This is a genomic window from Psychrobacter sp. GW64-MNA-CIBAN-0177, assembly GCF_040309585.1.
GTDB classification, from domain to species: domain Bacteria; phylum Pseudomonadota; class Gammaproteobacteria; order Pseudomonadales; family Moraxellaceae; genus Psychrobacter; species Psychrobacter okhotskensis.
This window is the reverse complement of the sequence record NZ_JBEOOY010000010.1, coordinates 57,672-109,008: the sequence shown is the minus strand read 5'-3', so window position 1 is coordinate 109,008 and position 51,337 is coordinate 57,672. Positions and strand designations below refer to the sequence as shown.

At 42.5% G+C, this 51,337-nt stretch carries 41 protein-coding genes (1 of these 41 running past the window's edge); 24 read left to right on the top strand and 17 right to left on the bottom strand.

Translation table 11 applies throughout. The features are described from left to right. Nucleotides 1–65 precede the first annotated feature (65 nt). From AAEY79_RS08495 to AAEY79_RS08435, 13 genes are all read left to right on the top strand, one after another. Complete coding sequence (locus AAEY79_RS08495; protein WP_201584470.1) at nucleotides 66–836, top strand: DUF2345 domain-containing protein; 771 nt, start codon at nucleotides 66–68, stop codon at nucleotides 834–836. Nucleotides 837–868: 32 nt separating this feature from the next. Further along, nucleotides 869–1,615: a hypothetical protein gene (locus AAEY79_RS08490; RefSeq protein WP_025653316.1), complete on the top strand. Its 747-nt coding sequence runs from the start codon at nucleotides 869–871 to the stop codon at nucleotides 1,613–1,615. 1 nt (nucleotide 1,616) lies between these two features. Next, nucleotides 1,617–4,142, top strand: a complete 2,526-nt coding sequence (locus AAEY79_RS08485; RefSeq protein WP_352288025.1) for a hypothetical protein — start codon at nucleotides 1,617–1,619, stop codon at nucleotides 4,140–4,142. Continuing rightward, complete coding sequence (locus tag AAEY79_RS08480; RefSeq protein ID WP_156915677.1) at nucleotides 4,099–4,842, top strand: hypothetical protein; 744 nt, start codon at nucleotides 4,099–4,101, stop codon at nucleotides 4,840–4,842. Before AAEY79_RS08485 ends, AAEY79_RS08480 begins: the two co-directional genes overlap by 44 nt. A 520-nt stretch (nucleotides 4,843–5,362) precedes the next feature. Further along, complete coding sequence (locus AAEY79_RS08475) at nucleotides 5,363–5,713, top strand: IS630 transposase-related protein (RefSeq protein ID WP_025653320.1); 351 nt, start codon at nucleotides 5,363–5,365, stop codon at nucleotides 5,711–5,713. Further along, nucleotides 5,688–6,212: a transposase gene (locus AAEY79_RS08470; RefSeq protein WP_198015461.1), complete on the top strand. Its 525-nt coding sequence runs from the start codon at nucleotides 5,688–5,690 to the stop codon at nucleotides 6,210–6,212. Before AAEY79_RS08475 ends, AAEY79_RS08470 begins: the two co-directional genes overlap by 26 nt. A 230-nt stretch (nucleotides 6,213–6,442) precedes the next feature. Further along, nucleotides 6,443–6,847, top strand: a complete 405-nt coding sequence (locus AAEY79_RS08465; RefSeq protein ID WP_025653323.1) for a hypothetical protein — start codon at nucleotides 6,443–6,445, stop codon at nucleotides 6,845–6,847. Nucleotides 6,848–6,894: 47 nt separating this feature from the next. Then, entirely contained in the window at nucleotides 6,895–8,010 is a 1,116-nt protein-coding gene (locus AAEY79_RS08460; protein WP_025653324.1) for a DUF2931 family protein, read from the top strand. A gap of 227 nt (nucleotides 8,011–8,237) precedes the next feature. Next, nucleotides 8,238–8,639: a hypothetical protein gene (locus tag AAEY79_RS08455; RefSeq protein ID WP_156915678.1), complete on the top strand. Its 402-nt coding sequence runs from the start codon at nucleotides 8,238–8,240 to the stop codon at nucleotides 8,637–8,639. Nucleotides 8,640–8,800: 161 nt separating this feature from the next. Then, nucleotides 8,801–9,523 carry a hypothetical protein gene (locus tag AAEY79_RS08450; protein ID WP_156915679.1) on the top strand — a complete coding sequence of 241 codons (723 nt, stop codon included), beginning with the start codon at nucleotides 8,801–8,803 and terminating at the stop codon, nucleotides 9,521–9,523. Between the two features lie 355 nt (nucleotides 9,524–9,878). Further along, on the top strand, nucleotides 9,879–11,126 hold the full coding sequence (locus AAEY79_RS08445; RefSeq protein WP_201566241.1) for an FAD-binding oxidoreductase: 1,248 nt from the start codon (nucleotides 9,879–9,881) through the stop codon (nucleotides 11,124–11,126). A gap of 75 nt (nucleotides 11,127–11,201) precedes the next feature. Then, nucleotides 11,202–11,540, top strand: coding sequence for a RidA family protein (locus AAEY79_RS08440; protein ID WP_025653328.1), 339 nt, complete (start codon nucleotides 11,202–11,204; stop codon nucleotides 11,538–11,540). Between the two features lie 355 nt (nucleotides 11,541–11,895). Then, nucleotides 11,896–12,153, top strand: a complete 258-nt coding sequence (locus tag AAEY79_RS08435) for a hypothetical protein (protein WP_025653330.1) — start codon at nucleotides 11,896–11,898, stop codon at nucleotides 12,151–12,153. A 140-nt stretch (nucleotides 12,154–12,293) separates the two neighbouring features. On the opposite strand, the gene AAEY79_RS08430 is transcribed toward AAEY79_RS08435, so the two are convergent. Further along, entirely contained in the window at nucleotides 12,294–13,430 is a 1,137-nt protein-coding gene (locus AAEY79_RS08430; protein ID WP_201575815.1) for a glycerate kinase, read from the bottom strand. 109 nt (nucleotides 13,431–13,539) lie between these two features. Here AAEY79_RS08430 and cobT point away from each other — a divergent pair, with 109 nt between their 5' ends. From cobT to AAEY79_RS08415, 3 genes are read left to right on the top strand one after another with little or no spacing between them, the layout of a single operon-like run. Then, nucleotides 13,540–14,607, top strand: coding sequence for a nicotinate-nucleotide--dimethylbenzimidazole phosphoribosyltransferase (gene cobT / locus AAEY79_RS08425; protein WP_227687551.1), 1,068 nt, complete (start codon nucleotides 13,540–13,542; stop codon nucleotides 14,605–14,607). Beyond that, on the top strand, nucleotides 14,607–15,494 hold the full coding sequence (cobS, locus tag AAEY79_RS08420) for an adenosylcobinamide-GDP ribazoletransferase (protein WP_201575811.1): 888 nt from the start codon (nucleotides 14,607–14,609) through the stop codon (nucleotides 15,492–15,494). Before cobT ends, cobS begins: the two co-directional genes overlap by 1 nt. 35 nt (nucleotides 15,495–15,529) lie before the next feature. Next, nucleotides 15,530–16,120, top strand: a complete 591-nt coding sequence (locus tag AAEY79_RS08415) for a histidine phosphatase family protein (RefSeq protein ID WP_201575809.1) — start codon at nucleotides 15,530–15,532, stop codon at nucleotides 16,118–16,120. 35 nt (nucleotides 16,121–16,155) lie between these two features. Here the strand turns inward: AAEY79_RS08415 and AAEY79_RS08410 are convergent, their stop codons facing one another. The 6 genes from AAEY79_RS08410 to ppsA all read right to left on the bottom strand — a co-directional run bounded on the left by AAEY79_RS08410 (nucleotide 16,156) and on the right by ppsA (nucleotide 21,802). After that, the gene (locus tag AAEY79_RS08410; protein WP_025653335.1) at nucleotides 16,156–16,380 is read right to left on the bottom strand and encodes a hypothetical protein; all 225 of its coding nucleotides are present in this window, start codon (nucleotides 16,378–16,380) and stop codon (nucleotides 16,156–16,158) included. A 488-nt stretch (nucleotides 16,381–16,868) separates the two neighbouring features. Then, the gene (gene rplI, locus AAEY79_RS08405) at nucleotides 16,869–17,384 is read right to left on the bottom strand and encodes a 50S ribosomal protein L9 (RefSeq protein WP_101210960.1); all 516 of its coding nucleotides are present in this window, start codon (nucleotides 17,382–17,384) and stop codon (nucleotides 16,869–16,871) included. A 20-nt stretch (nucleotides 17,385–17,404) separates the two neighbouring features. Beyond that, the gene (gene rpsR / locus AAEY79_RS08400) at nucleotides 17,405–17,635 is read right to left on the bottom strand and encodes a 30S ribosomal protein S18 (RefSeq protein WP_025653340.1); all 231 of its coding nucleotides are present in this window, start codon (nucleotides 17,633–17,635) and stop codon (nucleotides 17,405–17,407) included. Nucleotides 17,636–17,651: 16 nt separating this feature from the next. Beyond that, nucleotides 17,652–18,056, bottom strand: a complete 405-nt coding sequence (gene rpsF, locus AAEY79_RS08395; protein ID WP_025653341.1) for a 30S ribosomal protein S6 — start codon at nucleotides 18,054–18,056, stop codon at nucleotides 17,652–17,654. A gap of 235 nt (nucleotides 18,057–18,291) precedes the next feature. Continuing rightward, the gene (locus AAEY79_RS08390) at nucleotides 18,292–19,278 is read right to left on the bottom strand and encodes an RDD family protein (protein ID WP_227502416.1); all 987 of its coding nucleotides are present in this window, start codon (nucleotides 19,276–19,278) and stop codon (nucleotides 18,292–18,294) included. 139 nt (nucleotides 19,279–19,417) lie between these two features. Beyond that, complete coding sequence (gene ppsA / locus AAEY79_RS08385) at nucleotides 19,418–21,802, bottom strand: phosphoenolpyruvate synthase (protein ID WP_025653345.1); 2,385 nt, start codon at nucleotides 21,800–21,802, stop codon at nucleotides 19,418–19,420. 621 nt (nucleotides 21,803–22,423) lie between these two features. Between ppsA and AAEY79_RS08380 the strand changes: the two genes are divergently transcribed. The 3 genes from AAEY79_RS08380 (at nucleotide 22,424) to sthA (ending at nucleotide 25,567) form a co-directional block, all read left to right on the top strand. Further along, the gene (locus AAEY79_RS08380; RefSeq protein ID WP_025653347.1) at nucleotides 22,424–23,320 is read left to right on the top strand and encodes a pyruvate, water dikinase regulatory protein; all 897 of its coding nucleotides are present in this window, start codon (nucleotides 22,424–22,426) and stop codon (nucleotides 23,318–23,320) included. Nucleotides 23,321–23,437: 117 nt separating this feature from the next. Next, a complete protein-coding gene (locus AAEY79_RS08375) occupies nucleotides 23,438–23,845 on the top strand; it encodes a DUF4377 domain-containing protein (protein ID WP_101210957.1) in 408 nt (135 codons plus the stop codon). 78 nt (nucleotides 23,846–23,923) lie between these two features. Further along, complete coding sequence (gene sthA, locus AAEY79_RS08370) at nucleotides 23,924–25,567, top strand: Si-specific NAD(P)(+) transhydrogenase (RefSeq protein ID WP_227674794.1); 1,644 nt, start codon at nucleotides 23,924–23,926, stop codon at nucleotides 25,565–25,567. 270 nt (nucleotides 25,568–25,837) lie between these two features. Here sthA and AAEY79_RS08365 read toward each other — a convergent pair whose 3' ends face one another. From AAEY79_RS08365 to AAEY79_RS08345, 5 genes are all read right to left on the bottom strand, one after another. Then, nucleotides 25,838–27,034, bottom strand: a complete 1,197-nt coding sequence (locus AAEY79_RS08365; RefSeq protein ID WP_201606648.1) for an ABC transporter permease — start codon at nucleotides 27,032–27,034, stop codon at nucleotides 25,838–25,840. Next, nucleotides 27,034–28,344 (bottom strand): ABC transporter permease, encoded by a 1,311-nt coding sequence (locus tag AAEY79_RS08360; RefSeq protein ID WP_025653351.1) that lies wholly within the window; start codon nucleotides 28,342–28,344, stop codon nucleotides 27,034–27,036. The genes AAEY79_RS08365 and AAEY79_RS08360 overlap by 1 nt, the downstream gene beginning before the upstream one ends. A 3-nt stretch (nucleotides 28,345–28,347) precedes the next feature. Further along, the gene (locus AAEY79_RS08355; RefSeq protein WP_025653352.1) at nucleotides 28,348–29,547 is read right to left on the bottom strand and encodes an HlyD family secretion protein; all 1,200 of its coding nucleotides are present in this window, start codon (nucleotides 29,545–29,547) and stop codon (nucleotides 28,348–28,350) included. A 63-nt stretch (nucleotides 29,548–29,610) separates the two neighbouring features. Then, the gene (locus tag AAEY79_RS08350; protein WP_025653353.1) at nucleotides 29,611–30,474 is read right to left on the bottom strand and encodes a YihY/virulence factor BrkB family protein; all 864 of its coding nucleotides are present in this window, start codon (nucleotides 30,472–30,474) and stop codon (nucleotides 29,611–29,613) included. A gap of 130 nt (nucleotides 30,475–30,604) precedes the next feature. Continuing rightward, nucleotides 30,605–32,329, bottom strand: coding sequence for a TolC family protein (locus AAEY79_RS08345; protein WP_025653354.1), 1,725 nt, complete (start codon nucleotides 32,327–32,329; stop codon nucleotides 30,605–30,607). A 626-nt stretch (nucleotides 32,330–32,955) separates the two neighbouring features. On the opposite strand from AAEY79_RS08345, the gene glpK reads away from it, so the two are divergent. The 5 genes from glpK to AAEY79_RS08320 all read left to right on the top strand — a co-directional run bounded on the left by glpK (nucleotide 32,956) and on the right by AAEY79_RS08320 (nucleotide 39,064). Further along, entirely contained in the window at nucleotides 32,956–34,560 is a 1,605-nt protein-coding gene (gene glpK / locus AAEY79_RS08340; protein WP_350588145.1) for a glycerol kinase GlpK, read from the top strand. 269 nt (nucleotides 34,561–34,829) lie between these two features. Then, nucleotides 34,830–35,342: a hypothetical protein gene (locus AAEY79_RS08335; protein ID WP_025651776.1), complete on the top strand. Its 513-nt coding sequence runs from the start codon at nucleotides 34,830–34,832 to the stop codon at nucleotides 35,340–35,342. A 239-nt stretch (nucleotides 35,343–35,581) separates the two neighbouring features. Beyond that, complete coding sequence (locus AAEY79_RS08330; protein ID WP_350588146.1) at nucleotides 35,582–36,913, top strand: hypothetical protein; 1,332 nt, start codon at nucleotides 35,582–35,584, stop codon at nucleotides 36,911–36,913. A gap of 214 nt (nucleotides 36,914–37,127) precedes the next feature. Beyond that, the gene (locus AAEY79_RS08325; protein WP_025651778.1) at nucleotides 37,128–38,156 is read left to right on the top strand and encodes an endonuclease/exonuclease/phosphatase family protein; all 1,029 of its coding nucleotides are present in this window, start codon (nucleotides 37,128–37,130) and stop codon (nucleotides 38,154–38,156) included. A gap of 215 nt (nucleotides 38,157–38,371) precedes the next feature. Continuing rightward, nucleotides 38,372–39,064: a TetR/AcrR family transcriptional regulator gene (locus AAEY79_RS08320; RefSeq protein WP_025651779.1), complete on the top strand. Its 693-nt coding sequence runs from the start codon at nucleotides 38,372–38,374 to the stop codon at nucleotides 39,062–39,064. Between the two features lie 226 nt (nucleotides 39,065–39,290). On the opposite strand, the gene AAEY79_RS08315 is transcribed toward AAEY79_RS08320, so the two are convergent. The 5 genes from AAEY79_RS08315 to AAEY79_RS08295 form a co-directional block, all read right to left on the bottom strand. Continuing rightward, a complete protein-coding gene (locus tag AAEY79_RS08315; protein WP_201575799.1) occupies nucleotides 39,291–40,067 on the bottom strand; it encodes a hypothetical protein in 777 nt (258 codons plus the stop codon). A gap of 137 nt (nucleotides 40,068–40,204) precedes the next feature. Continuing rightward, nucleotides 40,205–45,526 (bottom strand): hypothetical protein, encoded by a 5,322-nt coding sequence (locus tag AAEY79_RS08310; RefSeq protein ID WP_352288014.1) that lies wholly within the window; start codon nucleotides 45,524–45,526, stop codon nucleotides 40,205–40,207. Nucleotides 45,527–45,699: 173 nt separating this feature from the next. After that, nucleotides 45,700–47,799 carry a hypothetical protein gene (locus AAEY79_RS08305; RefSeq protein WP_201616263.1) on the bottom strand — a complete coding sequence of 700 codons (2,100 nt, stop codon included), beginning with the start codon at nucleotides 47,797–47,799 and terminating at the stop codon, nucleotides 45,700–45,702. Between the two features lie 78 nt (nucleotides 47,800–47,877). Beyond that, nucleotides 47,878–48,342: a hypothetical protein gene (locus tag AAEY79_RS08300; RefSeq protein ID WP_201616265.1), complete on the bottom strand. Its 465-nt coding sequence runs from the start codon at nucleotides 48,340–48,342 to the stop codon at nucleotides 47,878–47,880. Between the two features lie 287 nt (nucleotides 48,343–48,629). Continuing rightward, on the bottom strand, nucleotides 48,630–51,337 hold the 3' portion of the coding sequence (locus AAEY79_RS08295) for a hypothetical protein (RefSeq protein WP_201616267.1). The gene runs 370 nt beyond the window's last position; the window shows 2,708 of its 3,078 coding nt (coding positions 371–3,078); the start codon falls outside the window, past its right edge; it ends in the stop codon at nucleotides 48,630–48,632.

Sequence of the window (51,337 nt, the reverse complement as noted above, 5' to 3'; positions counted from 1 at the left end):
TAACACCAGCTGAAACAGAAAGACGTTACTTTAATCAAAACCTCTTATCAGGTGTCCTAAATTAGTTGACCACTACAATTCTGACCTCAGCCAGCAACACCCTAACCACCGCAAAGACCATCGTCCGCCAATCAGGCAGCACGCAGTCGGATGTAGTCGCAGGAAACTATACGCTCACCGCAGATAGTATTGAGTCATTAGCAGGGGTGGGTGGTCAAGCTCAGTTATCGGGTTTACATATCAGTGCCAACACAAAGCCACTAGCGATACAAGCACAGGGCGGTGAGCTGCAACTGCACAGCCAGCAATCCATGACCATCGGTAGCGAGTCAGGACAGGTGAACATCGCAAGCCCCAAACGCATTCAGTTTCAGACCAGCGCCGGGGCGTCCTTAACGATTGATGAGAGCGGGATTAAGCTGGTGTGTCCGGGGGAGATTAAGGTTCAGGCGGTGAAGAAGAGTTTGGTAATGGGTGGTAAGGTTAATGCGCCAGTAATTGCTTTGCCGACTTCGGGGTTGTTTAGTAAAGCATTTGATCTTAAAAAATTACTGCCACAAGATTTAATAGACCAAGGCATCAGTTACAAGCTAATTAATCACTCTAAAGGAACAGAGTTTGAGGGTAAACTTGATGAAGAGGGTCAGACATTAAGAGTATTTGGAGATAAAGCTGAGAAGGTTGAGCTAGAGATTCTTGGCAACGTGAACCATAAAGGAGAGATTAAGGTCACTGATGTATCAGATCAGATGGAGTGCAATAATTGCTCTATTGAAGACCTATTTGAAGATTGTGGCGATAATCATGCACATGATGAAGACGACTTTGGCTGTTAGACCTCTTACAGAGTAAATTTATAGGATAACCTATGTACTTATTAAGCAATAAAAATCTATGCTTCTTTTCGATATTCCTCTTTACTATACCATTCATCAGTGTAGCTCAAACCACAAACGAAGAAGATTATCAAAATTATTTAGATAGCATACCACGCGTTCAGCTTAAGATGATTCCTAATCCAAAAGAAGAAGTAAACGAATCTTTCAACCAAACCAATGAACCAGATTCAGTGAGCTATATCGATAAACTAAATAAAGAACTGGCAATCGATGAAGTTCCTTTTCGGTATGTAGATTATGAGTATAGCGATGGGAAATTCACTACTTATCCATTTGAACTGGTGAATGAGAAATTGCCAACGATAGAAGGTAGTAATCCTAATTATGATAAAAGATACGACAAAGCCTTTCAAAAAATGATTTCCAAACTCGTCAACCCTATAGATCTTGCTAAAAAAGAACTTTATGCACTGGGTTCTCAAAATGCAGGAGTATATATACAAGATATAAGCACTAATAAAAAGTATGTATTCAACGAGATTTGCTTCGATAATAAGTGTGCTATAGGGCAAGTATTCTATATCTTTAATCCAACCAATTATAATATGACAGGTATGCTATACGATGGTTGTTCATTTATCAAAGATAATATAACGGGTAATGAGCAGCGTACTAAAGAGCTATTACGAAAATATATTGATAAACAAGATCCTCTAAATCATAGCTACGCTCCTAATGCTTGTAAAAAACAGTTATCAATAACGGGGGAAAAGTAATATGAGCTCACTAGTAAAACCAGTTAAAGATGTTACTTATACTCCTGATAGAGTCGGCTACATTAGAGCGGTTTCTAGACAAGAATCATCCTCAGATCTACGCTATTCTTATACTTATAAGGGTAAAAACAAAGAAGGCGGGTATGTAGACAATCCAGCATCTGTTAGAAGGCTGAACCCTTGGGACTATGTAGGGCTATTCCAATTTTCTGAGATAGCACTAGAAGATGTAGGTTGTTATAAAAAAGACAAAACTAGAAATGGTGAACATCAGGATTGGGGAAACAAAAAAGATAAATATTGGACTAATAAGTACGGTGCTTCATCATTTGATGTCTTTAGAAATAGTGGTGAAATACAATTGAAAGCAATCCAATATTGGATTGACCGCTTATGCAACTATATGAGAAATATAAATGCAAATGAATTTTATGGTAAAACTATTACAGAAGCGAAAGATCTTGATCCTTTTGAAGTAACAGAATCGGGAGTCATTGCAGCTAGACACCTAAAAGGTGATGATGCTGTAGTAGATTTTCTGACATCAAATGGAAAAATTAACAAAGTTGACGGTAATAAAACCAGTGTTGGTAAATATATGAGTCTATTTGCTCATTATAACCTTCAAACTTGTTGTAAACGAAAAGTATACGTGAAAATTGTAGATGCTAAAAAAGTTGGCATTCCTAACAAAGAAGTTGAAATCAGCTCTGAATTTAAGGGTACATTTAATTTGGGTAAAATAGTAGTTACTCATAAAACAGACAAAGATGGTAATTTACCCATAATAGTCAGACATCCAGAAGCAAAAATTCAGTTAAAAATAGATGCCAATCTTGTTGAAACAATAATTCAAAAAGCAGATCAGCTACAAGGTTATGAGATATTATATCTAGGTGAAAGCAAGTATTCTTCCAAACTATCAAAACATGAAAAATTACAAACTACTAAAGAAAGTAAAGATACCGATAGCAGTACCAATAGCGTTGAACCAATTGGATCAAATCAACACAGTGAAGGTAGCGATAATAATGAGAAAATTGATGAAGTCACCTTTAACATAAAACTAGTAGAAGCAGACACGGGCAAACCATTGCCAAAAGCAACCTACCACCTTGAGTATAAAAACAATATCAAACCGCATCGAACTGACAGCTCAGGTATTGAGTCAGGTATAAAAGCTGATATTAGCCAATCTATCAGTGTTTATCTTGATGATGACGGCGGTAAAAAGCAATCAATCTACAGCATGGCATTTCCAGTGACAGGAGACTTGAACGGACAGACCAAAGTACTTAAAGTTCCTGTCGTAACCCTACAACTTATATTCATTGATAAAAACAAAAAGCCTGTACCTAATTACGAGTTTAAAACCGTCTACCGTGGGCGTACCTCTGAGATTAGAAAAGCCAATGCAAGAGGCATAGCCACTGTTAAAGCACTGGCGGGACAGCAACTAAAAGTCATTCATGTAGCCGCAAATAAATTTACCAGTAATATTGTCACTGATGGCTCAACTGAATGGACATACAGCACTGATAAACTGATTGAAAATAATAGCAGTTCAACAGGCTCTGCTTCCACTAGTAATGCGCCCTCAACTACGCCGCCCTCTCAAAAGCCCAGCTCTACAAAACCTAGTACTTCAAGTGAAGTTAATAAAGGCACTGTCATACGCGATGACAAAGTAACACAACAAGGCCCAACACATGAAGTTAGGACGAAACAAGCAAAGATCACGATTAAGTTTTTAGATGAAGCAACAGATAAGCCTTTATCAGGATTAACTTATTGGACTCAATCTACTAAGTATGGCAAAAATGCTTCTACTACTGGTAGTGATGGCACAAGAGGTCGTACGCATGATTCAGATGTGGGTATCAGCATTGCGGTGATAGTTAACGAGAATGGTAAGGAAATTAAGAAAGGTACTATCATCGCTAATAGTGATAAAAACGGTGTTGCTTATGTTTATAAGGCTAAAAAGCCTAAGTTAGATCCAGGTGGTGCACATTGGCATAGCAGGTTTAAAGCAAGTACAAGTTTAGATGATTTATCAGAACCGTTTAAATCTAATGCTAAGAAATTTATTAGTGCATTGAAAGCTGCTAACATCTCAGTTCGTATTTCTACTACATATCGTCCTGATGCAAGATCTTATCTAATGTACTATTCAACTAATATAAAAAGAGGCAAAATTAGTCCAGAAAAAGTTCCTCCATGGCCTGGTGTCAATATTGATTGGACTCATGGTGGAAATAAGAGTAAAGCTGTTGAAGCTGCTAGAGCTATGCATGCTTCTTATGGTATTGGAGGCAACCCTGTTGGAAAACCATCTAATTCTAACCATAATGTAGGCCTTGCAGTAGATATGACAGTCACTAACTATTCAGGTAAGACAATTAGTTTAAATGGTAACAAATATAAGATAAATGAATTTAATGATTTAGTTGCTGCTGGGAAGAAAGTATCCGTTATTTGGTATGGAAGTAAAGACAAGCCGCATTGGTCACAAACTGGAAGATAATATGAAGCTTAAATATGTAGTAGTTAAATTATTGTTATTAAGTCTAATAATAGGTTGCACACAGTTAGAAGAAGTAGATAAGGAAACTATTACACTAGAAGCAGTAGATAAGGAGTCAGATTTATTGTTAAAAGAAGAAGTAAATGAAGAAACTGCTGTATTACCAGAAAACTTGAATAAGGAAACTATTGTACTTAAAGATAGTGAAAGCTATGCAATTGGTGGGAGCTTCAATACTATAGGAATAGAAGAGAATGATAAAACGCTTGCTTGCATTAACTATCCTGAAAATATAAAAAAAGGATTTTTTCTAGATTTAGATACATCAGAAGTGCCTATAATCAAACTTCAAAGTATTGAAGTTAATCCAGATCAGATAAATTTATGTAATGAATATTTTAATACTCAAGAATACACGCATACAGCGGTATTTTCAGAGAATTTTCAATATACGGTAAACGGTTATGTGTTTAAAAATGAAGATATCAAGATTTTTACTGAAAACGGCAAAATGATTGGATTAGATCTAAATTCTGATAACAAATCTGATTATTTAAATACTTGTTCAAGCATAGAGTCTGAGCATCTAAGTATTTGGGATAATGAGTTAAAGCAGGCTAGATTAGCTTATGCGTATCGACGCATAGATGCAGATCTTATCGAAACATGTGAAGATATTGATTATCTTGATATAGAGTGATTTTTTATTAAAATTAGTACTATGCCTATTATAAGTAAGCATAGGGCTTCGTTTTAAAGCCTTGGAAGATTATATTGGATAGAAATTTATATTTTATGAAAAAAATACTAGTTATATTGGCTCTACAAGCTTGTAGCGATCCTACTGTTCAACTTCCTGTAACTGATGTCCATAATGGCAATGACATAAACTCAAAGTTAGGGACGAATACTACTCAATCATCGTTAAAAGCAGATACAGATATAGTCAATCCATAATAAAAGGAACTGACTTTATGACTATGAGAGTTATCCTTTTATTAGGTTTCATGTTGTTAATATCTTTCACTTACGATATCGTTAGCTCTTCAATCGAGAATATAAAAAAGTCGGATCCTACCAATCGATCGTACGAAAATGCCTACTTTGAAGTAAATTCTGATGTTACAGAAAGTGTAGAGCTTAGATTAATTAATATATAGTCAATCCCACCTAAAAGTGTTATAAACTAATTATCAAATTCAATTGTTATTATAAAGACCATGACTTACTCGCTAGATTTTCGCAAACAAGTACTAAAAAGCTTAGACGAGGGTATGACCTTTGCCGAGGCAGCTGAGTTTTATAATCTGAGCCCAACCACCATACAAAACTGGAAGCGGCGTGTTCATAGTAAAACAACCAGGCAAACCAAACCCTATAAAATACCAGATGATGTGCTACTTAATGATGTCAAAGAACATCCTGATGATTACCAGTATGAGCGAGCACGTCGTCTAAACTGTAGTAAAACAGGCATTCATCATGCCCTAAAGCGTCTAGGCATCAGTCAAAAAAAAGACTTTAGAACATCCAAAAGCCTGTCCGATCAAAAGAGCGATATATCAGAATAAGCTTGAGCACTTTAAGCAGCAAGGCTACCCCATTGTCTATATATACGCGCGCGGCTTTGAGCACGAGACCATTCGCTCTCATGGCTATGCACCGATTGGTGAGCCTTGTATCGATAGCTACAACTGGCAAGGTAAAAGGCGAACCAACGTTATCGGTGCTCTATATGAAAAGATGCTGTTTGCCCTAGATTACTTTAAGCACAACATCAACAGCATCGTCTTCTATCACTGGTGCAAACACAAGCTAATCCCAAGTCTTAAAACCAAATGCGTGATTGTGATGGATAATGCCAGATTTCATAAGAGTAAGCGTATTCAAAAGCTACTGAATAGGCATGGTCATCGTATTCTATGGCTGCCGCCGTACAGCCCTGATTTGAACCCTATTGAGAAGAAATGGGCTCAGGTGAAGTTTCTACGCCAAGGCTGGATGGAAAACGACTTATCCAAATTGTTTTATGATGTTTGTCCTAACCATAACAATTTTATTTTGAGCTGACTATATACGCTACTATAGTTAATAACGATCAGAATTTACAACCTTACGTTAGCGTGAAAGATGTTAACCTAAGAAACACAATGTTTAATAAATATTTAGAATGGTCGACTAAGGTTGGGCAAGGTGTCAAAGATGATGTCATTTCAGTTGGTATACCTAGAATTAATCCAGAAACTAACCAATTTTATCGTGAAGTCATTGATGGTTAATTTTCACAACTAGGAGCTACTATGAAATCAATAAAACTATTTACACTCTCTATTTGCACCTTAAGCTTAACCGCGTGTTTTACGCCTACAGGTCAACTCTTTGGCGAGCAAAAAGACTATCTAAAAAATGATCTAGGTCAAATTGTCAACGAATGCACTGACGAGATAAATCCTATGACTGGAGAAATAACTTTTAATGGCGTTGCTAAAAGTAAAGCTAATGCATTTTGGATAAGAAACAATTTGCCTAAGGGTACTTTATACTATGTATGCGAAGGTGCTCAAACAGTCCTGCCTAAAGACTGTCAGGGTAAACCACTGACCACACCTGAGATACGTCGCTACTGGAAGAAATACAATCTACCAGTAGGAACAACTGAATTTAATTGTAGTAGCGGTGTGCCAAAAGTAGCAAATGATAGCTAGGTTTATCAAATTAATCGTAACCGATATGAAGTCTAAAGAGACAGCACATGAAATCAATCCTATTAATCGCGCTCTCCGCTGTCGTTCTCTTATTATCGGCGTGTCTATCATCGCAGGGCAAAACCTTAGCCACCTCTATAAAGGATAAGTTTATGAATGAGCAAAAGACCCCATGGGAAACCTTTATATTTGCACCGCGTCATTATCCAGTAGAGCTGGTGGCAGGTGAATCCTTTTGGATGTACGACAATGGCGCAAGAATAGGATTTACAGCTCACGCAAATGGCGGTTGGCGATCAGCAGGGGCACAAGCAGGTGGTGGATCGATGCTACCTGACGGTATTAATCTAACTTGGCTGTCGCCTACCGAAGGTAAGTACTATCATGTCAGAGCGAGAATACCTAAAGAAATAATTCTACGAGAGTTTAATCGAAAATTAAGTATGGATATAGAAAACAAGTTAAAAACAGAAAAATTTAAGGAGATTCATTTCGCCTTAGCTCCTGGTGGTTTTGTCTCTATGCGCCTTGGCTGGGCACAAGTAGAAGAAGTGGCACAGTTTCAGGCTAAAGAAGTGGACATCTCATGGGAGTACTTCGCAGAGGCTAATCACTTCAATCCTGAGGGATTAAGTGAAGAAAAATATTTAGCAGGCTTTACTGACAAGCTACCTGAGCATATTCAAGTGCAAAGAGCTGATGGCACTGTTCCGTACGATAGATGGAAGGCGTTTAACACCCAAAAGTTTCCTTGGCATTTAGCCACTACGCTTGACTTACATGGTTATACTGAGTTTTTAATAAATGGGAATATGTCGTTCATAGCAAAACCTGAACTTGATTTATCAGTCTATACTGACAAACAAACAGTCCCTGCATGGTATCGAATATACTTTAAAAGAGAGGGCAAGCGTTATAGAGGCAACATCATTGTTACTCAAAACGATCCAGATCAAAGAGAACAACCTGAGGGTGATGTAGAGATATTTAATATCTTTAGACAGTATTTTGCAGAAGATAAAAGACCTGCCGCTTTGGTTATAGATATAATAGACGGTCAAATCGTCGCCTATCTGGACAATGGTATAACTAAAAGAGATCTACCCCTATACGATAGTGACTATCGGGTACTTAAGGATGATGAATATCCTTGGTTTAAATAAATTATGTCTAAAGACAACAGCACTTCTTTTATTAAGAGGTGCTTTTTTTTAGATATTTAACGAATGGCGTGAATCAGACTAAAAAATCTACGTACAATGATAAAATAAAGTCGGGCAAAAAGTTTCAAGGAGGAGCTCATACCAGTTGGTATCCTAAGAATCAATCCGTATACCTGTCAATTTTACCGTACAGTTATCTCTGGTTAACTATTAAAAGGGAATTAGTTGTGAAATCATTTAAGTTAGCATTGTTGTCAGCAAACATAGTTTGGTTATCGGCATGTCTACCTCCTTCTGGAGTCTTTTCAGGAGAACAGACTGAATATCTCACTAACGATATAGGTGTGTTAAGCGAGTGTACAACTCAAACAAGTTGGAAAACAGGAGAACGTCGTTTCAATCCAGTGCCTAAATCGCAAGCAAACTTTTTTTGGAAAGAAAATAACTTACCTAAGGGCACTTTATATTATGTCTGTGAGGGTGATAAAGCAGTGCTCCCTAGGGACTGTCAAGGTAAATCACTGACAACTCCTGAGCTTCGGAGCTATTGGAAAAAATATGACTTACCTGTTGGTTTAAAAAAATTCAACTGTAGTAGTGGTGTGCCTAAAGATCCTAGACTTACCTAATTATATTTATAAAGTAGGTGCCATCGTTGATAGGATATGAACAATATCTTAATCCGTCACGTTAGATCACTCCCAAACTATTTTAGGTCTTTATTTATGAGAGATAAAAAAATCAATTGGACTACGATTATATTTGCACCACGCTACTATATGATTATGCGGTGTTTAAAACGCCAGAGGAATATCGTCTTGTGGCTGGTAGTAAAACGCTAGGCACGCTACCTGTTACAACTGTGCTCATACCTAAACAGTACATTATTTTTGGCGGTAGGCGCTGGCAAGTAGCAGATATAGATATGGATAAAAAAGTCGTCTATGTCGTTGCCGCTAAAGGTGGCGGTGTGCCTCCCGCTTTTGACAGCGGCGGTATGTCGATACATGACCGAGTGCGTCAAGAAATGTATGACATATTAATTAGTGGCGATTATCGTATTGCAGTCGGTGATAAAAAAGTCGATTTCGCTGATAAAATAGCACGCGAGCTGTTCGCAGAAAGCCTTGATACTTTTGATAGGTGTCAACTGCGTCATCGACCACTTATAGACCAAGATGGTAATACTTATATCTTTATGTGGCGCGGTGATAAAATTGTCAACACCTTAGCAGCCCTGCTGATGCAACATAATTTCTCTACTGAGAGGTATGCGGGCGTGATATGTGTTAATAAAACCGATTCAGTGCAAGTTATGAAATTCTTACAAGCGTTAACTCATAAACCTTTGCCAATTGCGACTGAACTTTCCGAGAATGTACCCAATAAGATAATCGAGAAGTTTGATGAATATCTGCCTGAGGATTTACTAAGTATTGGTTATGGTGCAAAAGCCTTTGATATTAATGGTCTCAGTGACTGGTTGCAGCTATTTGCTAAAAACGAGCCGTAAAATGAAGTTGTTTTCTAATTACTTTAAAATTATTTTTTAAGTCTATTTTACCTAGAGTTATATGGTCTAATTGACTATATTAATGAGAAAAATACGAATCAAATGATAAGAAGGTATCTATTTCATTAAAGGTATAACTGATTATCTAAATACGTTTTTTCTTGAAACGATGACGATTTCTTCACTACTCACTACTAACCTTATTCCATTCCAAAATACTTTGTATAAAATCCTATAACCAAAAGTATCTGATAACAAAAAAATCCGTTAGATATGGGTTTATTAATTGTCAGGTTCGCGTTATTATCACCCCCTATTAAGCAAGACTCTACTACCTATCAGGAAAGGATATTCTATGCGCTATGAGGTTATTGTTATTGGTGCTGGTATGGTTGGCACATCGATTGCGTGGCATCTACAAAAGAACGGTTCGCAGGTGTTGTTGTTAGACAAAAAGCTACCCGGGTCAGAGACCTCATATGGCAATGCAGGCCTCATCCAGCGCGAAGCGATTCATACGCATCCATTTCCGCGTCAGTTGACTGAGATGATCAGAGTATTACCCAACCAAGGGACGGATATTCGCTATCGTATCCCAGCTATCTTGCGTTATCATCAAGCGCTATTGCAGTATTGGAAGTACTCTGCGCCTGCGACTGTTAAGCAGATCGAAGCAGAGTGGCAAACGCTGATTGCGCATTGTACCAGTGAGCATCAGAACATGATTACAGCGTCTGGCGCTGATGAGCTTATCACTCGTGATGGTTGGTTACAGCTGCATCGTTCTGAAGAAACCTTTAAAGAAGCAATTGCTTCAGCCATCGCTGCACGTGAGCAAGGCGTTGAGCATAATGTATTGAACGTTGAAGAATTAAAAGCGATGGAGCCTAGCGCTAATTTTGAAGGTTTCGTCGGTGCGATTCATTGGTTGAACTCGTGGCAAGTATCAAACCCAAGCTCGCTTGTAAAAGCCTATGCGAAAAACTTCCAAGACATGCAGGGCACGATAAAAGAGAGTGATGTAAAAGAAATCGTGCAAGACGGTGAAGGTTGGAAAGTCATCACTGATAATGACACTTACTATAGTGATAAGTTGGTGATTGCAGCAGGCCCTTGGTCTAATGACTTGATCAAACCACTTGGCTACAATTTACCCTTGTTCCCGATGCGTGGCTATCATCAGCACTTTAAAGTGACGGATAAAAACAATATCAATCACAGTATGTTTGATATGGATAAAGGCTTTGTCATGGGGCCAATGCAGCAAGGTATTCGCATCACGACCGGTGCCGAGATGACCACAATGGATGCACCAAAGAACTTCGGTCAATTAAAAACGGTATTGAAGTTTGCTCGCAAAATCTTACCATTAGAAGATGCGGTTGAGAGCGAAGCGTGGGCAGGATCACGTCCTTGTATGCCGGATATGAAGCCAGTTATTGGGCCTGCAGACAAGCATGACAAACTATGGTTTGCGTTTGGTCACAGTCATCAAGGCTTTACATTAGGGCCGATGACAGGTCGTTTGGTTGAAGAGATGATTCATGACAAGCCGGTACTGGTAGATGTAGCGCCCTTTAGCGCTCAACGTTTTTCTAACTAAGCTCATATCAGATTAATAGCATATCTGAATAGCTCAACAAAGACTTAAATTCATAAATTGAAGGTATACAATATGATAAAAAAGCTACATAGCAATCAGCGTATGAGTAAAATTGTCGTTCATAATCAGACCGTTTATTTGTGTGGTCAAGTAGGCAATGCGGAAGATGACATCAAAGCACAAACCTTGACTTGTTTGGAAAAGATCCAAACGTTGTTAGAAGAAGTGGGTAGCGACAAGTCAAAACTGCTATCAGTGACAGTCTGGATAAAAGACATGTCGGACTTTGCTGAAATGAACGAAGTATGGGATAACTGGTTTGAGGGTATCCAGCCGCCCGCGCGTGCTTGTGGCGAGTCAGCATTGGCGCGTCCTGAACTACTGGTTGAGATGATAGCCATCGCGGCTGAGTAATAGACTGATTGTAGTATAGGTATGAATAAAGAGGGCATGATAGCAATATCGTGTCCTTTTTTATTTGTCAGATCGCTAAAGTTAAGCGTACTTTCTAACATTCAGTAGTATGAATAAGCCGCTTTTTTAGCGGATTTATTAATATCTATTGTTTTGTGCTTAATGCTTGCAACCTGTACGACGCCAAAGTCAAAGAATATATAGTCAGTGAAAAGTAATATCGATAAGTAAGCTCGATTAAATTTGTTGCACATATGTCTAATATTATTGTACATTCTCTAAGTCAGCTGTTATTATGTTTCAGCAATAAATCTGATAGTTTACTTTACATAAAGATGTCTTTGAGGAGTGCAGTATGGGAATCGTAGGAATTGCTTTATTTTTTATCGCTTTAATTATATGTATAATTTACGGGATTAAGTTGATTATCATTGCCTTTCAAGAGTCGACTGCTTGGGGACTCATGTACTTATTTGTACCTTTTGCTAATTTGTATTTCGTTTTTACCAGATGGGAAAAGACCAAGTCTCCATTTTTGAAAACCTTAATCGCCATCCCGTTATTGATTATAGGCGCTATGCTAATGCCAATGCAGTCAGCTGTTGGATATTAGAGCACGTCCTCAATTAAACCGATAGGGCTCTAAATGGGCACGCTTTGGAATGAGTAGCGCCCATTGATTGATAGTCAAGAAATTGGCTTTATATTGTTGCTTGCGGTTATCATCGAGTAGTAATTGAGACGTATTAACAGCTACTTCATACTTTGACCCAAGCGTATCGCTGCGGCAATATTGACCGCAGTCGTTTCGATATTTTTATAAGCGTTTTTAAATACCTTATCAATAGAATCTAATTTTTGAATACTAGGCATGACAACATTGAATTGGCTGGTCTGAGCAGGGTTGAGTCCGTCAACACTACCACAAATAGCAATCACAGGTTTGTGACTAGACTTGGCGAGTTGACTAATACCGCTAGCTACTTTGCCCATAGCAGACTGCACGTCAAGCTTACCTTCGCCAGTAATAATCAGATCAGCATTTGCAATATGCTGTGATAAGTTGGTAACTTTTGCCACTGCATCAAAGCCTGATTTTAACTCAGCTTGGCAAAAGCTCATTAACGCATAGCCAAGACCACCTGCAGCACCAGCACCCGCTATGTCTTGGTAATTCTGATAGCCATGTTGCTCACATACACTCGAAAAATGCGTTAGCGCTTTATCCAAATCATTGATTTGTTGCGGGCTGGCGCCTTTTTGAGGGCCAAATATTGCACTGGCACCCAACTCGCCACATAAAGGGTTGGTGACATCACAGGCTACTTCAAATACTGTCTCCAGCACACTAGTATGGAAGTTTGTCGCATCTAATCGTTGCAAGTTGGCCAGCGCGCCGCCGCCTTGGGCTAACGTATTGTCGTCACTATCATGAAACGTCATGCCAAGCGCCATCAACATACCAAGACCGGCATCGTTGGTGGCACTACCGCCCAGACCGATAATGATGCGTTTAACGCCTTCATCTAAAGCATCCGCAATAAGTTCGCCAACGCCGTAACTGCTGGCAATGAATGGATTTCTTTCTTCAGTCGTTAATAAATGCAGACCACAGGCTTGAGCGATTTCAATTACGGCTGTCTCATTTTTTAATAGCAGGTACTTGGCGGTAATTGGTCGCATGAGTGGATCGTTCACCACCACGTTTTTCCAGCGCCCACCTAGTACATAAGACAATACTGCAGAAGTTCCTTCACCGCCATCTGCCATGGGTAGCAGCTTATAGTCAGCGTCAGGAAACACTTGACTGAATCCAGACTGGATAGCGTGGCAGACATCCAATGCTTCTAGGCTTTCTTTAAATGAGTCAGGGGCGATTAAAATTTTCATGAAATACTCTACGATTATGCGAGTTGGAATTGTGCAATTAGGCCAATCATATCATTATAAATTGGATAATCTGCTACCATAGTCTCCTGTTTCATTTATAACCTTTAGGATGATTGCCTTGATCACATTTACTGCGCCCACTATTGCCAATATAGAAAACAATGACCTACGTCAGCAGCTACAACAAATTATAGATCTAAAAACCAAACCACTTGGCGCACTGGGTCGCTTAGAGACACTGGCACTGCAATTGGGCATGATCCAAGGGACGCTTACACCGAATATTACCCAACCACAGATTCGAGTGTTTGCCGCCGATCACGGTCTAACCAAGCATGGCACATCCGCGTATCCTAGTGCGGTCACTGCGCAGATGGTTTATAACTTTTTGCAGGGCGGTGCTGCTATCAACGTTTTGGCGCGTCAGCACAATATCGAGCTAAAGGTAGTCGACGCTGGTGTAGATGCAGACTTTGCCAGTTCTCCTTTTAAAGACCATCCACAATTGCTCGATTACAAAGTCCGTCATGGTAGCCGAGATGCGCTAACAGAACCTGCCATGACAGAGCAGGAATGCTTAGCTGCGCTAGAAAACGGTATGAACGTAGTAAAGGATATGGTTGGCAACCTATTAATTGTCGGTGAGATGGGTATCGGTAATACTTCAGCGGCGAGTCTTTTATTGGCACGATTGGGTAATGTAGCAATTGCTGATTGTATTGGTCGTGGTACTGGTCTTGATGATGCAGGGCTACAGCATAAGACAGATATTTTAACGCAAGTATTAGCGTGGCACAGTGAAGTGCAAGCACCATTTGATATACTTGCGGCATTAGGCGGACTTGAGATAGCCATGATGGCAGGTGCGCTGATTCAGGCCGCCAGTGAACGCCGCATTTTATTAATCGATGGTTTTATTGCTAGTAGCGCGTTGTTGGCTGCTGAGCGCCTAGCGCCCGGTGTTGCTCAATATGCTATCTTTGCCCATCATTCGGTTGAACCGGGGCATGCGCATTTATTAAAGCTGCTGAATGCTGAGCCATTACTCAATATGGGTATGCGCTTGGGCGAGGGTAGTGGTGCCGCGCTTGCATACCCGCTATTGCAGTCCGCTTGTGCCATTATCAATGAGATGGCAAGCTTTAGTGAGGCGGGTATTAGTGAGCAAAATAGCTAATGTCAAAGCCACTAAAGCAGGAATCAAAAAAGCTATCAAATCAACCAGAGCCTTCACAGCAGTCATTGTCTAAACTAAGTGTTGGGCAATTTATAAAGCATGAATGGCTATTATTACTGGTTGCCACTCAGTTTTTGACACGATTGCCTGTACCGTCATTCAAAAACTATAATCCGCAGTGGCTACACGAGAGCAGCCGTCATTTCCCCGCAGTCGGTTTGTTGGTTGGGTTACTTTGCGCTGGCGTGTTTTGGCTCGGTAGTATTTTATTTACGCCTCTAGTTGCTGCAGTACTGAGTACGGCTTTTGGGATTAAGCTTACGGGCGCTTTTCACGAAGATGGTCTTGCAGATAGTTGCGATGGTTTGGGCGGTGGTCTGACTCGCGAGCGCACGCTGACTATCATGAAAGACTCGCGCTTGGGCACCTATGGCGTGTTAGGTCTGGTGTCAGCATTACTGCTAAAGATTTCCTTATTAGCCAGCATGTCATTATCGGTGGCTATCGTCGCACTGATTATCGGACATACGGCTTCACGTTTGCTATGTATTAGCCTGCTTGCTCTATTGCCTTATGGCGGTGAGATAGAGCATGCCAAGGCCAAACCTATGGCGCAGCAGCTGACAGCGTTACAAGGATTGTTCAGTAGCGGCTGGTTACTGGTGGCAGGCGTTTTAGTAGTGCTGATATTTCCTAATGCCATACAGCAGATTGGCATCGCTCAATGGCTATTGGCCTTAGTGTTGGCTTTAGTTGCCACTGAGTATATGCGGCGCTTATTACGTAGGCGTCTTGATGGCTATACGGGTGATGGACTAGGGGCGACACAACAGCTTAGCGAAGTTGCGATATATGCAGGTTTGGCAGCGGCTATACCTTTTTTATAATTCAAAAGAAATCTTTAGAAAAGGCTAATTAATCAATGGTTCTTTATATCTGGTGTCATCCAAAGCCTATTGCAGCTAATGGGTTTTGCATCGGACAGACGGATATCAATGTCGATAAACGCAAAATTAAGCGTCTGGCTAATAAAATACAGCGCTTTACCCGTTTGCATCAGTTGCCTAAAGTCATTTGGGTAAGCCCATTACAACGCTCATTGAAAGTTGGGCAGATATTAGTGCAACGAGGTTTTCACTGTCGAGTCGCGCCTGAGCTTGCTGAGATTGATTTTGGCGAATGGGATGGCCGACCTTGGGAGCAAATCGCTAAGCAAGAGATTGACGACTGGTGTGATAATTTTGCAGACTTTGCGCCCGATAATGGGGAAAGTTTGCAGGAGTTATTTGACCGTGTTGAAGGCTGGTTAAATAAAGCTTCAGCCGTACAAGACCACACATCAATACTAGCTGTCGGTCATGCTGGCTGGATAACAGCAGCTAAGATGATTGAAGCTGGACAGAGTGTGCCAAAGATAGCAGCTGATTGGTCTCAACCTGTAAGCTATCAGCAACGTAGTAGATTAGATTTTCATCCAAAAAAACTGGCCATATATGATGACCAGTCCTTGTAAAAAGCTATGATATGTACTCATAAATGAGCGTTTTATTAAGCTATCTTATCGAACCAAGCTTTTTTGCTTTGAGCAGTCATAGAATCGAAGCTGACATAAATACCTTTATCATCTAAAGTCGCATACCAATGATCGTCATTGCTACCCGTTAATAATTGAAAGTATTTATCATTAACGATCCGACCTACCGTATAGGTTTCACCTTCTAAATAAAAGTCATTACCTTGTGTGCAAAGTAACTTATCGTTAGTGCTTATCATATGATCCTGTCTTATCTATAAAAAAGATAGAATTATAATATCAACTTAATCAGTGACAATAAAGAGGCTTTCATAGGGAGTATCTTATTGTTAAGTATATGTTTTTAGGTTATTTGTTGCTGAATACTATCAACATAGACTTTGGTATGACAAAGAAGATTTGAATGCGGGTTTTAGTCAGATATCAGCTGTATGAGGATCGCATCGTTATGGTTGCTTCATCTCTATACTATTAAGAAAACAAAGGAAAGGACAAAAAAAGCCAGCAACATAAGTTACTGGCTCTTTTTTAGACTTGAACTAGGGTGTGTCTTCAATTCACTCGATAGTCATCTAAATGGGCTAAAAATGGCTAAATCTTGCCAAACATCGTCAAATAACTGGTTAATATCCTGATATTATCTACGCTATTTTTCTTGTTTGACGGCAATTTATCTCATTTTTATCGCCATTTTTGAAATGAAGACACGCCCTAGATATTTTGAAGATTACTCTTCAGAATAGTTTTCGTTCTCGTCTTGTGCTTCGTCTTCTTCAGCTGAATCTTCGTTATCACCATCTTCAGAAAGAATGGTCACTAAGATGCTAGCAGTAACGTCATGGTGTAGTTGAATATCAACATTATATTCACCAATTTGACGTAAAGTGCCTTCAGGTAGCTTGATTTCAGCACGGTCTACTTCTAGACCTGAGTTAGTCAATGCTTCAGCGATATCGCGAGTACCGATAGAGCCAAATAGCTTGCCTTCGTCACCTGATTTAGCACGCATGATAACATTAACATCAGTCAATGCATCAGCACGTTCTTGAGCGATAGCGACTTCTTTAGCTTCTTCAGCTTCAAGCTCAGCACGACGTGCTTCGAACTTTTCAATGTTAGCTTTAGTAGCAGGTAGTGCTTTGCCCAAAGGGATAAGAAAGTTACGTCCGTAACCTGGTTTTACATCGACAGTTTCACCGAGTTTACCAAGGTTGACGATACGCTGTAACAAAATAATTTGCATGAGTCACTCCTAGTTAACGGTTAACCCTGATGGTTGTCAGTGTACGGAAGTAGCGCAAGATAGCGAGCTTGCTTGATAGCAGTCGCCAGCTGACGCTGGTATTTAGTAGACGTACCGGTAATGCGGCTTGGTACGATTTTGCCATTATCACTGATGTACTGTTTTAGCAATTCAACATCTTTATAATCGATGTGAGTGATGCCTTCAGCAGTGAAACGGCAGAATTTGCGACGGCGATAGAAACGTGCCATGAGTATTCTCCTTTAATTAGTCTTCACTGTTGTCGTTGTCGTCATTATCGTTTTCACGACTGTCTGGACGACGAGTAGTTGCTTTGCGTGCGCGTTTTTCATCGGCATTCTTGGCTAACTGCGACTCTTCAGTGACAGCGTCGTCACGGCGCATAACTAGGCTACGAATGATCGCGTCGTTATAACGGAATAATTCTTCAAGTTCAGCTAAAGTCTCACCGTCAGTTTCAACGTTGAAAAGAACGTAATGAGCTTTGTGGATTTTGTTGATCGGGTAAGCCAGTTGACGACGGCCCCAATCTTCTAGACGATGGATAACACCGCCATTGTCTTGAACCAACTTGATATAGCGTTCGACCATGCCGACCACTTGGTCGCTTTGGTCTGGGTGTACAATTAACACCAGCTCGTAATGTCTCATTTGGACTCCTTACGGATTAGTAGCTATTAACCCTATGTTAATAGCAAGGAGATTTATAAGGTAAACTCATTCTCATAGAGAGAGGGTAAGCTTAGGTTATAAAGCGCCATATTATAGCAGTAGTCAGGCACGAAAACAAAGGTTAATACGCGACTACTGCTAATAAACGAAAAAAGCAACGGCTAAGCGCTGCTTTTCTCATAGCATCTGTGTTTTTAAGGTGCGATATTTTTGACTATTTTACTTTTGGTTGTTTGACCAATTGACTGCTATCCGCTTTTACCACTAAGGTTTTGGCAAGTTTGTCATGCCAACCGATGTTTTGCGGGCTTTTAGACGCCATATAATAATGAATGGCAACAATCACAAAGCCTAAGAAGCTGGTGAATGAAAACAATAAGTTGTAAATGATAAACAACAGCAAAGTACGCGTACCGATAAGCTTAAGAAAAGAAGGCAAGCGGTGCGTGTTCTGATCCACTACCCGAATACCCGTAATCAGCTTACCTAATGATTGACCACGCAAAGTGATAAATATCAATTGTAGCGCAAACAAACCAAAGACCATGACTTGCGATATCATCAATGTGCTACTAGGAAGACTCTCCATCAGCGTCATCGAATATTGATAAGCGGTGTCCATATCTTGAATATTTTGGAATTTGCTATAATCCACATCCATTTTGGTCAATGCCAACACCAGTGGAAAGATAGCTAATAGGTATAATAAGCCATTGAGTGCAGTCGCCAATACGCGCGACATAATAGGCGCAAGCACCACATTGCCAACGACTTTGTCTTTGGCTGTACTTTTCTTATTGGTAGCCGTTTTATCTAATGACACGTTATTATGCGGTGTATGATGACGGTTGCTTGTCATATCTACTTTCACATTTTTAGCGTTATCTTTTGGACGTTCAGGCTTGCCATATAGTCTGTCTAATGACACGCTTTTTCCGTCTTTAGCGCTGCTGGTTTCAGCATCTTCGGGAAACACGGTGACATTATTGATAATAGAGTCATTAACTTCAGGGCTGCTGATATTGGCAGGTCGATACGCCCGTTGGTTATTGGTTAAATTGCCAACTCGCTGCCATTGGTCTAAGCCGTCGTGCCAGATCAAATCATCCAGCAAAACCTCACCAGATGTCAGCATAATATTGAGCTGATCCAAAGTGTATGGACCGGCTTGTACGTTATTTCGAGCTAGGAAAATCTGCATAATTGCCTGCATAGTTAGTCATATATTAAGTCGCTACTGTAAGACATAGTATTAGGGTCTATTCAAGATTTTTCAAATAGACCCTAATGGTTGTATCTTCAATGACTGTGTGAATTACCGCTGTGACTTAAGTTACGGCTTACTTTGCTTCTTCACCAGCTAAGAAGAACCACGTATCTAATACTGAATCAGGGTTCAATGACACTGAGCTGATACCTTGCTCCATGAGCCAGAACGCAAGATCTGGATGGTCTGATGGGCCTTGACCGCAGATACCGATATACTTATCAGCTTTGCGGCAAGCATCAATCGCCATAGACAGTAGTTTCTTAACAGCAGGGTCACGCTCATCAAATAGATGCGAGACGATACCTGAGTCACGGTCAAGACCAAGCGTTAACTGGGTCAAATCGTTTGAGCCGATTGAGAAACCATCGAAGTGTTCTAAGAACTCTTCTGCCAATAGCGCGTTGGTTGGTAGCTCACACATCATGATAATGCGTAGACCGTTTTCACCACGTTTCAGACCATTTTTCTCGAGCAACTCAATCACTTGAGCGGCTTCATCAACGGTACGCACGAATGGAATCATAATCTCGACGTGGGTCAGACCCATCTCGTCACGTACGCGCTTAAGGGCTTTACACTCAAGCTCAAAGCAATCGCGGAAGTTGTCAGAGACGTAGCGGCTAGCACCACGGAAACCAAGCATTGGGTTTTCTTCTGATGGCTCGTATAACTTACCACCCAACAAGTTAGCGTATTCGTTTGACTTAAAATCTGACATACGAACGATAACGGGCTGATCCATAAATGCTACAGCTAGCGTTGAGATGCCTTCGACCAATTTATCAACATAGAAATCAACTGGTGAGGCATAACCTGCGATACGCTCATTGATTGCTTGTGATATTTCACGTGGCAAGCTGTTCATATTTAGCAAGGCTTTTGGATGCACACCAATCATACGGTTGATGATGAATTCTAGACGTGCAAGACCAATACCTTCGTTCGGCATTTGGGTGAAAGAGAAGGCGCGATCTGGGTTACCAACGTTCATCATAATCTTAAAGGCAAGCTCTGGCATAGATTCAACAGAGTTGGTCTGTATTTCAAAATCAATCTGACTCTCGTAGATAAAGCCGGTGTCACCCTCAGCACAAGAAACGGTGACGTCTTGACCATCAACCAACAGTTCAGTGGCATTACCACAACCAACGATAGCTGGAACACCAAGCTCACGCGCAATAATAGCGGCGTGACAAGTACGACCACCACGGTTGGTGATGATGGCAGAGGCACGCTTCATGACTGGTTCCCAATCAGGATCAGTCATATCTGAAACTAAGACATCGCCATCTTGGACTTTGTCCATCTCATTTAAGTTGCTAACGATACGTACTTTGCCCGCACCAATGCGTTGACCAATTGAGCGGCCTTCACACAAGATTTTTGCATCAGTTGTATTGATGATATAGCGTTCCATGACATTGCTGTCTTGGCGGCTTTTTACGGTTTCTGGACGGGCTTGAACGATAAAGATTTCATTGGTATCGCCATCTTTGGCCCATTCGATATCCATCGCTTGACCGTAATGCTTTTCAATGGTCATTGCTTGCTTGGCAAGTGAGGTCAGCTCTTCGGTAGATAATGAGAACTGCATACGATCTTGTTTTTCGACATCGACGGTTTTGACAGATTTAGTCGTGCTGCCTTCGTCACCATAGATCATTTTCTTATGTTTGCTGCCTAGGTTACGGCGAATAACCGAAGGCTTGCCATTGGCTAGCAATTTCTTAGAGATATAGAATTCATCTGGGTTCACCGCACCCTGTACGACCATTTCACCTAGGCCATAGCTTGAAGTGATAAAGACGACTTGATCAAAGCCACTCTCGGTATCTAGGGTGAACATCACACCAGCGGCGCCAGTTTCTGAACGTACCATGCGTTGTACAGCAGCAGATAGCGCAACGCCTTCATGCTCAAAGCCTTTGTGCACGCGATAAGAGATAGCACGGTCGTTATAAAGAGACGCAAAAACTTCTTTAATCGCGATTAGGACGTTATCAATGCCGCGAATGTTTAAAAAAGTCTCTTGCTGACCGGCAAATGAGGCATCTGGCAAATCTTCGGCAGTCGCAGAAGAACGTACAGCAACGGCGATGTCTTCGCCGCCACTCATGGTTTCGAATGACTGACGCACTTCTTGCTCTAGATCGCTTGGCAGCTCTTGCTCAATAATCCACGTACGGATTTTTTTACCCGTAGCAGCCAGCTTATTCACATCATTCACATCTAATGTTTTTAGCTCGCTATTGATTTTGTCAAGTAAGCCTGTTTCTGTCAAAAAGCGATTGAACGCATTTGATGTGGTGGCAAAGCCGCCTGGAACGCTGACACCCAAATCAGATAAATGGCTGATCATCTCGCCAAGCGAGGCATTCTTGCCACCGACCATCTCAATGTCGTCTTTTCCTAGCTGATCAAGATTGATTACAAGTGCTGTAGATTGCGCTGCCATGATAACTCCAGAAAATAAGGTTATTTAGTAAAGATTATAACGGTCGATTATACCCCTATATTTAAAGAATTTCGAGACCTTGAACCAAAAAATTCGTCAAAAAGATACAAATTGTCGGGATTGCTACATAATTTATGGCAGCCGCCTGAGTATTTTACTTTTGAGATCCCTCTAAAATTTTAATATTACTGGCATAGCAGGGTGTCATTATGGTTATTTAAATGTCTAAAAATGAGTAAATGCTGGCCAAAATCGCTTTTACCGTTTTCATACTTATATTTTTCATACCTATATATAAGACACAATCTATAGAATATAAAACACAATCCATAAAATATAAAACACAATCCATAAAATATAAAGTTAGGTTTTATATAGTCGATGAATAAAATCATGCAGCGCAATACAGACCGTAAAGGCGCGGGTGTGTCACTGTTTGCCGACAACATTGATTTCTATTGAGCCGCTATTATGCGTATAATGAAGCGTGCAATGACTTGCATAAATAACCTAACAAATAATTAAAATAGTAATATTGATTAAAAGACGAGCAAAAAGCGACAAGCTAACTCTAGGCCACTATTAGGGTTTTAACCGAGGTGTTAAAGAGGTGTTAAAGTTATGTACTCAAGCAATCTATCCGAACAAGATAAGCCCACGATTCAAAATCATGATGCGTTAAACTTAGACAATTCACAAACCATAAGAAGTGCGTTTTTTATCTCTGATGGTACGGCTATTACGGCTGAGACCCTTGGACGCGCTATTTTAAGTCAGTTTGCTTCAGTGCCTTTTGAGACCCGCGTGCTGCCCTATGTTGATAGCTTAGAGCGGGCTGAAGATGCCGTTGAGCAAATCAACATGGCTTATCAGCGCGATGGTGTGCTGCCTTTGGTGTTCGATACCATTGTCAGCCCTGAAATTCGCGAAAAAATTAACTCAGCAACCAGCTGTAATCTAGACATGTATGAGGGTTTGATTGGGCGTGTCGCTGAAGAGACTGGGGTAGAGCCAGACGGACATTCAGGTCATGCACACGATGATGTCGACTCTGAGACTTATAAAGAACGTATCGACGCGGTTCATTTTGCCTTGGATAATGATGATGGCGCACGTACGCGTCATTATAATGCTGCTGACATCATTTTGGTGGGCGTGTCACGCTCGGGTAAAACCCCAACGTCATTATACTTAGCCTTACAATTCGGTATCCGTGCGGCCAATTATCCGTTGACCGAAGATGACTTGTACGACAACCAATTGCCAAAAGCATTGCGTGAGCACAAAGACAAATTGTTCGGTCTGCTTATTGATACCGATCGTTTGGTCAAAATTCGTCAAGAGCGCCGTGCTGGTAGTCGTTACTCAAGCTATCAGCAGTGCCAGCAAGAGCAACGGGCGATACAAGGGATTTATATTACTCACGGTATTCCGAGCCTAGATGTCTCAGAGATGTCGGTGGAAGAGATTGCCACGCGTATCTTACAGATGACGGGTCTTAAACGCCGTATTGGCTAACGCTAGCGGCTGGTCATACGTCAGCGTTGACCAAAAAAATTTGTACCACTTTATATATGACAGTCTCATTTAAAACCATTTCACTTAAAACCATGCCTTTATCATATAGAGAATATTATGAGTTCACCTTATAAGTCTAGAAAGACACCTTTATTACTTACTAGCCTGTTGTTAAGCGCGGCTACTTTGCTTAGTGCTTGTCAGACGTCACCATTTGCACGCGAGCCGGTACCTGAGCCACGTTATATTCCAACTATCGTGTTAGGTGAAGCGCAAACGCTTACCGTGATGCCAAATCGTGTGGCATGTGCTTCGGCCTTACCGATGCAGTGCCTGCTGGCTAAATCGAGCAAAGATGGTAGCGTGTTTCAGATTCCTTATGATTGGATCGATGATTTTAAACCAAGCCTTGGCACTGAGTATGTGATTAGCGTGCGTCCACAAATAGATGAAGGCAAGCAAAGCTTGACAGGGCATTGGACATTGCAAAACATCCTATCACAACGTATGGTGGGCACTCTTTAGCAGCATGACCATGGCTCATCTAAGCAGTGATTCACTCATAGCCTACAGACAGATAAATAAAGAAATAAAGAGGACACGATGGGAAGCAAAAAACCAAACGACGCTACCAATGATATCGGTGAAGACATTCATACTGAAGTGTCTAATAAAGAGAGCGGCACAGCGCCGACGCCTGAACGCACAGAAGGGCAAAACAAAAAAGAAAAAATTGAACAAACGCATGAGCAAGTCAACGATGACATCATGCACCATCCTGACTTAGTCAATCCGCTAGACGATACCCGTATTGATGTAAAGTCAGGCTTTACCAAAGACTCTGAGCGTATCAAGGGTGATAAGCATCAGTTTGAATATGATGCGGTGGTATTGGGCGCAGGTCCCGCTGGTGAAGCGGCTGCCATGAAGCTTGCTAAATCAGGCAAAAAAGTTGTAGTCATCGATCCACGTGAGCAAGTCGGGGGCAACTCTACTCATGTCGGCACGATTCCGAGTAAAGCCTTACGCCAATCGGTATTTAACTTGATTAACTTTCGCCGTGATCCGATGTTTACCAAAGCGATGGAGTATCATCAAGTACCGCTAAATAAGGTGCTCGCCAACGCCCGCAAAGTGATACGCAATCAAGTCAGTACCCATACCCGCTTTTATGAGCGCAATCAGATTGAAGTGATTCATGGCTGGGCAAGCTTTACCGACGCGCATACCATCCGTGTCGAACTCGACGAAAATGTCTTTGAAACCGTTACTTTTAATAAAGCCATTATTACGGTCGGTAGCCGTCCTTATCGGCCAGAGATTTTAGACTTCAATCATCCACGCGTTTTTGACTCAGATAAAATCCTGCAAATGGATTATGTGGTCAAAAAAATCATCATCTATGGTGCTGGGGTCATTGGCTGTGAGTACGCCTCTATCTTTACTGGTCTGGGCTATAAAGTCGACTTGATCAACAATCAGAGCAAGCTACTCAGCTACTTAGACAGTGAAATCAGTGATGCGCTAGCGCATGACTTTAGACAATTTGGCGTTCTGATTCGCAACAACGAAGAGATCGATCATCTTGAAACTCACAATGATTGTGTCATTTTGCACTTAAAAAGTGGTAAGAAAATCAAGTCTGATGCGATCCTTTGGTCTAATGGTCGCTCAGGGAATACGGAAGGCTTAAAATTAGAAGCTATCGGCTTAGAAGCCAATAGTCGTGGTCAGCTAAAAGTGGATGATACCTACCGTACTGATATCGAAAATATCTATGCGGCTGGCGATGTGATTGGCTGGCCATCTCTGGCTTCTGCCGCTTATGACCAAGGTCGCTGTGCGGCAGCCTTTATGGTTGGTGATAGTGACGCAGAGCCAGTCTCAAGCGTCCCTACTGGTATTTATACCATTCCAGAAATCTCTAGTATCGGTAAGACCGAGCAGGAGCTAACGGATGAGCAAGTCCCTTATGAAGTAGGACAGGCTTTCTTTAAGCATCTAGCCCGTGCTCAGATCATCGGTGAGCGCACAGGCGTATTAAAGATACTATTCCACCGTGAGACCCTTGAGATATTGGGGATTCATTGCTACGGCAACCATGCCTCAGAGATTATCCATATTGGGCAGGCGGTCATGAAATGTAATAATACTCTTGAGTATTTCGTTAATACGACCTTTAACTATCCAACGATGGCAGAGGCTTATCGCGTCGCGGCACTCAATGGTCTTAACCGCGTTTTCTAAGCGGTAATAAAAACTGAGTTCATAAGTAAGAAAGCGCCTAACTATAATGTAGGCGCTTTTTTTATGTGTTATGGCGTGTCCTCATTTTAAAAATGGTGATAAAAATGAGGTAAGTTGCAGTCAAACAAGGAAAATAGTGCAGATAATATCGATACATGATGCACTGCTGATATCCATTTTTCTTGCTTGCTGTGCCTGCGCAGACAGAGGCTGCAAAAAATCGATATCAGCAATACCGTTGTGTTTTTAGGATATTTTGACTGTATAAAGCTATAAGGCACTTATTTTTTGTGAGGTGCGCCAGCGAAATAGCAGCAGTAATGCAAAGTAAAATGCCCACAAGCCTGCCAGCGCATAAAAGCTCATAGCGACTTGAGCGATACTCGCGCCCATTTGATTAAGCTGCACAGAGGTATTGATAGCGGGGGTAGTCGGTATCAACCAACGTACAAACTGCAGTATTTCTGGTAGTTGGTCGGCAGGCCAAGGATAGCCACTGATAAAAAATAACGGTAGCGAGCTAAAGATTAAAATTTGCAAACTGCGCTCACGTTGCCGGAACCATAGTCCGAGCAAGCAGCCAAGTGTCGCGACGGTCGGACAAAATAATAGCAAGAATAACAAACTGCCAGCCATGTTTTGTCCGCGTGTATAATGATGTAGCTCAAACGCCCAGCCATAATAAAAGCAGCCGATGATAAAGCTTAGCGTGCTGAGCGCAGCAATACGTCCAAGCCAGCCGCGTATCGTAGTCCTGTGGCGGCGCTGCTCATACCAAGTACCGATCAGCATCGCAGTGGCCATGAGTAACGTCTGCTGCAAGATAATAATGGATACCGCTGGCACTACGTAAGCACCATAACCTTCGGTTTGGTTATATAAAGGAATAATCTGTAGCGGTACGGCTTGGGTGTTTTTGGCAGCGGTAGGCGAATACGCGCCTTTTGCCACGTTTTTTTTCACTTCAATGCCAGCGGATACTGTACTGACCGCTTTTAAAAATCCTAACTGTACGTTTTTATTTAAAATAAAATAACCACCATTACCCAGTACGCTCACGCTAGCCGCTTTACCCGATAGCACTTGCTGTTCAAGGCCACTGGGTATAACCATGTAACCGGCGATTTGATCCGACCATATGGCCTCAATGGCATCTTGCTCATTGACAAAGCGCTGGGTATTTAATTGCGGGCTGGCACTCGCATAACGGACAATTGTCCGAGATAAGTTGCTATTGTCTTTATCGATAATACCAACGGGTACGTGATTGACTACTTCAGTGGAATACGGCCATGGATAAAAGAAGCCATAAATAATAGGGGCGATAATCAACATCAAAACCACGCCTTTATCGGTAAAGATGTCTTTGAGAGTCTGTAAAAAACTGCCCAAGAAGCTCTGTGACGATGACAACGTGGCTGATTGCGCAGGCGTCTTTAGTGGCTTGTTTTTCGGTAATGATGACATTAGCGTGCTCCCCAACGTTCAGGATGTGCCAGTGCGCGTTTGCTTAACACAGCAGTCAGACCCATAGCAATAATGGTCGCTAGTGTTAGTCCGTAAATGATTGGCAGCGATATGGCAACAGGGGCGTTCATCTGTAATTGGGCGATATGTAGTTTTAAATAATGGGTGAGCGGTAGGGCATTTGACCAGTGCTGGGCGCTATCACTAATGGCGATATAAGGAAAAGTGACGCCTGCAAAAGCGTAAGAAGGTGCCGAAATAAAGCCTGTAGATGACAAGCCCATGCGCAACGAAAATGAGCCTAAGGTAAATATGGCTCCCAGCCAAAATGACAGCATCATCAGTAATACTAGACCGATATAAGTGACAATAATTGAAGCGAGAGCGACCGCTTGTTGCGGCGTGGCGAGCCATAGCGCCAATGCGGACCAAATACTGTAAGCCAACATCGGCCAAAAATATTTGCCTAATAAGCCAAATACTAGGACGGCAATACTCACTTGCTGAGTTTTTTTGATCGCTGCTAATGGTTTGGTTGCATCGCTACGGCTTTGCTTATGGTCTAGTGTAGAGACTGTGTCACTGTCTACGAGTGCCGTCAAATCGGGTCGACCGGTATCAATAAAAGTGTACCAGCGTCCGATGCGTCTATCCCGCAACTCGCGTCCAATCGTCGTTGCGCCAATAACCATCGCCAAAATATGAAGCAGCGCAGGAATCACGGTGGAGGCTAAGAACTGCTGATAATCGGTTGCCGCATTAAACAAACTGATGCGCTGAATACTGATTGGTGAGTAAGCAATCGCCGCTTGCGAGGGTGCCATGCCTTGTTTAACCAACCGCTGTATCTCAACGCCAGCAGATAAGGTACCAGCGACAGACTGAACGCTTTTTTGAATGATACCCGAGTGTGTACCATACTGGGCATTTACTTGTAAAATCAGCGGTGCTGGTTTGCTAGACAAAATATTACGCGAAAAATCCTCAGGGATAATCACGACTGCATAAATATCTCGTTGCAGGATTGCCGCTTCAGCAGCGGCGGGCGAGTGATAAAGTTGTCTGACAGTGATATCAGGACTGGCCTCAAGGTAGCGCACAGCGGTATTGGCAATCGGGCTATTGTCTTGATCAATTACCCCAATCGGCAAGTTGGTAATTTGCGTTTGCGAAAAAATCCACCAAATCAGCAGCACCGTGACCAAGGGTATCCAAATCACCATGGCAAAATCCCAAGGATTTTTGGCTAAAAATCGCCGCTCGTACACGGCACTACGTACAAAAGCATCCCTGAGCTGAGCTTTACGCATGGCTTACTCTTGGCTCTGATTGGCAGCGGTTGGATTGATACGGACGATGACACTCATTCCCGAACGAATCCGCGCATCAGGTTTGCTCGGTCGCGCCTTGACCTCAAAGGTACGTACATCAAAGCCATCATCATTATTGGTGGGTCGCCACGTTGCAAAGTCAGACAATGTAGACGTTGCATAGACAGTAAACTGTTTGCTGTAAGGCTTGTCCGCTGATGATAATGCGGGAATAGTACCGGTAAATTGCTGACCAATGGCAAACTGGTTCAAATAGGTTTCAGTGACATTCAGTACCACCCATTGATCGTTGGTATTGACCAACGTTAATAGCGGTACACCTTGACCAATAACTTCACCGGCACTGACTATTACGTTATCCACGATACCAGCAATCGGGCTTTTTAAGTTGGCTTCTTTTTTTGCAGCCAGTGCCTCGTCTAACTGAGCATCGACTTGCGCCACTTGGGCGCTAGCGGCAGATTTGTCTTCACTGCGCGCACCTTCCATTGCCAAGTCGTACTGCAAACGTGCGGCCTCGGTTTGATCTTGGGTTGCAAGATACTGGGCATAAGCTTCATCGCGCTTCTGTCTTGCCATGAGACCTTCTTCATAAAGGCGATTGACACGCTGATAGGTATTTTCTGCCAAGTCAGAGGCCGCTTTATTGGCTTGCCACGCCGCCTTTGCTTGGGCAATCTCTTGCGGACGTGCGCCATTTTCGGCTTTGTCCAGCTGACTTTGTGCCATCTGCTTACCAGCCTCAGCCTGATTAATCTTTGCATTAATCTCAGGCGAATCCATCTCAATCAATTGCTGGCCAACCGTCACCTCATCCCCTTCAGTGACCATAATCTGAGCGATACGCCCTGGTACTTTTGCAGCGATGGAGGTTTGCTGCATTTGCATTTGCCCTTGTAGGGTAATGATGTCAGGTTCGCTGCTTTGGTTACTTTTATACAAACCATAAGCGATAACGCCTAAGGCAATCAGCACGAATAAGGCAAGCAACGCCTTTTTTATCATGGCCGACTTGTCAGATTTAGGATTATCACGATAAGTAGGCGTTGCCTGTTCTGGTTCCACGTCAGGTATGTCTTCTGCAGAATCGACTGACGGCTGATCATTATGAGACAGCGTTGACTCATCAGTCGAACCAGTTGATTTGCGTGAGTCGTCTGATTCGTTTGGAAATTCAGTCATGACAGTGAGATTCCTAAAGCAATAAAGTTGAGAGTGAAAAGGGTAGGGTAAAGTCGTTTTGACCTAGTACACTCGAATAGCATAAGGCTTGGCGTTTTCTATGGTTTCAAAATTAAAAATAGCACCAAAAGCGACAATAAATGCTGAGTAATAAAGCCACAGCATAATGACTACCGCTGCTGAAAGTGCACCAAATTCAGCGCTATAGTTATTAAAGTTTTGCACATAAATCGAAAATAACACAGACAATAGAATCCAGAGAACGGTAGCTAAGGCAGCGCCTGGCACTAGATTTTTTAGCGCTACGGCGTCACGGTTTGGCGCAAAACGATATAGGCTTAAGAAGCTTAAGAATATAATACTAGCCAATATCGGCCATCTACTCCAAAGCGCAATGGTCTTAGCGATTTGCGGAAAAGGAAAATAAGCCGCCGCCAAAGGAATAATAGCGATAGAGGAGATGGCTATAATCAAGACCACAACGGCAGCAAAGGTTAAACTAAGTGCTCGAATGGTGCCCTGTATAAAGCTGCGCTCTTGAGTGATATGAAAGGCAATATTAACTAGGATAATTAAGGATTTTATGCCTTTGGAGCCTGCATACAGGGCTAGTAGCGTCGATACAATCAAACCAAAAGTCAGTTTGGATGCGGTGTTCGAAGCCAGCTCGCTTAAGCGTGAATTAAGAATCTCATAGACAGACTCAGGGATAAACGGACGTAAAAGTGAAATCTGCTCTTGCATCTCAACAGGTGAAAAAGCGAGACCATAAAGCAGTACAAACACGGCCATTGCTGGAAAAATAGATAAAAAACCAAAAAATCCTACGTTCGCGCAATGTGCCCAAACATTAGAATTGTTTGCTATACGCCATGTTTGAAGCAAGTGCGGTAGCCAATGGGTTACTTTAAAAGTCAGTTTTTTCATAAAACGCTTATTCACAGTAGAGCTAGGGTTAGTAGTATCGTAAGGTCAGTAACAATATAGCCATTAGCCATTTAATCATCATCAGCATAAGCGCTTATCAAAACGCTCTATTACTCATCACACGAGATTATTATTCACTATATAAGGTAGGTAACTGAATATCTGCTGCATTAAGATAGGCGTTAAAGGCCAGTGGCGTTCCGCAACTTTGCATAAGGGCGGCAAGCGCTTGCACATAACTGTTGGCTGCCTGAGCTTGTTCAGTTCGTGCTTTGAGAGACTGGGTTTGTGCTTGCACCACGTCAACCGTTGTATTTACGCCTTCTTGAAGACCTAACTGACGCAAGCGCAATACTTCTGCTGCCAAGTCAACATTGCTCTGTAATGCCTGATAACGTGACTGGGCATTATTGACATCGTGCCAGTTTTTTTCGACCAGCAGTAGTAAATTGTCACTGACTTCAATTTCAGAAAGATCTGCTTGGCGTATTTGTGCATTGCTTGATGCCAATGATGCTGTTTTATCGAGTCCGCCCCATAGCTTCCAAGTGGCAGAAATACCAGCGACCCAACTGGGATCTTTTTCGACTTGTCCGTAGCCGTATAGCATGACGGTCGGCTTGTAACCGGTATCTGATAGCGCATGCAGTTGCTGAGCCTGTGCGCGTTTGGCGGCGACTTTTTGTAACCCCGGATGATTGCTAAGTGCCAAGTCTTGGAAGTAGCTCACATCAGGTAGGGGGCGACTGGAAACAAACAAAGGCGTCGTCGGTTTGATACGATAGTCGGTACGCAATAACCGCTGCAAAGCAATCATCGCAAGGCGAGCATCGTTATTGGCATTGACGGATTCGCTTTTGGCATCGGCTAAGGCAGACTGCGCTTCTAGGCGATCCACACGTGAGATAAAACCTTCTTCAAACAGGCGCTGCGCCATATGGTCGGTCTGCTGCAAGGTATCATAAGCATCTTCACGCAAGTAGGCGGCAATGATGGCGAGCTGCGCCTTAAAATAGCGCTCAATCAAGGTGTTATAAAGCTCGTTCTTATCGAGTAGGCTATCTGCGACCGCTTCTTGGGTGCGGGCATCGGACGCGCCTGTTAACGCTGTTGTCCGCCCAGCAGTATAAATAGGCCAAACAACGCCAATACCTGCGCCCGTCGTTGAGCCTGAACGATTAAAATCATAAGAATTTGGGAGGCGTTCACCGACCAATTCACCAAAATTTGGCAAATCTGTGGTTGGCGGAGCGGGGATAACGTCATCGACGCCATTATTGATCTCATTGACGATGCCGTTTTTGAGCGATGATAAGTCAATGTCTTCTTCTACATGGTAGGCACTGGCCGATACGCGGGCGAACACCAATGGGTTGTCTATGGTCTTGAGGGCATCAGTTTGAAATTGACTGGCAGCAATAGCGGCTTCATTGGCCGCAAGCTTTGGCGAGACTTGTAATAAGATGTTTTGCGCCTGCTCAAGACTTAAAAAGCTAGAGACTTCTAAAGGGTAGCTATTATCAACCGCTTTGTGCGTGATGGGATCTATCAGTGTGGTTAAATTGCTTTTCTGCTCAATGCCTTTTAGCTCAATGCTTTGGTTATGAATAGTCGTCGCAGTGTTATTGACTACAGATTTATTATCTGCTGGCGCGATGGTATTGGTCTGGACGGCTGCCGTATGGCCAGTCTGCAATGGATTGTCAGCGTCAACGATTTGGGTTACCGTGACTGCTGGCACGTCATTCTGTGGCTCAACGTCATCCACGTTAGCGCTTACTGAGGTGGCGACGGACATCCCCATGAGCATAACCGTAATCACAGCAGTAGACAGAGTTGATAATGCAAATTTCATAAGTCACATAAGCCATTAATTAGAATGCAAAGTTTTTTAAAACAACGCGCTATATTCAGCATTTTGATCGATCACACAATAGCGTCGTTACGCTATTATAAACTATCCGGCAGCCAGCAAATTAATAGCGCTCGAATAAATTTTAAGCAAAAAACATGAATAAAATACGAGAAAAAAGATGAGGATAAATAATAACTGAAATATTGTTGTACGTAATACGAAGCACACTTTAGAGCCACAACCGTGACGGGTCAAGCCTCAGTATCTTGCCGTCGTCTATTGTATAATCAGTGCTGATGTGATAAAGAAATGATTTCGACTTTTATCATAGCGTTATTATTTATTTTCCAACAAGAACATTGTCGTCATCATATACTGAGTTTTTGAGCTGTGAGTGCCTTGATATTGCAGGGATTTTTTGTACTTTGATATTTCGATTTTATTGCTGACGAATCATAATGAGCGCCATGTTTTGACTATTAACCCGATGAATCGGTGCTTAATTAAGCGCGTTAATTTAGTTATAGAAGCCGCTGAAAATAAAAAGAAACCGCTGACTATAAAAATATGAGAGTGATATAAACTATCAACCATAGAATAAATAAGACCAGTAAAGGATATGAGTGATGGCAGGATATATTTTGGCTTTAGATCAAGGCACCACTTCGAGTCGCGCGATATTATACGACGATCATGCCCGACCGATAAAAATGGCGCAACAGCCAACCACATTACAGACACCCAAAGCTGGTTTTGTGGAGCAAGATGCCCAGCAGATTTGGCAAACTCAGATTAGCTGTGCGCATGACGTCATTAACCAAGCAGGGCTGCTCGCTACCGATGTGACTAGTATCGCCATCACCAATCAGCGTGAATCTATTGTCATGTGGGACAAAAAAACGGGCAAACCCTTAGCGCCTGCGATTATTTGGCAAGATCGCCGTACCGCAAACTATTGCAAAACCCTTGCAGCTGAAAGTGCGAGTACTGGTGTTCATAGCGATGAGACGGATGACGGTGATGATATGGCACATCGAGTGCAAGGTATCACCGGGTTACGTTTAGATGCTTATTTTAGCGCCAGTAAAATCGCATGGTTGCTGGAAAACCATCCAAAGCTTAGCGTGCGTGCGAGCAAGGGTGAGATAGCTGTTGGCACTATTGATAGTTGGCTTATCTATAAATTGACAGGCGGCGAGCATGTCATCGATATTACCAATGCTTCCCGCACCCTGTTATACGATATTCATAAGCTGGAATGGTCAGAGGAGCTGTGCGCCCGCTTTGCTATTCCGATGAATATCTTACCTAAAGTTTTGCCCTCTGATGGGGATTTTGGTAAGACTAAAAAAGGCTTGTTTGCCAAGCAGATTCCTATTCAGGCGGTATTAGGCGATCAGCAAGCGGCACTTTTTGGCCAAGGCTGCCTCGATGCTGGTATGGCCAAAAATACCTATGGGACGGGCTGTTTTATGCTGATGAATATCGGTCAACAGCCCAAACTTAGCGAGCATCAGCTGTTGACGACGATAGCGTGGCAACGCAAATCGGCAACACTGCGCCCAGACAATTTATCCTTTGATCAAATCGTGCAGTCTGGCAAGCGTATGCTACAGCCGCCCAAAAAAGAAGTCACCTACGCGCTAGAGGGTAGCGTATTTATGGCAGGGGCAATCGTCCAGTGGCTGCGTGATAATCTGGGAATGATTCAACAGAGCGGTGAAGTCGAAGACTTAGCGCGGCAGGTTGATAGTAGCGAAGGCGTGGTATTGCTCCCTGCATTTACGGGACTTGGCGCACCATATTGGCGCTCGGACATCAGTGCAAGTATTACAGGTATGAGTCGCGGCACGACCAAAGCGCATATCGCCCGAGCGGCGTTAGAAGCGGTCGCCTATCAAACCTATGATGTCTTAATCGCTATGCAAAAAGACAGCCCGCACCCTTTAACCGAATTGAGGGTCGATGGCGGCGCTGCCAATAATGATTTGCTCATGCAGTTTCAGGCAGACTTATTGGGCGTCCCCGTACTGCGTCCTAGAGATACAGAAATTACTGCCAAAGGTGCTGCGCTGCTTGCTGGTCTAAAAACGGGGTTATACGATGCGGCCACTATGAAAGCATCTTGGCAAGTCGATCGCATTTTTGAGCCAAGCATGTCTGCTGACGAGCGCGAGCAACACCTGCACAAATGGCAACAAGCGCTTGAAAGAGCATTAATGAAGGTCTAAAAAGAGCGGCAATAAAGCGTCGATTCAATTCTTGCATTCAGTCTGTTTTATTAATAAGTTTGTTTAAAATTACTGAAATGCCTAGGCCAGTGTACACAATCGTCATAAAGATACAGGCTGTAACGCAAGACAATCGAGATTTGGACACAGTTTACATAATCTGCCTATCTGTCTTTGTCCTTAAGTTTCTATACTTTAGATGAATGGAGCAACACTGCTAACTTTCAATCATAAATCTAATATATAACAAATAATTTAAGGAAAATATTATGAGTAACCATGACGGTATTGATCGTAGTGAAGTAAAGCACATGTCTAAAGAGACTAAGCATGACCTAAATGCTGACATCATCACTGGTGAGCCAGGATCACATCCAGTAGGTACAGGCATAGGCGGCATAGGCGGCGCAGCAGCAGGTGCGGCTATCGGTACGATGGCAGGACCACTCGGCACACTCATTGGTGGTGCTATTGGCGCTATCGTCGGTGGCGGTGCAGGTCATGCGGCCGCTGAAGCTATTGACCCAACGCGCGAAGAAGCTTACTGGCGCGCAGAGTATGCGAATGCAGACTATTATAAAGAAGGCCATGATTTTGACCGTGATTTACATCCTGCCTACGCAGTCGGTTACGCCAACCGTGCCCGTTATCCTGCAGATGCTCGCTTTGAAGATCATGAAGCAGACTTAGAAAACTCATGGCATGAAGTAAAAGGTGAGTCACGTATGGAGTGGAATGAGGCACGTCGAGCATCACGTGATGCATGGAATCGTGTATCGTAATATTGGGAAATAGAGAATTTCGGCATCTTAATCAGTACCATCATTTGTATTGATAGCTTAGTCAGTATCATCGATAGTATGACTGATTAACGATACAGTATTTTTATAGCCGAGTTCTTACCCTTGATAATTGCAGTTATATAAAAGCCTCTAGAGTATGCTCTAGAGGCTTTTTTACATGTTGCACCTTTGATAGTTGTGGTAATCTTAACGATGTCTCAATAACCCATAGAGCGACCATGACTGACTCTTCTTCTGAAACGTATGAACTTGCCCCTGATATCGCCAGATTTTATCAAGGCAAGTCTTTACAAGGTCAGCCACCCAGTCTTTGGACATTGGTATTGTCTCAGGTTACTACTTGGATATTTGCACGGTCGCTCATGAATGCGGCCGTTTTAGGTTTTTTCTACGGTATCGCTGGTACTTTGGCTTATGGGATGTACTATTTTAGTTTTATCACTGGCGCACATATTGTTGATAGCTTACGATTCCAACATGGTTTTAATAACATACAGACGTTCATGCAAGTCAAGTTTGGGGCAACTGGTGAGCATCTTTATAATGCAGTGATTGGTTTTCGATTAGTGAGCGAGGTATTCAGCAACTTACTGGTGTTTGGGTTTATCACAACCTTGTTCGTGGGCTTTAATGAGAATTATTTAATACTGATTATAGCGGTCGCTACCTTAATTTATTCTTCAATTGGTGGGCTACACACTGCGCTGAAGACAGATGTGGCTCAAGCGCTATTTACGATCTTCGCCATTATTGTTTTAGCGGTTGCCATGTTTGCACATCCCTTGTTTTCTTTTAATGCCATCATTAGCTCCTCCAATTCCGCTGACAACAAGGGATGGATATTAATGATAGTTGCATTTATCCAAATATGGAGCTATCCCGCTCATGATCCTGTCATGACTGACCGAGGATTTTTAGCAGATAGGGCGACTACTAAAAAGTCATTTTACTATGCCGCGCCTATTTCGATGGCTTGCATCTTGTTATTTGGTTTGCTAGGTGTGTTTGCACAGCTGAACAACGCGGAAGGGGTCACTGAAGTGACGCAAACGCTGAACACTCTATTTTCACCAGCGGTAATGATGTTGTTTAGCTTCGCGCTGATTATTTCAGCGATATCGACCTTAGATTCTACCTACGCCAGTGCCGCAAAATTGATAGCCATTGATATGAAACTTGTCAAACCAACTGTAAAAAATGGCAGGCTGATTATGCTAGGGTTTTTGCTGGCAGGCTTGGCCTTCATTGCAACTGGCAGCAAAGACCTATTCGATGCGGTCGCTATTAGTGGTACCGCTTCCCTGTTTTTAGCACCTGTCGTATTTTTTAGCATTTGGTCAAGTTGGGAAGTCAAACCTTGGGCCATTGTAGTCAGCTTTGTATCAGCGCTCATGGCAGGTATTATTTATATGTTAGAAAACGGTGGCTATATTGCAGTGATGGCGCCAGTGTTTGGCGCAGAGCACAAATACGTGCAGCTGTTAGTATTGTGTGTCATCGCTTCTATGATTGGCAGCGCCGCCTTTGTACTGGCTCATAAACGAGTATGATCAACCAATATTTAGTACAAGGGCTTTGATAGAGTGCGCGTTAATAGAGCAAGCGTTCTCTACATTATCAATGAACCCAGTTTTTCTAGCTATGAAATAGTAGGATAAAATAATACGAAACACTACAGATTTAGTGGAGGCGGTCTATTATTATGAACAGCTTGCGTTGTTTATTCATAATAATGCATACTATCCAAATAGCACTAGGAGTTTTATGAGTTACTCTGCCAATAAAGGTAGCGATAAACAATTTTATATCGCTACTGCCAATTTGCTAAATTTTGCCAATCCTAATCGCATGTATTATGAAAATGCTGAGCCGTACAGTAATAAAGAGTATGAAAGTAAATTGCGTGGCATCAGCGACTTATTAGCAAAAGCCCATGCCGACATTATTGCCGTACAAGAAGTATGGGACAGCGAGGCGCTAGAGGCATTGGCAGTATCGTTAGGATTTAAGCCCGAACATGTGGTTATTCCGCTAGCAAGCAATGACAGTTCGAGTGCTTATACTCAAGGTAGAGGGGCGCAAAATACACCTGCCGTAGGTATTATTAGTCGCTTTGAGCAATTAGAGACGACTTTATTAGAGCAAGTGGCGCCAAAGGCGGTGATTGATATTCCTGATATTGGTCCTTATGAGCGTTTTAATCGTCCACCCTTGGTATTGCGAGTAGATGCATTCGGGCAGCCCATTACTATTATTACAGCTCACCTTAAAAGTAAGCGCGCTTTTTTCTTACGAGATGAAGCCGGCAATTTGTTAGAAGATATGGATGACCCCAATATTCGCATTCGTGCCAAGCTTCGTAGCTTATGTATGCGGGCAGCAGAAGCGGCATCTATTCGAATGTTTATCATCGAACGCTTGAAGCATACTCGTGAGCCCTTAATCTTACTTGGTGATATGAACGACGTCACCGGTAGTGTGACCACGCAACTAATGACCGAGACTGGCGAAGTCAATTATGATAAAAGCATGCGTGATGTTGCCTTGTTCGACGCCGCTCGCATTCAAGCGCGTTATGGTTGGATGAAAGACGTGGCATATACCCACATTTATCAAGGTATGCCAGAAGTAATTGATCAGCTGTTCGTTTCAGAGGAATTTTTGCCTGATAGCAAGTTTGCAATCGGTCAGGTTGAGCGAGTTGACTATTTTAATGACCATTTAAAGTGGGATTATGCCGATAGAGTCATCGATCATGGTATTATAAGGGCGAAAATAAAACTTCATTATTAACCCTAATATACTGTTAATCGATACATTATTTTTTAACCCATGCACGTCCCTTGCTTGATAGTGTACAAGCGTTTATGATGCCTCTTCATTGAGCATAGAGCGGTAATATTAGCCCGTATTACCAACTAACAAACAGTCGTTCTTAAATTTAGAATGAATACTGTCCAATGAAGACCATATTTATAAAGATAGGGCACAACATTAAGAGACTTACAATGAGTGAAAATAGAGACGACAAAATTGAAGATGTACTGGTAGATTCGGAACTGGCAAAGAAGCTGGTACCTAATAAATTTAAATTTACCAGTCAGCAAGGTCGCGCGCGCCGTCAAAAGCTATTGATGGGTGCCAAAAAACTGAGTGAAACGCAGTCTATCAATGATATTACCTTGGCTGCTGTTTGCGAAGAAGCTGGCATTCCAAGAGCATCTGCTTATCATTTCTTTCCGAATATCGAAGCCATATTTTTAGCATTGCGCTTTTTGAATGCTATCGAGATTTTAGAGATTTTGACAACTGTAGAAACGGTTGATTACGACAGATGGCAGGGATATTTAACAGCACTTATCGATCGCTGTGTGCATATCTTTCATGAAGATCAGACCAAAGCAAAATTGATCTATGGTACGAATACACCTGATTTTGAAGGTGATAGTTTCGGTGAAGATATGGATCATCAAGTGGTTGAACTGGTATATAAACGTTTAGCAGAACGGTATGAAGTGCCAAAATTTGAAGATATCCAAGATGTTCTTTTGGTCACTTATAGTATTATCAACGCTATCTTTACGGTTTCTTACCGCCGTCATGAGAGCATTACAGAGAAGTATCTGCAAGAAGCAAATACTGCGTCAATTGCTTATCTGCGCTGTTATTTACCAGAAAAGCTACCACGTAAAAACCGCTAATTTATTTTGTGCTAAACGTGGATGATATTATAAAAGTTAACTGAAATTTTAATACAAAAAAGCCGACTATTTATGAGTCGGCTTTTTTAATTTCTATTTTTGTGACGGTCTTTTGTTTGCCTAGGTTCAATAATAACGAAAATATTGACAAGTAGCTGTCAGAAAATATCTAAGATGAGCGACATTTGGTGCCAAAAACACCTTGCTCATTTTTGCGATTGCTAGGTTATTGAGCGATAGAAAACAGTTTTTGCCCTTGGCAAACATCCTCACTCGGATCCAAAGGGGCATATTGCTTGTAATAACGCACGATCAGATTCTCTAAGGCGACGTTAGCTTGCGAATCATGGGCGTTCACATAGGCCTCACGCGCTTGCTCTAGCCAGCGATCTGCCATGCGGAAGTGACTGCCTGACTCTTTTGAGCCACGCTCACACTGATTGGTTGCTGCCCATATTAAAGCCACTTCACTAAATGCCATTTCACGTGGCGCAGTACCAATACCGTCGCTGTCTTTTAAAGCACTCAAAGTTGCCCAAAGATCAGGACGCATCAAAGCAGATTCAGACGGGATATCCTGATATAGGCTTATGTCTTGTGCGGTATCATTTTTTAGCGCTTGCAATATCGTCTCTGCCGACTGCGCTGCGTATGTACCAGCCGGTGAGCGGCTATTAATACTGTCTTGATGAATAGCATAGTTAATCCACGCTTGCGCTTTATACGCTAGATACTGCTGCTGCGCTGTCATGTCTTTTTGCTGATAAGCTTGTAGTTGCGTCAACAGGCAACTCAGCGCTCGTTGCTGCGTACTTTGGTATTTATAAGCAGAGGGTTGTGTCTGCAAATTACCATGGCAATAGTTAGAAGCTTGTAGAGTAATAGCTGGAGCCTCTTTGGCTACTGCCAGCGCTGATGAAGCAGTCGTCAGGAGCAAGACTGCTGCGAGCGTAGTATAGATAGGCTGTTTATTGGTTACAGCTTTGATCGCAGAGTACAACATAATGCGAACCTTGTGTTAAGGTAATGAGTGTGGATATTGGTTTTTATTAGCACTGACTTTATAAGCCCTTAATCGATAAAGGACTGTAAATCGGCGAGCAAATTATCATAAGCCATGCCTATGATAATTTGGCTAAATTATAACGTAGAATCGCTGGTTAAACGTTTATTTTTGCGTGGATCTTCACGTTTGAATAAATCTTCATCAAATTTGAAGCGTAGTCTAAAATAAGCGCCTTCTTGCGTGCTGTCATCATAAGCGATGTCTTCATCTTCAAAGCCCATAAAGTTGTAGCCGAGTGATAACCACAGGTTAGTCATCGGGCTGTAGCCAACTTCTGCACCAACCAGATAAGCCAAGTCATCCGCTTGTTTATTCCAGTAAGTACCTGCTTGTAGACCAATATCCCAACGCTCGCTAATGTCATATAAGCCGCGTGCATAGACCGCGTGAGCCGTGTTATCGCTTACGATATTGTCAGCATCATATTCTGTATATTTACCCGCATAGCGACCTGATAACGTTAATGGGCGCGTCGGATGATAGTTGCCGCTCCATGACCAGACAATCGCATCTTTTTGATAGGGATCGTTACCGGTAGCGTTATCATCTAAACGGTACTCAAGCTTGGCAAGCATATCGAGCTGATTGCTATCATAATCACGGTAAGCGGCACCAAGCTGGAAACGATTGATAGTGCGATGACCATCGTCATAATCCACTTGCGAGTAGATATCTTTTGCTAATAGAGTAATGTCATCGGTGTAACGATAAGCAATGCCAGCGCTACCGAGTAGGGTATCACTGGTGTCGCCCCAGCGTTTTTCTAGACGCCCTGAAGCTTTGTAGTTTTCTTTGGCTAGGTATTCAACACCGACGCCCGCTGCAGTTGCGGTACTGTCTTCATCACCTTCTAGAGACTCGACACGCTCAAATAGTGTGCTTAAGGTCAGACCTTCTTGCACATACCATTTGTTTTTTAGACCGATAGCGGCTTCTGCTTCGCGGGCACTGATCGCATCACGCATACGGTATTCGCTGTAGACTTTACCGTCTTTCATATAAGTGGCATCGAAGCCTACGACGGTACGCTGACGTTCTTCGGTATCATCTAAACCGTAGCTACCTGATAAGCTATTAATTAAGTCATGACGCGCATATAAGCGACCTAAGTTACCTAGTGGTGTTTCGCCACCGATAGAGGTTGCATTACGCTCGCTATTGTCAATATCTTGCTCATATTCGGCAAATACCAAAGAGTTATTTAGTTTTGGCAAACGCGCTGTCAGACGAGCGCGGGCAGTCGTTCCCTCGATATCTTTGTCAGCGTTACTGACGCCATTGAGTGCTGATTGATTGATAATGTCATCATTGAATATTGTATCATCAGTAATATCTAGCACATCAGTGGCCGCTTGGGTATTACGTGAGGCTGCGGTTGCATCCTGCTTGTAATAGCGCACACCAATCTCACCAACGATATTCTGACTGAGACGCTGCTCAATACTTGCTTCTACACCCTCGCGACTGGCCTCTGTCGTATGATCTTCAGTACGTACGCCTTCAAGTTTAAGCGCTGTCTTTTTATCATTCAGAGTGTGAGTGACTTCTACACCTGATTCCGTACGTCCAGCGGTTAATGGAGAAGCACCAGTGACAAAACCTTCTTCAGCATCGTTGTAATAAGCTTTGGCACGGGTGTTTAATTTATTGTCGTAATCCAATTCTATACGTAGCGCATCACCTTCAGCATCGCGGCCTTCTAACAGCTCAGCATTAATCTGGTTACTTGGTTGAAAGTTTGGATTTTCTGCTTTATTTTTGGCATATTCTGCCACCAGTTTTAGCTTATCGTTGAACTTAATAACGCTGTTAACGCTGGCTAGCTCTTCTTTATTCAGTGGGTCATCACTATTGACATAGCTGCCACCGATGGCGATTTTAGTGGTCAGTTGTTGCTTGGCTGCAATACCGCCCACCCAATATTTTTCGCCGCCTTCATCTACTTCTACGGTAACGCGTAGATAAATAGGGTTGCCTTCCAAATCTTGACTGGCAATTGGCGCTTTTAGGTATAAACTGCGGCTGATAGGGTCGATTTCATAATCAGCGAATCGTGTCAGCGTCTCACGGCGTACGATAAGTCCAGGGTTATTCGCATCGCGAGTAATGACCTCAATGGTTTCGGAATTCTCTAGTACCGCATCGAAGTCGTTAGCCAGTGGATAAGGACCGGAAATGCCAAGCCCACGAGTTTCGTTGACGCGTTGTGATGAGCTGGTCTCAGCGATAAAGGTGGTGATACGGGTGTTGTTGTCTTCGTATTGCGCTTTGGCACCAGTCAACGTACGGTTGTACTGGCCAAGCTCGATACCTTCGTCGTTATCTATTTGAGTCTTGAGATCACCGTACATGGCGAATGAGCGACCTTTATCTACCCGTACGTAGAGCTTGCTAGTAGACTGGGCGTCGAAGCCTTTTGCCGATGAATCGCCATAAACGGGATAGTATTCACCCGGATCGATATCACGGAATAAGCGTTCGCCTTTTTTGTCACTGTCATAGGCAAGGGTTAATAGATAATCACCGCGTACTTTGCCTTTTAGGAACATCGCCGCACGACCAGTGGCTGAATAATCGTCACCGCCAGCAATCTCATTCAATTCTTGCTCAAAAGCACCTTGAGCATCGGTAATATTACTGCCATCAAAGTCTTTAAGTGAGATAGCCCCTTCGACGATACCGACTGCGATTAGTGGACGTAGCTTAGCAGTGAACTGTAACGGAATCACTTGCTTGCTACTACCAGTGTCAATTACCAGCTCGCCTTTACCCGGTACACTTGGCGCGATAATCGAAACTAAAAGCTCGCCACCATTCACAGTCACTTGAGTGCCTGCTGTATCTTTACTGCCGTCATCAGTACTAATGCGACCAATATTGGTATCAAGCGTAAGCGAAGTAGTACCAATATAGGGACGGTTGTCACGGTCTTTTAGACTAATAACTATCTGATATTCGCTCACGCCATCCGCAGGCACTAGCTGTTCTTGAGTACGATAATTAATAGCTTGCAAGCTATCAGGCGTCGTCACTTTAATGGTTTGTTCAGAGATGACTTTGCCATTCACGTCAGTAGCGACGCCGCGTAGGGTGTTATTACCGCGCTGTAAATCAACGGCATAATAATCAAACGCAGTTACATTTTGTTTTTCTTGCTCAGCAGTTTTACCGATTTTCTCTTCTGATACGGCTGTACCGTTGGCATATAGCGTAAAATTGCTACCCAGTGGCGCTTGTATTTGTACCATTTGCTTATAAGTACTGAGCTGCTGGCCTTCACTTAGATTAATAAAAGCGACGTCATTAGTAGCGACTTCTTTTAGATACTCTTCTAATTCTTTTTCTACTGGGGGTGCTACTGTGGTTATAGCCATCTCGACACGGTTGGCAGCTGGATTGACCATCTCATTAACGATAGCAGAGTCGCAGTTACTACCAAGGTCTAAATCACCATTGATGTTGCAGCCGCTGGCTTCCACATTATCATCGTAGTCGCGGTTGTAGTCGGGCTCTAAGGTCAGCTCCGTTTTTACGGCTTGCTCAAGGGAATCATTCTTAGCGCTCACTGATTTGCTACGAGCAACCAGCTCTGCGTTCAAGCGCTCAGTGCTATCGCCCATACCACCGACAATAGCGAAGTCAGCACGATGCAGCTCACCATACTTTAAGTCAACAAAACGGCTACCGGCATCGCCAGCGTTACGGTTGCTTTGGATAACCATTTCGGTCGCGTTAGGAATAGTCGTGCGATCAACTTTTAATACGTGAGTTTTGGCGCTAACCCCATAAAAGTTATATTTACCTTCGGGATCGGTAACGATAAAGTTACCGTTTTCCATATAAATACGTACGCCTGCAACACCCAGCTCGCCATCACCTTTTTGTTGGATGCCATCACGGTTAATATCGTGGTACACCTTACCGACGATGATACCATCTGTATTCATCACGCCGCGCTCAACCTCGATTTTCCACTGTGCTTCTCTTGATACTAAGCTTTGACCTTGCTTATTATTAGCTACGGCAGTCGCACGGTTGATACCGTCACCACCTAAAGATGAGGCACCGATTAATACGCGATAAGTGATGTTCTTAGTTTCGCCAACCGTCATGTTACCTAAATTTAAAACCTGATATTTACCATCAGCTTTAAACTCAGTAGTTTGCGTTTGACTGATATTAGTATCAGCAGTTTTACCAACACGTACACTACCATCGACATAGTCAAAACCACGTGGTAAGGCGTCTTTTAGTTGTACGTCATAAGCAGTGGATTTACCATCGTTCTTAACACTAATGTTGTAGTTGACATAGTCACCAAGCTCTGCTGTTTTGACATCACTCTCTTTAGTCACTTGTAGACTAGGAGAGGTATCGTTAATGGCAATAGTGGCATTAATATTACGGTCGATAGCGGTTAGGTCTGATGGGTTAGGCTGTTGATCCAGTCCAACAGAAGGTACAACACAAGCATCCAAAGTGGCAGTCAGAGTATCGCCATCTAGGGTCTGGATGATATTGTCATTAATGGCGTTAGCGTTATTTTGTGTAGGGGCTGATAGACGATATTTACCAGTATTATTGCCGGTCTCTATCGCTTTTAGTGAATAGGTATCGGCCGTTATTGGTGCATTGATAGTGACCCATACTTGGTCAGGCTTATCTAGCTGAACATTACATTGCGCGTAGCTGGCTTCGATATAAACGTCCTCACCAATTTGCGAGGTACTTTTACTGCCATCAAAGTTAAAGGCGTTAAAGTCAAGACTTGGGGTAACAATGACTAGGCTATCAGTGGCTGCTGCCATTACTGATTTATCTTCGACGACTACCGCACCGAGTTTGATATCAGCAGTGTCACCGTCATTACCATTAGAGTCAGATAGCGCTTGTAGCGTAAGCTCAATGCTTTCACTTTGACCTAAAGTAATTTGGGTGGTTAGATTCTCATCCAACTTGATTTCTTGATCTTCATTATCGAAAATACCGTTGTTATTCAAGTCTTGATAGACTTTAATATTCGATAAACTGTTGGGTATGACTAGCGTCAAATCGATGGTCTGTTCGCTGTAGCTAATATTTGAAAGTACGTTTACCCAGCTGACGGTTGTGTCTGTCTCCACAGTTTGTGTGGCAGGCTGGGTTAAGTTGATACCATACTTAGGAAAAGCAGACGACTGGACACTTACTTGGTTAGAAGTACTATTTAGATTAAGGTTAGTACCATTATTAACAATATAACTGGCGTTAGCAGTGTTCTCGATAAAGTGTAGCAGAGGGTTAGGTGCTGCTAGAGCAGTATTTGATTGCATAAGAAACATAGCTAACGTCAACGCAGAGACCTTAGCGGTGCGCAATGGCATGTGTTTAGACGATGTCATTAAACGAGCTGTCATATGTCGCTTATCCAATAAAACGAAATGGGGGATTGCTAGATTTCTCTAGCCCAATTAAATTCAGGCTAGGAAAATCTATAAGTACCTGTAGATACTTATAGAGCTTAAAAAGATAGGTAGAAATTAGAAGTTGAAATTAAATTGATAGTGAAAATCTCAAGATAAAGTTATGGTTACGGAATGACACGAGTGGTTTGGATTTTGACTTTAAACTGCATGGTGGCAGTTGCTTGAGGCGCTAAGGTATCAACAGTAGTCGTCACACTATCTGAAGTCTCAGCCGCTGTGCCATTAGCAGCAGTTACAGAACCTACTACATAGTCAGCTTCATTCTCGAAGTTAGTGAATTCGTCTGAGATAATGACATCCGTAATATCAAAACCTACTCCTGTTGGAGAAGAAGCAGCAGCAGTAGAAGAGGTGTTTTTAGCTTGGACTTTATAGACAATACACTGCCCAGGCAAAGCGTCCTCAATATCTGTACTAACAAACGCTCCGGCAGCAGGTATACCCGTACAATCTGCATTTATCGCTTGAGTTTTGAGCAGTACTAAGCCGCGCACCGTTGTTTTATCTGTTACGGTCGCTTTTACAGGGGCGCCTTCTAGTTTTGGAATCAAGGTAACAATGGTGTCTTCATCTGTAGGCGTAGTTGAACTTGATGGGGTGAACAGAGGTGCCTTGACAGATGAGACTTTATAGTTAATCGTAACGGTGCCATTAGGGGCTATGCCACTAGGTAATGCGCTGTATATATCATAGACACCACCGACAGCTGTAATAGGCGCTGCTGTTACAGATGGTGTTGTAGTGTCATCACCATTTGGATAATAAGTGACAGTGACGCTACCCGGCTCTATATTAATCGCATCTCGCGCGCCGCCATCATTATCAGTGATCGTGAACGTTAATTCACCGGCGTTGCTACCCTCGACGTCTTTACCCGTGTTGGTAATGACCGTTGCATGAGTCACTTGACCAAGGGTACCTGAGGTCGGTGCAATTTCTCTAGTAGTTATACCAGTTAGGGTTAGAGCCCGCCTGATAGTGCCTCCTTTTGATAATGGCAGCGTTGAGTCGTCACCTGTATTAGCTGGGGTCTGACCATTAAGGTTATTAATCTCGGTAGTAGGGTAGAAATCACTAACCAATAGTTCCCTGCCAGTGTCTGTACTATCAACCAGCGTATTAGCCGTAGCAGTATTATTATCTAAGTCATCAGTGACTGTAACGTGGTTAATGGCGTCTGCCGGAACAAGCGTACCTGAGCCACCTTGTTTGACTGTAAAGAGGAAGGTGATGTTTTGACCCACTGGGATAGTATTACCAGTAACGTTAAAGCTGGAATCACCTGCACCACTAGCAACGATAGCACCTACAGTAGCAGTACTACTGGCAGTGATATTGGCGGCTGTTAGTGGTGCTGCGAGGACTAAACCAGCCGGTAGAAAATCTGCGATATCAACTTCAGTAGCATCGGTACTAAAGGCAGTGCTTTCGTTAGTCACTACGATTTTATACTCGGCGGTATCAGTAGTATCATTGAGATCTAAGCCGTTAGTAATGGTTTTAACGATAGCAAAGGTAGGGAGCCTTGTGAATGAGGTGTCAGTGTTCGTAAGCTTGTTAACTGGAGCACCGTTATCAGTTAAGGCTTTACTCTTGACAGATATAGATAGTTGTTGACTGTCCCCACCTTTGTCGCCAGAGGTTTTGGCCTTGATAACAAACTTAACATACTGCCCCTTTTCTAGTACGGAATCCTCGGTACCATTAGTTAGCGATGAGTAGGGTATGGTGCCAGTGCGAACTGCAGCTCCTCCACCCGCGTTATATACATTGAATGTGATATTAGAGTCGGCTGGGACATAGTTAGTATCAGGGTCAACAAGGGACAGAGTATAGGTATCGGTACGGTTACCCGTGTTGGTCAAAGTATGTTCAAAGACAGCGAAGCCATTAGGCGCCACTTCTTCTTTAATGTTTGCGTCATCGTTTTGCTCACCGCCCGCTGCTGTATCATCATTATCAGCACTCAATGTAAATGCCACTTGTTCTGATACGGTGACTTTTACTATATTGGATAGAGCAACAGGCTGCTCTTGGTCGCTCACGTTATAGCTCGCGCTCGCTTGGTTAGTGATTTCTACCTTCGTGGTAGTTCCGGTAGTGCCGGCTGGATCTCCTGGTGCTGCGTTAGCAGTAGTGCTAAGCCCCAGTACCGCAGCGACGCCGATGGCTAACAAGCTGTGATTAAAAGTGTTTGATCTCATATAAGACTCCGAAATTAAAAAAGGTGTAGAGGATATGCTTCAAAGATGGTAACGGATATGCTTTAATCAATGATTATGTTAGTCAACGACCGTATTAAGCGCCACGGCGGCAGATTTATTCGCTGGCAATAGCTTAATATTCCAGCGCAGAGTACGGTATTCAGATAAGGGGATTTTAACCAGCTTGCCATCAACCTTGCGCATCAATGGCATATCAGCATAGTTATTGCTATCAATGCTGGCCTGTGCAGTAGGAGGCATAGCATCACCTGTGAAGGTCATATTGGCGGGAATAGGGAGGGTCACCATCAAATCGTTAATGTCTTTATTAATGGTATTGGTATAGATCGCTTTGTACTGAATAACGGTACCTGCTGGAGCCGTGCGAACTGGTGAATAACTGATTTTACCTTCGGCATTTTTAACGACTTTGTTAGCTATCAGCTCCATTTTTAGAGCATCATCAGCATGAGCAGCACTCAACAAAAATACAGACGCTACGGTAGCTAATAAAGCACTGCGTAAAGCATTAAAACCTTTCATATCGTATTCCTTGCGTAAACTACAACTGTCAATGCGTCCTCAACTTTGTACTACGCAGTATTACAATCTGCGACTCAGTCTAAGGAAATAGCTCTGACAAAAATTAAAACTATCTCTTGATGCATTGTCACAAAATAAATACAAATAATCAATATAAAAGCGACAAATGACATTCTAAGGTAGTCGAATGGTAAAAGCCCTATCTAAGTAGACAGGGCTTAAGTTGATTTGGAGTAAGGTAAGTAGGCTTTGCTAGAGACAGCTGAGGTTACAAGCGGTAAAGAATGCTAGTTGCCAGCAACCGAACCATATTTGGTATTAAAGCGGATAGCTTTACGATTATTAGAGGAGGGGAAAGCACCTAGGTTGAAACCATTGGTAATGACCGTACCCGTATTGCCAATGGTTACTGAACCCGTTGAGAAAGTAGGGGCGCCGCTATTGCTATTCTCGCCAATAGGAGCAGGATTAACCAACGTTGAGGTTACCACAGCATTGCGATCACCGCTCTTCTGCAAGGTATCTTTAATCACAATATCTGTAATAGGCACATTACCACGATTAATCGCCTCGATACGATAAGCGATACATTGGCCTGGCTCTATGTCAGCTATGGTCTGTGTACTAAACGCTACAGTGGGTAAGCCATTATAGCCCAAGTTGATTGTCGTCAAATCTGTCACACTACAATCATGAACGTATTGGCTTTTGATCAGTACTAAAGCGGTGTTTTCTTTAATGACATTACCAAAATCAAGGTTAAGCGTATTACCGTTTACTTTTACGCCAGTTTGATAGGTCAATACATTAGGATCAAAGCTGAACTTGCGAATATTTGGCGTAGTATCGACACTATATAGCCAGATGTTTGGTTCAATCTCTTCTATACATAAGTCGGTCTTGCCTGCTAAATCTTTTGCCGATACCGAAAAGCTATACTTCCCTAAGCTTGTTACATCCACAGTAGCCATAATGGGGTTGGCGCTAGGGTTGTTACTACAATCGCTTAAGCGCGCTTTGACAGTATTCATCCCATCTATGCCGGCTTCATTCGTATCGAAAATACCATTAAAAAAATTGGGAATGTCATAGATACCGCCTATTAGCTGTGAGTCAGGACTGGCAATACCGCCATTGTCATTGAATACAATACCAGAGAAAGTATAAGATTTGGGTGTATTGGTAATCGTACAAGTGATCTCGTCGCCGTAATTGGTATTGGCAAGGGTAAATGAGCGTGTTTTGTTGGTGGCATCGTAGGTCATCGCCGTAGTAGGCATAACTGTGGTGCTACCTGTTGTCGCGTTGGTACAGGTATAAGTCGCATTATAATTTGCTATCTCACCAAGCGTTGTACCATTCATCACTCGTTCGGTAATCGTATAGCTTTTATTTTCTTCTAAGTTCAGTACCGCGCTAGTACTCTTATTGATCGTTGATCCTTTACCCGTTGTGATGAAGCTGTTGGTCGCTATTGCGTTACCAGTAGCACTTATCTCGAACTGATCACGTTTAGCATCAGTATCATTGATGCGACTACCGTTTAACGCTTTTTTTATCACAAGTTTTGGTGGGGCAAGACAGAAGTAGAAGTCAGAATAGCCGACCAAATGATCGCCTGTAGATGTTGTCGGGCTAGCGCTACTATAGGTATTACCATGAGTAATCGTAAAAGGGGTCAATGCTGGCTTATAATTCCAATCGATATTGAAGTTACATAAGTTAGACGTATTACAGTTCTGCCATGGTATGCCAGAGATGGTCTGATCGCCATTAGATAACTTATGATTCGAATTTTTAAAACTACTAAAGATGCCACCGATAGTGATGAGTGATATGCTTTCAACATATTTACCGCTTTCGTTTGAGTCTAAGTCTTGAACAACGAAACCATATTTTGATACCGGCCTATTAATCGTAGCGGTTAATTGATGGTTCACATCCTCTTTTTTGCTATTGTGAAACATATTAATAGAGTTTGTTGTGGCTGTACCATTTGCAGCTTCATACTTTGGATAGCCAGCCAGTACGTTCTTTATAATAGGAAATGATAAAGTAAAGTTAACTCCAGCAATAGTATAAGTATTGCTTGAGCCGCTCGCCCAGCTTAGCTTTTGCGTTTTTATAGGCGTATAGGTTGGTGGTTTTTCACCGATATAATACATTTGATGCCCGCTTGGACAACTGGCAGGTGAGCTGGTAGAGCCACCGTCAAATATAGAGGTCACCGTATTGATGTCAGTAGCGGTTTTGGTGGTCGAGCTTGATTTGCGAGTAGCAGTAGCGTTATTTTGTACGGTAGAACCCGAAGCTGCTGTGACGAGCGTGGGTACGATAATGCTGTAGCTTTTTCCAACGGGTATAGATGAGATGTTGAACCCGCCTGTGCCTTCTAGTGAGGCTATAGTCGGTAAATTATTAGTATTACAAATACTATTAGCATCTGTGCTATCACAAATAATATTAGATTGCTTGCTAAGGCCTGTAACAGCGGGGTCTTTTAGTATTATATCTTTTAAAGGAACATCACCGGTATTGGTCACGGTGATTTTATAGTCAGTAGTATTCATTGTTCCAATACTAGTTAGACCATCATCTTTGGAAATAGTAAAGGCGGGCAATTGGACACAGAAGTCGTCAAAAGTCATTTCGATATTTTGATCTTGTGGGTTTCTTATAGCATCATCAGCATTGCCATATACAATACTTAGCTCTGTGATAGGTTTATCAAAAGAGGCGGTGACTTTACAAGAGTTGCTAAAGTCATTATCGCTACATGTGCCAAACGTTCCAAATCGGCTATCTCCAGTTGCTGTATCTCCTGAAGCGGTCACGTATTCACCATTATTCGAGAATATTGGTGACACAGTTTGGTCAGCTTTATCTTTAGCTATAAACTGTACTCTATCTTTCCAATTATAATCAGTAGGGAAGAAAGATCTGAATTCCCGATCAATGTCATAGACACTCATATTGAGATTAAGAACAGGTCTAT

Excerpts from the sequence above, each read along its gene's own strand:
- AAEY79_RS08460 (WP_025653324.1), top strand. The coding sequence starts at position 6,895 with ATGAAATCAATCCTATTAATCGCGCTCTCCGCTGTCGTTCTCTTATTA.
- AAEY79_RS08330 (WP_350588146.1), top strand. The coding sequence starts at position 35,582 with ATGACTGACTCTTCTTCTGAAACGTATGAACTTGCCCCTGATATCGCC.
- AAEY79_RS08355 (WP_025653352.1), bottom strand. The coding sequence starts at position 29,547 with ATGACTGAATTTCCAAACGAATCAGACGACTCACGCAAATCAACTGGT.
- AAEY79_RS08380 (WP_025653347.1), top strand. The coding sequence starts at position 22,424 with ATGTACTCAAGCAATCTATCCGAACAAGATAAGCCCACGATTCAAAAT.
- AAEY79_RS08315 (WP_201575799.1), bottom strand. The coding sequence starts at position 40,067 with ATGTTGTACTCTGCGATCAAAGCTGTAACCAATAAACAGCCTATCTAT.
- AAEY79_RS08390 (WP_227502416.1), bottom strand. The coding sequence starts at position 19,278 with ATGCAGATTTTCCTAGCTCGAAATAACGTACAAGCCGGTCCATACACT.
- AAEY79_RS08430 (WP_201575815.1), bottom strand. The coding sequence starts at position 13,430 with ATGAAAATTTTAATCGCCCCTGACTCATTTAAAGAAAGCCTAGAAGCA.
- rplI (WP_101210960.1), bottom strand. The coding sequence starts at position 17,384 with ATGCAAATTATTTTGTTACAGCGTATCGTCAACCTTGGTAAACTCGGT.
- glpK (WP_350588145.1), top strand. The coding sequence starts at position 32,956 with ATGGCAGGATATATTTTGGCTTTAGATCAAGGCACCACTTCGAGTCGC.
- AAEY79_RS08445 (WP_201566241.1), top strand. The coding sequence starts at position 9,879 with ATGCGCTATGAGGTTATTGTTATTGGTGCTGGTATGGTTGGCACATCG.
- AAEY79_RS08480 (WP_156915677.1), top strand. The coding sequence starts at position 4,099 with ATGGAAGTAAAGACAAGCCGCATTGGTCACAAACTGGAAGATAATATG.
- AAEY79_RS08350 (WP_025653353.1), bottom strand. The coding sequence starts at position 30,474 with ATGAAAAAACTGACTTTTAAAGTAACCCATTGGCTACCGCACTTGCTT.
- AAEY79_RS08345 (WP_025653354.1), bottom strand. The coding sequence starts at position 32,329 with ATGAAATTTGCATTATCAACTCTGTCTACTGCTGTGATTACGGTTATG.
- rpsR (WP_025653340.1), bottom strand. The coding sequence starts at position 17,635 with ATGGCACGTTTCTATCGCCGTCGCAAATTCTGCCGTTTCACTGCTGAA.
- AAEY79_RS08320 (WP_025651779.1), top strand. The coding sequence starts at position 38,372 with ATGAGTGAAAATAGAGACGACAAAATTGAAGATGTACTGGTAGATTCG.
- AAEY79_RS08475 (WP_025653320.1), top strand. The coding sequence starts at position 5,363 with ATGACTTACTCGCTAGATTTTCGCAAACAAGTACTAAAAAGCTTAGAC.
- AAEY79_RS08375 (WP_101210957.1), top strand. The coding sequence starts at position 23,438 with ATGAGTTCACCTTATAAGTCTAGAAAGACACCTTTATTACTTACTAGC.
- rpsF (WP_025653341.1), bottom strand. The coding sequence starts at position 18,056 with ATGAGACATTACGAGCTGGTGTTAATTGTACACCCAGACCAAAGCGAC.
- AAEY79_RS08490 (WP_025653316.1), top strand. The coding sequence starts at position 869 with ATGTACTTATTAAGCAATAAAAATCTATGCTTCTTTTCGATATTCCTC.
- AAEY79_RS08360 (WP_025653351.1), bottom strand. The coding sequence starts at position 28,344 with ATGCGTAAAGCTCAGCTCAGGGATGCTTTTGTACGTAGTGCCGTGTAC.
- AAEY79_RS08465 (WP_025653323.1), top strand. The coding sequence starts at position 6,443 with ATGAAATCAATAAAACTATTTACACTCTCTATTTGCACCTTAAGCTTA.
- AAEY79_RS08325 (WP_025651778.1), top strand. The coding sequence starts at position 37,128 with ATGAGTTACTCTGCCAATAAAGGTAGCGATAAACAATTTTATATCGCT.
- sthA (WP_227674794.1), top strand. The coding sequence starts at position 23,924 with ATGGGAAGCAAAAAACCAAACGACGCTACCAATGATATCGGTGAAGAC.
- AAEY79_RS08415 (WP_201575809.1), top strand. The coding sequence starts at position 15,530 with ATGGTTCTTTATATCTGGTGTCATCCAAAGCCTATTGCAGCTAATGGG.
- AAEY79_RS08305 (WP_201616263.1), bottom strand. The coding sequence starts at position 47,799 with ATGAGATCAAACACTTTTAATCACAGCTTGTTAGCCATCGGCGTCGCT.
- AAEY79_RS08365 (WP_201606648.1), bottom strand. The coding sequence starts at position 27,034 with ATGTCATCATTACCGAAAAACAAGCCACTAAAGACGCCTGCGCAATCA.
- ppsA (WP_025653345.1), bottom strand. The coding sequence starts at position 21,802 with ATGGCAGCGCAATCTACAGCACTTGTAATCAATCTTGATCAGCTAGGA.
- AAEY79_RS08335 (WP_025651776.1), top strand. The coding sequence starts at position 34,830 with ATGAGTAACCATGACGGTATTGATCGTAGTGAAGTAAAGCACATGTCT.
- AAEY79_RS08310 (WP_352288014.1), bottom strand. The coding sequence starts at position 45,526 with ATGACAGCTCGTTTAATGACATCGTCTAAACACATGCCATTGCGCACC.
- cobS (WP_201575811.1), top strand. The coding sequence starts at position 14,607 with ATGTCAAAGCCACTAAAGCAGGAATCAAAAAAGCTATCAAATCAACCA.
- AAEY79_RS08410 (WP_025653335.1), bottom strand. The coding sequence starts at position 16,380 with ATGATAAGCACTAACGATAAGTTACTTTGCACACAAGGTAATGACTTT.
- AAEY79_RS08435 (WP_025653330.1), top strand. The coding sequence starts at position 11,896 with ATGGGAATCGTAGGAATTGCTTTATTTTTTATCGCTTTAATTATATGT.
- cobT (WP_227687551.1), top strand. The coding sequence starts at position 13,540 with ATGATTGCCTTGATCACATTTACTGCGCCCACTATTGCCAATATAGAA.
- AAEY79_RS08300 (WP_201616265.1), bottom strand. The coding sequence starts at position 48,342 with ATGAAAGGTTTTAATGCTTTACGCAGTGCTTTATTAGCTACCGTAGCG.
- AAEY79_RS08485 (WP_352288025.1), top strand. The coding sequence starts at position 1,617 with ATGAGCTCACTAGTAAAACCAGTTAAAGATGTTACTTATACTCCTGAT.